Origin of the sequence: Mycolicibacterium parafortuitum (genome assembly GCF_010725485.1) — a bacterium.
Lineage (GTDB): Bacteria > Actinomycetota > Actinomycetes > Mycobacteriales > Mycobacteriaceae > Mycobacterium.
Map to the genome: position 1 here is coordinate 1,778,841 of NZ_AP022598.1, position 56,544 is coordinate 1,835,384.

Below are 56,544 nucleotides of genomic sequence, written 5' to 3' on the forward strand. Positions count from 1 at the left end.
CGCGCTGGGCGCCGCGCCGCTGGGCACCCCTGGAGCCATCATCAACGACCGCACCTGGGACGACTACTCGGTCAACCGCGACACCGTGCAGGCTCATCTGGCCGCCCTCGACCTCGTGTACACGGGCGTCATCGAGGACACCCGGAAGTCCATCGAACGCATCGGTGAGCTCGACCCCGTGTCGGAGGACATGCTCATCGGGCACGCTGCGGAGCTGGAGAAGTTCCAGTGGTTCGTGCGCGCGCACCTGGAGAACTCAGGCGGCCAGCTCGCCAACGCCGGCGCCGACACCGAGAAGGGGGCGGCCGCCAAGGCCAAGAAGGGCTGAGCCGCCAAGGCCAAGAAGAGCTGAGCCGCTGAGGCGGCCGAGACTGCCGTCGGGGAGTGAACCGGCCCTAACCGGGTGGCCGGGGAGCTCCCCGGCGGTATCTCTGTGCGGGGTCAGCGGTACGCGGTCAGGCGCGCGATCAGCGCCACCCGGCCGTCGCGGCCCACCGCCTCCGCCTCGGCCACACCGCTGCTGCGGCCGAGGTGCGAATGCCTGGCCCGGTAGTGCGCCTCCCCGCCGCCGTGGAACGGCCGCAGGAAGTTCACCCGCAGCGATGCCGTGCGGTACCCCGGCTCCGACTGGTCCCGGTTCACCGCCGCCGAGCCCACCAGTTCAAACCCCATCGACGACACCCCGCCGTGCACCGCGCCGACGCTGTTGTTCAGCACGGGGTCGTCGCCCTGCACCAACACCGTTGCCGCACCGCCGGTTTCGCCGACGCTGACCGCCATCAGATCACACAGCCGCGGCCCCGGCAGCGAACCGCCGGGCTCAGTCGGCCAGGACGCCAGTGTCGCCGGCACGGTGATGTAGAACGACCGGACCGTCGCCGTCGCGACGATGCGGCCACCGATGGCCAGTTCACAGGCGCCGAGCGCACAGATGCCCTGACCGCCCAGCGGGTGCGCCACCCCGACCACCGTCGCATCGTCGGCGGCGGCGATGGCCTCGGCCGTGTCCGGGGCGACCTCCAGCGACAGCTCGCTGGAGACGGTCCACTGGTCGGGCCCGCGCCGGGCGTGGTTGATCAAGCCGCCGATGTGGTCGACCAGCATCGCCATCGGTGCGATGGTCGGCGCGCCGGTGACGGGATTGCGGAACCCTGCGACGGGGATCGATGCGACACAGCGGTCCGCGCTTTCCTCGAACGTCTCGATCCCGAAGCGGCCCAGCGGCGTGTTCAGCGGGTACGGCATCCCTGCAGCCTGCCGCCAGCCCGGTGCCGCAATACCCCGGCGGGGTATCGGAAGTGGCAAACCCGTCGCAGCGCAACGGCTTTGGCGATGCGGAGCGTTTGCCAGACCTGCCCGGGCGCGGGAAAGGAGCCCTTCAGGGTTCTCTAAGAATCCGGCAAGTCTTTGCGCAAATTGCCCGGCTCCGGTCGCTGCAGCGCAGGACCTACGTTAGGCAGCGTCAGCAAACTTTGCCCCGGCGGCGCCGTGGGCCCCGGCATTCTGCCCGTGCCGCCGGTTCCGATTTCTTGAAAGCGAAAATGGCGGTGCGGCAACGTTATTCACTTGTGATGTGGACGCCGGCGGATTTTCGCCGCCGCCGGCCCGGCGAACTTAGTTAGGTCGGGCTAAGTTGGCATGTCAGGGGCCTTTTGTCATATCGTTTTCAACACTCGTGGCGCGTGGGAAAAGGGCCGTCGTTCAGTGCTGCACGAAGGTGCCTCCTCCGCCAGACCGGCTAACACTCTCGGCCTCGGTTGCCCTCCGTGACTTTGCCGCCGAGAAGTGTGCACTCAGAGGTAGGTGGGAATGGCGCCCAGTCGTCAAGGCCTTTATGACCCCGCGTTCGAGCACGATTCCTGTGGTGTGGCGATGGTCGCCGACATGCACGGGCGTCGCAGCCGCGACATCGTGGAGAAGGCGATCACGGCGCTGCTGAACCTCGAGCACCGCGGTGCCCAGGGCGCCGAACCCAACACCGGCGACGGTGCGGGCATCCTGCTGCAGGTGCCCGACGCGTTCTTCCGGGAGGTCTGCGACTTCGAGCTGCCCGAGGCGGGTAGCTACGCCACCGGCATCGCGTTCCTGCCGCAGTCCTCCAAGGACGCGGCGACCGCGTGCGAATCCGTCGAGAAGATCGCCGAGGCCGAGGGCCTGCAGGTGCTGGGCTGGCGCGATGTGCCGACCGACGACTCGTCGCTGGGTGCGCTGGCCCGCGACGCGATGCCGACGTTCCGGCAGATCTTCCTCGGCGGCGCCTCCGGCATGGACCTGGAGCGGCGCGCCTACGTGGTCCGCAAGCGCGCCGAGCACGAACTCGGCACCAAGGGTCCGGGCCAGGACGGCCCCGGCCGCGAGACCGTGTACTTCCCGAGCCTGTCCGGGCAGACGTTCGTCTACAAGGGCATGCTGACCACCCCGCAGCTCAAGGCGTTCTACCTCGACCTGCAGGACGAGCGGATGACCAGCGCGCTGGGCATCGTGCACTCGCGGTTCTCGACCAACACCTTCCCGTCGTGGCCGCTGGCACATCCGTTCCGGCGGGTCGCGCACAACGGCGAGATCAACACCGTCACCGGCAACGAGAACTGGATGCGGGCGCGCGAAGCGCTGATCAAGACCGACCTGTTCGGCAGCCAGGACCTGGAGAAGGTCACCCCGATCTGCACCCCGGGGGCATCGGACACCGCCCGCTTCGACGAGGTGCTCGAGCTGCTGCACCTCGGCGGCCGCAGCCTGCCGCACGCGATGCTGATGATGATCCCGGAGGCGTGGGAGCGCCACGAAAGCATGGACCCCGCCCGGCGGGCGTTCTATGAGTTCCACGACTCCCTGATGGAGCCGTGGGACGGCCCGGCTGCGGTGTGCTTCACCGACGGCACCGTCATCGGCGCCGTGCTCGACCGCAACGGGCTGCGCCCGTCCCGGATCTGGGTGACCGAAGACGGCCTTGTCGTGATGGCGTCGGAGGCCGGTGTGCTCGACCTCGACCCGGCGACCGTGGTCAAGAAGATGCGGCTGCAGCCCGGCCGCATGTTCCTGGTCGACACCGCCCAGGGCCGCATCGTCGACGACGAGGAGATCAAGGCCGAGCTCGCCGCCGAGCAGCCGTACCGGGAATGGCTCGACGCGGGTCTGTTCGGCCTCGACGAGTTGCCCCAGGGTGACTACGTGCGGATGCCGCACCACCGCGTGGTGCTGCGCCAGCAGATCTTCGGCTACACCTACGAAGAGCTGAACATCCTGCTCGCGCCGATGGCACGCACCGGCGCCGAGGGCCTCGGCTCGATGGGCACCGACACCCCGATCGCCGTGCTCTCGGCGCGGCCCCGGATGCTCTACGACTACTTCCAGCAGCTGTTCGCGCAGGTCACCAATCCTCCGCTGGACGCGATCCGCGAAGAGGTGGTCACCAGCCTGCAAGGCGCGGTCGGCCCGGAGGGTGACCTGCTCAACCCCGGTCCGGAGTCGTGTCGCCAGATCGTGCTGCAGCAGCCGATCCTGCGCAACGCCGAGCTGTCGAAGCTGATCTGCGTGGACCCCGACCACGAGATCCGCGGCCACAAGCACGGCATGCGGGCCGCGGTCATCCGCTGCCTGTACCCGGTGAACCGGGGCGGCCAGGGTCTGAAGGAGGCGCTGGACAACGTTCGTGCCAAGGTCTCGGCGGCCATCCGCGACGGCGCCCGCATCATCGTGCTGTCCGACCGCGAGTCCAACGAACAGCTGGCGCCGATTCCGTCGCTGCTGTCGGTTTCCGCGGTGCACCACCACCTGGTGCGTGAGCGCACCCGCACCCAGATCGGGCTCGTCGTCGAAGCCGGCGACGCCCGCGAGGTGCACCACATGGCGGCGCTGCTCGGCTTCGGTGCCGCCGCGGTCAATCCGTACATGGCGTTCGAGTCGATCGAGGACATGGTGGACCGGGGTGTGATCTCCGGGATCTCCAGCGATCAGGCCAAGGCCAACTACGTCAAGGCCGCCGGCAAGGGCGTGCTGAAGGTGATGTCGAAGATGGGCATCTCGACGTTGGCCTCCTACACCGGCGCGCAGCTGTTCCAGGCCATCGGCATCAGCCAGAAGGTGCTCGACGAGTACTTCACCGGTCTGTCCTGTCCGGTCGGCGGCATCGACCTCGACGACATCGCCGACGACGTCGCCGCGCGCCACGCGCTGGCGTTCCTGGACCGGCCCGACGAGCGCGCGCACCGCGAGCTGGAGGTCGGCGGTGAGTACCAGTGGCGTCGTGAGGGCGAGTACCACCTGTTCAACCCGGACACGGTGTTCAAGCTGCAGCATTCGACCCGCACCGGGCAGTACTCGATCTTCAAGGAGTACACCCAGCTCGTCGACGACCAGAGCGAGCGGATGGCCTCGCTGCGCGGCCTGTTGAAGTTCCGTGACGGAGTGCGCCAGCCGGTGCCGATCGAGGAGGTCGAACCGGCCGGCGAGATCGTCAAGCGGTTCTCGACCGGCGCGATGAGCTACGGCTCGATCTCCGCCGAGGCCCACGAGACGCTGGCGATCGCGATGAACCGCCTCGGTGGGCGGTCGAACTCGGGCGAGGGCGGCGAAGCCGTCCACCGCTTCACCCCCGACGAGAACGGCGATTGGCGCCGCAGTGCGATCAAGCAGGTGGCCTCCGGGCGCTTCGGTGTCACCAGCCACTACCTGAGCAACTGCACCGACATCCAGATCAAGATGGCCCAGGGCGCGAAACCCGGTGAGGGCGGCCAGCTTCCGGGGCACAAGGTGTACCCGTGGGTGGCCGAGGTGCGGCACTCGACGCCAGGCGTCGGTCTGATCTCGCCGCCGCCGCACCACGACATCTACTCGATCGAGGATCTCGCACAGCTGATCCACGACCTGAAGAACGCGAACCCGCAGGCGCGCGTGCACGTGAAGCTGGTATCCGAAAACGGCGTGGGGACAGTGGCAGCCGGTGTGTCCAAGGCGCACGCCGACGTGGTGCTGATCTCCGGTCACGACGGCGGCACCGGCGCCTCGCCGCTGACCTCGCTCAAGCACGCCGGTGCGCCGTGGGAGCTCGGTCTGGCCGAGACGCAGCAGACGCTGCTGCTCAACGGTCTGCGCGACCGCATCGTCGTGCAGGTCGACGGTCAGCTCAAGACCGGCCGCGACGTGGTGATCGCCGCGCTGCTCGGCGCCGAGGAGTTCGGCTTCGCGACCGCGCCGCTGGTGGTGTCGGGCTGCATCATGATGCGGGTGTGCCACCTCGACACCTGCCCGGTGGGGGTGGCCACCCAGAACCCGGTGCTGCGCAAGCGTTTCGCGGGCAAGCCCGAGTTCGTCGAGAACTTCTTCATGTTCATCGCCGAAGAGGTCCGGGAACTGATGGCGCAGTTGGGCTTCCGCACCGTCAACGAGATGATCGGGCAGGTCGGGGCGCTGGACACGACGCAGGCCGCCGAGCACTGGAAGGCGCACAAGCTGGACCTGTCGCCGGTGCTGCACGAGCCCGAGTCGGCGTTCATGAACCAGGACCTGTACTGCAGCTCGCGCCAGGACCACGGTCTGGACAAGGCGCTGGACCAGCAGCTGATCACCCAGTGCCGCGAGGCGCTCGATCACGGCACGCCGGTCAGGTTCTCGACGACGATCGCCAACGTCAACCGCACCGTCGGCACCATGCTGGGCCACGAGGTGACGAAAGCCTATGGGGGTCAGGGACTTCCCGACGGCACCATCGACATCACGTTCGACGGTTCGGCGGGTAACAGCTTCGGCGCGTTCCTGCCCAAGGGCATCACGCTGCGGGTCTACGGCGACGCGAACGACTACGTCGGCAAGGGTCTGTCGGGTGGCCGCGTGGTGGTGCGCCCGTCGGACAACGCGCCGGCGGACTACGCCGCCGAGGACAACATCATCGCCGGCAACGTGGTGCTGTTCGGCGCCACCAGTGGCGAGATGTTCCTGCGTGGCCAGGTGGGCGAGCGATTCGCGGTGCGCAACTCCGGCGCCCACGCGGTCGTCGAAGGCGTCGGCGACCACGGCTGCGAATACATGACCGGCGGCCGGGTGGTGATCCTGGGTCCGACCGGCCGCAACTTCGCCGCCGGTATGTCCGGTGGGATCGCGTACGTGTACGACCCGGACGGCAAGCTGTCTGCCAATCTCAACGCCGAGATGGTGGATCTCGAAGATCTCGGCGGAAGCGGATCCGAGGACGCCGTGTTCGTCCACGGCCTGATCCAGGCGCACGTCGATGCCACCGATTCGGCGGTGGGACAACGTATCCTGGCTGATTGGAACGGTGAACTGGTGCACTTCAAGAAGGTGATGCCGCGCGACTACAAGCGCGTGCTGGAGGCGATCGCCGAAGCCGAACAGTCCGGTGCCGACGAGAACGGTGTCGCCGAGGCGATCATGGCGGCCGCCAATGCCTGATCCCCGCGGCTTCATGAAGGTCACCCACCGCGAGACGCCCAAGCGGCGCCCCGTCGATCTGCGGCTCAAGGACTGGCACGAGGTGTACGAGGAATTCTCCCTCGACACGCTCAAGTCCCAGGCCAGCCGCTGTATGGACTGCGGTATCCCGTTCTGCCACAACGGTTGCCCGCTGGGCAACCTGATCCCGGAGTGGAACGACCTGGTCCGCACCGACCGCTGGCGCGACGCGATCGAGCGGCTGCACGCGACCAACAACTTCCCGGAGTTCACCGGCCGGCTGTGCCCGGCGCCGTGCGAGGGCTCCTGCGTGCTCGGCATCAACCAGGATCCGGTGACCATCAAGCAGGTCGAGGTCGAGATCATCGACAAGGCCTTCGACGAGGGCTGGGTCGTCCCGCTGCCGCCGACCAAGTTGACCGGCAAGACCGTCGCGGTCGTCGGGTCGGGACCCGCGGGATTGGCTGCCGCGCAACAACTCACCCGGGCCGGGCACAAGGTCACGGTGTTCGAGCGTGACGACCGCATCGGCGGTCTGCTGCGTTACGGCATCCCCGAGTTCAAGATGGAGAAGCGCCACATCGACCGTCGCCTCGACCAGATGCGGGCCGAGGGAACGGAATTCCGCACCGGCGTGAACGTCGGCGCTGATATAACAGCGGCGCAGCTGCGCGCGGAGTTCGATGCGGTGGTGCTGGCGGGCGGTGCGACGGCGCGCCGGGATCTGCCGATCCCCGGCCGTGAGCTCGAAGGCATCTACCAGGCGATGGAGTACCTGCCGTGGGCCAACCGCGTGCAACTCGGAGATCCCGTGATCGACGAGGACGGGCAGCCGCCGATCACGGCCAAGGGTAAGAAGGTCATCATCATCGGCGGCGGCGACACCGGCGCCGACTGCCTGGGCACCGCGCACCGTCAGGGTGCGGCCAGTGTGCACCAGTTCGAGATCATGCCGCGTCCGCCCGAGACGCGTGCGGACTCGACGCCGTGGCCGACCTACCCGCTGATGTTCCGGGTCACGTCGGCCCACGAAGAGGGCGGCGAGCGCGTGTACTCGGTCAACACCGAGCAGTTCCTCGGCGAGGACGGCAAGGTCACCAAGCTGCGCGGCCACGAGGTCGAGATGAAGGCGGGCAAGTTCGAGAAGATCGACGGCACCGACTTCGAGATGGACGCCGACCTGGTGCTGCTGGCGATGGGCTTCACGGGCCCGGAGCGCGAGGGGCTGCTCACCGATCTCGGGGTGGAATTCACCGATCGGGGCAACGTCGCGCGGGATTCCGCGTTCGCGACGACGGTGCCCGGCGTCTATGTCGCCGGGGACATGGGTCGCGGGCAGTCGCTGATCGTGTGGGCGATCGCCGAGGGCCGAGCGGCGGCGGCGGCGGTGGACAAGTACCTGGTGGGAAGCACGGCGCTGCCGGCGCCGATCAAGCCGACGGCGGCGCCCCAGCGATGAGCGCTTGCGCGAAGAGCAGATAGTCCAGCGGTAGTCGCGGTAGGGCGTATCGCGCCCCATCAGTCTCACCAGTCACTCCAAAAACATCCGATCATTGTTCGGCGTGCCTGCCGGAGTTTGCCGGAGACCGGGCGTCTAATGACTTGGTGAGGGGGCTGGGGTAATGTGACTCCCCGGTTCAGCTATTACGCACCGCAGGAGTAATCGCCATGAGTCGCAGCCCGATTACCCGGACGAGGGTGGGTCGAATTGCCTGGACATTGCTACGTCACCCGGTCAAGAGCCGTGAGTACCCCGCCAAAGCCGAGCGTCTGATCACCGCGGACGAACTGCTTCGTTACGGCGTCTAGCGAACACGTTCCGGCTGTATTCGACGCCGGCGGGGCGGCCCAACGGGCGGTTTGCCGAACCGTTATCGTTTCGTGATCAGCTGCGGGCTTCGCTGTCCAGCAGCCCCGACGACCTGATCTTGTCGGCCAGCGGCTCCAGGACCGAGGGGTCGTACGGCGGCGGCAGATAGATGATCGCGAGGTCCAGACCCTCGTCACCGAGTGCGGCTGATTCGGCGATCACTTTGTCGATGTCGTGGTCCTGATCGAGGCGGACATGGGCCGACAGCATGATCTCTTTCGGGTCCCGGCCGATATCGGCGCAGTGCGCGGCGAGCACGTCGCGCTTGCGGGCGAACTCCTCGGGGGTGCCGCCGACGAAATTCCAGTGGTCGGCGTACCGGGCGGTGATCCGCAGTGTGCGCTTCTCGCCGCTGCCGCCGATACAGATCGGCGGATGGGGCTGCTGCGGCCCTTTCGGTTCGTTGCGGGCGTCCTTGAGTTGGTAGAACGTGCCGTCGAACGTCGTCGTCTCCTGGGAAAGCAGCCCGCGCAGCACCTGGCAGGCCTCCTCGAAGCGGTCGAAGCGCTCCTTGATGCTGCCCAGTTCGATGCCGTAGGCGCCTGATTCCTCCTCGTTCCAGCCGGCGCCGATGCCGAGCTCGAGCCGGCCGTTGGACACGATGTCCAGCGCCGACGCCATGTTGGCCAGCACCGCCGGATGCCGGTAGTGGATGCCGGTGACGAGCACTCCGACGCGCAGCCGGGTGGTCGCCTGGGCCAGCGCGGTCAGCGTGGTCCACCCCTCCAGGCACGGCCCGGTGGAGTCGGAGAAGATCGGGTAGAAGTGGTCGAAGGTCCAGCCCGATTCGAAGACGTCGATGTCGTCGGCGGTCTTCCAGATCTCGAGCATGTCGGGCCAGGTGGTGTTCTGCGGCGATGTCTTGAACGCGAATTTCACCCTGTCAAGGGTAGGCCGATGAGTTGTGAGCTTCCTGGTGGTCGGTATGGGCATGATCGATATGACCGCAGCCTGTGTGACGACCTCCCGGTTGTTGGGCCAGGTGAACGATGACCAACTCGGTGCGGCCACCCCGTGCACGGACATGAACCTGGGCGCGCTCATCGCCCACATCGGCGGGCTGGCACTGGCTTTCGAAGCGGCGGCGCGCAAGGACTTCGGTCCGCTGACCGACTCCCCGCCCGAGATCATCGACGCTCCGGAGCCCGACTGGCGCCAGACCTATCCCGAGCGTCTTGCCGAGCTCGCCGCGGCGTGGCGGGAGCCCGGAGCATGGCAGGGCATGTCGCGCGCCGGGGGCGTGGATTTCCCGGCCGACGTCGGCGGCATGATCGCGCTGACCGAGGTCGTGGTGCACGGCTGGGACCTCGCGGTGTCGGCCGGTCTGGATTACCACGCGCCGGGGGAGGAGACCTTGGCGGCCGTGCACGACCACGTCGCCACCTTCGCCGCGGAACCGATCGAAGGGTTGTTCGGTCCGGCCGTGCCGGTTCCTCCGGACGCACCGCTGCTCGACCGGGTCGTCGGGCTTACCGGGCGTAATCCCGGCCGACGCGCGGGATCGTCATAGCCGGCACTGCCGACCGACCTGCTTGCCGGTGAGGTAGTCGGTGTTCTGGTAGTTCGCCGCGGCGGTGGTGAGTTTGGCCGAGAGCTCTGTCGATTTCTGGAACAGTCTGGCACCCAGGTCGTTTCGGGCGTCATCGGCAGACGACATCGCCGCACTCGTCGCGGCGCACACCAGTCCGTGGGTGTGCAGGACCGACGCCGCGGCGGGGGCGGCCTCGCGGTTCGCGCCGATGAGCTGGTCCGCGGCCTGCCCATGCTTACGGGCGAGATCGTCGAGATGGCGGGTCACTACGTTGAGGTTGCGCTGGGGGTTTGTCATCGGGGCCTTTCCTGCGTGGTGTGGTCGCGGCGTCGCGCAGTGGTGCCCGCCCGGCCCCGGTGCCGGGTGGGATGCCGGGTGGGCGTGGCCGGGTTGCGCGCGAACTCGTCTGCGGTGCAGGGGCTTTCGTGTACGGCGTGGCGGGAGGCCCCCACGGGAAGTCGATGTCGGGAATCGTGTACGTGTCCGGGTCCGCGATGCGACTCGGCCGATCAGCCAGATCGTCTTTCTGCGGGATCAGCGTGCCGCACAGACCGCTCGTGTCGTCGTCGCGCTCCGTCGTGCCCGCGGTGTCGCGGATGGTCGTGAGGGCCTCGTGGTAGGCCTCCTTGGCCCGCAGGATCTGCCGAGCGCTGTGCAGCGAGGTCCCGGCCAGATCCTGCATAGACAGCGTCGTCACCCCGAGCGCCGCAGCGGCTGCGGCCATGTCGAGTGCCGCCTTCGCCGGGGCCAGCGGCGGGACGAAGTTCATCCACGCGGTGGTCAGGCCGAAGTCGTACAGATACTGGGACGTCTCGTCGAGCGTGCGCCGCGTGCGGATGACCTGGTCGGCTTCGCGGCCCAGGATGGCGGCGATCGCCGTGTCCGCTGTCTGCGTCGCGGACACGGATCGACGGTGCGCGTCGTTGGCGGCCCTGTAGGCCTCGGCGGCGCTGCCGTCCCATTGATCCTGCTGCGGCGCCGCGCGGACGACCGTCTTCAGTACATGCTCAAGGCGGTCTGCGGACCTGCCCAACCCGCCGCCGGCATCGGGATCACCGGACCCGGTCAGCGCCTTCTCGCTCTCGATGACCAACTGGGCGGCGGCGAGGATCGCCGAATCGGCGAGCTTGGCCATCGCGCCGAGGTACCGCGCCGGCACCTGGCCGAGGTGAACACCGAGGTGGTGCAGCCCCTGCGCGACCCCGGTCACGTCGCCGAGGAGGTTCCTGCCGTCGGTCACTGCACCGTGCACGTCGCCCGTCGCGATGTTGCCGACCAGGCTGGGTGCATCTGTGACGGCGCTGCGGACACCGTCGCCGATGTCCATCAAGTCTTTGGCTGTGCCCACGCAACTCCTCCCTGGGTTCGACCGTAACGCGGTCGCCGAGGGGGTCGCGACGGAAGATTTCCCGCACGATCCGGGCACACTGGTGGACATGGACCCGGTCATCGCGCTGCGCCAGATCGCGTACTACAAGGACCGCGCCCGAGACGATCCGCGCCGGGTGATGGCCTACCGCAACGCCGCAGATGTGATCGAGGCGCTGACCGAGCAGCAGCGCGAGAAGCACGGTGCGGCCAACAGTTGGCAGTCGCTGCCGAGGATCGGACCGAAGACGGCCAGAGTGATCGCGCAGGCCTGGGCCGGTCAGGAACCCGACGTCCTGGTCGAACTGCGCGAGAGCGCCGAGGACCTGGGCGGCGGGGACATCCGGGCCGCCCTGCGCGGCGATCTGCACGTGCACTCGAACTGGTCGGACGGCTCGGCGCCGATCGAGGAGATGATGATCGCGGCCCGCGACCTCGGCCACGAGTACTGCGCGCTGACCGACCACTCGCCGCGGTTGCGGGTCGCCAACGGCCTGTCCCCGGAACGGCTGCGCGAGCAACTCGACGTGATCGACGAGATCCGCGAACTCGTCGCCCCGATGCGGATCCTGACCGGTATCGAGGTCGACATCCTCGAGGACGGCTCCCTGGACCAGGAGGACGAGCTGCTCGAACGCCTCGACATCGTGGTGGCCAGCGTGCATTCGAAGCTCGCGATGGACGAGGCCGCGATGACCCGGCGGATGCTCAAAGCGGTCGCCAACCCGCACACCGATGTGCTCGGGCACTGCACCGGGCGGCTCGTCACGGGCGGGCGCGGTGTGCGCCCCGAATCGAAGTTCGACGCCGAGAAGGTCTTCGGACTGTGCCGTGACGCGGGCACCGCCGTCGAGATCAACTCCCGGCCGGAGCGCCGGGATCCACCCACCCGCCTGCTCACCCTCGCGATGGAGATCGGCTGTCTCTTCTCGATCGACACCGATTCGCACGCGCCTGGACAACTGGAGTTTCTCGGCTACGGAGCCCAGCGTGCGCTGGACGCCGGCCTGGAACCCGAACGGATCGTCAACACCTGGGCGGTCGAGGATCTGCTGGCCTGGGCGCGCGCCTGACCGGCCGCGCATCAGTCCGCAAGCATCGGCATCTCCAATCCCGGGTCACGTCCCAGCAGCACGCCGCGGGTGAGCGCCGAGGTGCCGTAGCGCCCACGCACGCGGTCGATGGCGAGATCGACCGGCAACGAATCCCGGCGGCCCGCATCGGCGAACGGCAGCTCCAACTGCTGGGCACCGTCGCGGTCGATGTTGGACACCGCGAAGCCGACCAGCGTCAGCCCGCGCTCGGCGATCAGCGGACCGGCATCGGCGACCAGCCGGCGCGCCGCGGCCAGGATCGCCTCCGTCGACGCCGTCGCCCGTGCCATCGTGTGCGACCGCGTCACCCGGGTGAAGTCGCCGAAGCGTAAGCGCAGCACCACCGTTCGGCCCGTACGGTCGGCGGCGCGCATACGGCGGGTGATGCGGTCGACCAGATTGACCACGACCGCGTCGATCTCGGCGGCCGACATGGAGCTGCCGGAGCGTCCGAGCGCGCGCTGCGCCCCCACCGAACGCCGCCGCCGGCCGGTGACCACCCGCCGCCGATCCACGTTGTGCGACAACGCGAACAGTTGCCTGCCCATCGCACCGCCGACCAATGAGCCCAGCGTGGTCTCGCTCAGTTCGGCGACGTCGGCGACGGTCTCGATACCGTGGGCGCGCAGCTTGTCGGCGGTCTTGGCGCCGACACCCCACAGTCGCCGCACCGGCAGCGGATGCAGGAACGCCAGCTCCCGATCGGGCGGGACCAGCAGCAGACCGTCGGGTTTGGCTTCCTGGCTGGCGACCTTCGCGAGGAACTTGGTGCGCGCGATCCCGACGGTGATCGGCAGCCCGACCTCGTCGCGCACCCGCTCGCGCAGTCGTGCGCCGATCTGGACCGGCGTCCCCGACACCCGCCCCAGCCCCGACACGTCCAGGAAGGCCTCGTCGACCGACACCGGTTCGACGAGTGGGGTGGTGTCCCGGAACACCTCGAACACGGCGTCACTGGCGGCCGAGTACGCCGACATGCGGGGTGGCACGACGATCGCGTGCGGGCACAGCGCGCGTGCCTGGCGCCCGCCCATCGCGGTGCGGACCCCGAAGGCCTTGGCTTCGTAGCTGGCGGCCAGCACCACCCCGCCGCCGACGATCACCGGGCGCCCGCGCAGCGACGGATCGTCGCGCTGCTCGACCGAGGCGTAGAACGAATCGAGATCAGCGTGCAGGATGGCTGCCGGTGTGCCGGACACGAACATATGTTCGCATCGGGGACCGACAGCTCAGGGAGTCTCGCCGTAGATGCTGGTGACCCACACGTGCACGAGGTTGTCGAGCACGCGGTCGTCGGGGAGTGCGGGGGAGTGCCCGACGAACGCCGACACCATCACCGCCTCGTTCATCAGGTTCAGCGCGGTGGCCAGCTCACGGGCCGGCAGCGTGACCGGTGCGGCACCGCGCGCCCGCTCGGTCTCGATCACGCCGGCGATATGGTCGATCCAGCGCTGCATCGACGTCGCCCACAGTTCGCGCGACGCGGTGTCGGTGGTTTTCGCCGCGCTCGCGGCCGCGCACACTGCGCGATGGGCGCCGAACGTCTCGACGAAGACGTTGATGCCGTTGCGCCAGATCAGCCGGCGGTCCTCGGGCGGGTTCGCGATCAGATGCGCCAGCGCGGCATCCGCGTCGGCGATCACGCGCTCCAGCAGGCTGTGCAGCACCGCGTCCTTGGACGGGAAGTAGAAGTAGAACGTCGGTCGGGAGATACCGGCACCCTTGGCCAGGTCGTCGACCGAGATCTCGGCGAGCGGACGCTGCTCGAGCAGGCGTTCGGCCGTCTCCAGGATCGCCAGCTCGCGGTCGTCGCCGGAGGGGCGCGCAGCGCGCCTGCCGCGCGACGGGCGGGCCTGTCCTACCGTGGTCACATCGCAGACTTTACACGCTGTCGATTCCTTCGACAGGGTGTTGACGTATTCGACACAGCGTTGATAGCTTGACGCCATGACCGAATTTGTCGACGTAGTCATCGTCGGAGCCGGGATCTCCGGCATCAGTGCGGCCTGGCATCTGCAGCGCAACGCCCCGGGTAAGAAGTTCGCGATCCTGGAGCGCCGCGACAAGCTCGGCGGCACCTGGGACCTGTTCAAGTACCCCGGCATCCGCTCGGACTCCGACATGTACACGCTCGGATTCCACTTCAAGCCGTGGGCGACCGATCAGATGATCGCCGACGGACCGTCGATCTGGAACTACCTGAACGAAGCCGCGACCGAGAACGGCATCGCCGACCACATCCGCTACGGCCACAAGGTGGTCACCGCGAACTGGTCCGACGAGAACCGTCGGTGGGAGCTGACGATCGAACGGGACGGTGAGCGGTTCGAATTGCACGCCGGCTTCCTGTGGGCCTGCAGCGGCTACTACAACTACGACGAGGGATTCTCTCCGGAGTTCCCGGGCGCCGACGAGTTCGCCGGCACGCTGGTGCACCCCCAGCACTGGCCGGAAGACCTTGACTACCAAGGCAAGAAGGTCGTCGTGATCGGCAGCGGCGCGACCGCGATCACGCTGATCCCGGCGCTTGTCGACACCGGGGCCGGGCACGTGACCATGCTGCAGCGCACCCCGACCTACATCGGCTCGCTGCCGGACAAGGACCCCTTCGCCGCACGCGCCTACCGGCTGCTGCCGGAGAAGACGGCCTACCGGATCGTGCGGTGGAAGGCGATCCTGCAGGCCACCGCGCAGTACCAGGTGGCCCGCGCTCTGCCGAACACATTCCGAAAAGCGTTGCGCACCATGGCTGAACGCCGGCTGCCGGACGGTTTCGACTACGACAAGCACTTCTCACCCGCCTACAAGCCGTGGGACCAGCGAGTCTGCCTGGCCCCGAACGGGGACCTGTTCAAGGCCATCCGCAAGGGCAAGGCCGACGTCGTCACCGACACCATCGAACGGTTCACCGCCGCCGGAATCCAGTTGACCTCTGGCGCGCACCTCGACGCCGACATCATCGTCACCGCAACAGGTTTGAACGTGCAGTTCTTCGGTGGCGCCGAGGTGCTGCGCAACGGAACTCCCCAGGATCTCGCAGACTCGGTGGCGTACAAGGGGATGATGCTGTCGAACGTGCCGAACATGGCGTTCACCTTCGGCTACACCAACGCCTCGTGGACGCTCAAGGCGGACCTGACCTCGGAGTACGTCAGCCGGCTGCTGGAGTACATGGACGAGAACGGGTACGACACCGTCGTTCCGCGTGAGCCGGGCAGTGACGTCGAGCGGCTCCCGTTCGTGGACCTGACCTCGGGCTACATCAAACGGGCCCTCGACCAGCTGCCGAAGTCAGGGTCGAAGGCGCCGTGGCGGCTCAAGCAGAACTACCTCGTGGACCTTCGGGTGATCCGCAACGGCAAGATCGACGACGACGCGTTGGAGTTCACCAGCGCGCGGTCGCCGGTCACAGTCTGACGACCAGCTCGCGGAGACGACTAGCTCGCAGCGACTAGCTCGCACAAACGATGACGATCCCGTCGTCGTCGCTGTAGGCGATGTCACCCGGGGTGAACACCACGCCGCCGAACTCGACGACCGCGTCGCGCTCGCCGTCTCCGGTCTTGGTGCTCTTGCGCGGGTTGGTGCCGAGCGCCTTGATACCGATGTCGAGTGTGCGCAGCGTGGACGCGTCGCGCACCGCGCCGTTGACGATCAGGCCGGACCAGCCGTTGGACCGGCCCAGCTCGGCGATCACGTCGCCGACGAGCGCGGTGTGCACCGACCCGTCGCCGTCGATGACGAGCACACCGCCGTCGCCGGGTTCGGACAGCACGGACTTCAGCAACGCGTTGTCCTCGAAGCATCGCACCGTGGTGATGGGCCCGGCGAATTCGGACCTGCCGCCGAACTGCCGGAACTGCAGATCACAGCTGCGGACGTCCGGGCCGATCTCGTCGACGAGGTCTGCGGTGGGGCGGGGCGTGACGGTCACGTCGGGTGTTCCTGTCAGTCGGTGCTGTTGCGGCGGGCGGCCAGCAGCACGATCACCAGCGCGAGCACACCGGCGACGACCGCGGCGGCGATCGGCAGACGTGAGGAGTCCGGCGCGGCGGGCGGTGCGGGCACCGGGCTCGTGACGGCTGTGCTGGCGGTGGCGACAGTCGATTTCGCCTGCGCCGCAGCTTCCTTCGCGGCGGACGTCAGGTCCGCGACCGGCTGATCGGCCGGCTTCTCGGCGGGCGCTGCTTTCTCGGCCGGCGCTGCTTTCTTGGCCGGGGCCGCCTTCTTGACGGGTGCGGCCTTCTTGGCCGGGGCCGCCTTTTTCGCGGGAGTCTTCTTCGCCGCGGCGGCCTTCTTCGCTGGCGCCGCTTTCTTGGCCGGGGCGGCCTTCTTCGCGGGGGCCTTCTCCGCCGGCGGGGTCGCCGGCGGAACCGGTGGGGTTGCGGTATCGGGACTTTCGTCGTGCCCGTCCGGCTGGTCTGGCATGGCGACCATCATGCCAGGTCGCCTACGCGCGCCTTCTCCCAGCGTCAGCCGGTCACCGACAGCGTCGCGGCGGCCGCCAGCGCGACCGCCATCAGCGCCAGTTCCAGACCGGCCCTCGAACGCGAGAACCCGGCCGTGCTGCGGTGCGTGCGCGCCGCGGGAAGCCAGAACTCGCGATTGCGCCAGCCGAGCACCACCAGCGCGCCGGTCAACAGCACTTTCGCCGTCAGTACCCGTCCGTACCCGGTCGTGTACAGCTCGGCCGGTGCGTCGAGTATCAGCACGCCGCCGATCAGCCCGCCGACCAGCAGCGCCGCCACGCACGCCAGCGAGAGCCGGGAGAACCCTGGCAGCACCCGGGCCCACTGACCCCGATGGTCGACCGTCAGCACCAGCCCGGCGAGTACGCCGCACCACAGCGCGGCCGCCAGCGCGTGCACCGCGACCGCGACCCCGCCGACGGGACTGTCGGCCAGATGGCCGGTCAACGGGTGCCCGACCACGCCGACCGCGGCGGCGCCGACCGCGACCGGCACCGCCCACTCGGTATGCGGGCGCGTCGCGGTCACGGCGCACACCACCGCGGCGGCGAGCACCGTCAGCAGGCCGGCGCGCCCGGCCGCGGTGTCCGTCGCAAAGCTCACCGCGGTCTGCGCACCGAGATCGGTGACGGAGCGTCCCGCCGCCTCGGCGGCTGCCAGCGTCAGCCGGACCAGCTCGGCGATCACCCAGGTCGCCGACGCCGCCACCAGCGCGGGAACAGCGCGCCGGCGCAGCTCGTGGCGGTGCCGCGGGCCCTCCAGCAGCGGCACGGCCGCCACACCCAGGGTGACGACGGCGGCGGCGTCGGTCACCGTGCGTGCGAGCGATGCGCCCAGGTCGCTCGCCGGATAGGCCAGCGCCCACGACAACACGCAGCCCGCCACGACGACCAGCGCCCCGCCGGCCGCTGCGCGGTACCGGGTCAGGATCGGCGTCGGACCGCCCACAGCGCCCCGGCCGCCACGATCACGGTGACGCCTGCGACGAACGGCCACACCGGCATCTCGTCGGACTCGGGCGCGGCAGCCGGAACGGCAGGCGCGCCGCCGGTCTCGGGGGTGGCCGCCGTGGCGGCGCCGGTCTCGGGGGCGGTCAGCACGCGGTAGCCCCAGGACCCCTTGACTACGTGTCCGTCGGCCGAGGTGGCGCGGTAGTTCACCGTGTAGGTGCCCGCCGGGCCGCCGGAGCGCACCGCGACACTGATCACCGCGCCGTCGACGGTGGGTTCCCCGTCGGACCACAGGGCGCCGTCGGGGCCGATCACGGTCATGGCCGCGAACTGCGGCTGCATCGGCTCGTTGAACGTCGCACTGATCCGCGCGGGCTGCTGCGCGAGCTCGGCGCCGTCGGCCGGATCACTGCCGATCAGCGCTGCGTGCGCGCCCGCGGTGGCGGCGAGCCCGAACCCACCCGCGATCAGGCCGAGGACCAGCATCATCAACGCCAAGGCGTGCCGGGCACGCGGAATCGCCGTCATCAGGCGACGCCGAGCCGCGCCATCAGATCGGCGTCGATCCCGTCGAGCTGCTCGGCGATCGCGGCGTGTGCCGAGCGCCTGCGCGCCGACGGCATGTTCTCGGCGGCGGTGACGGCCGCGGCGAGATCGCTGAGCCGCTCGGTGATCGCGCTGACGAACTGTTTGGTCTCGGCGTCTTTCGGGCGCTTCTCGGTCAGCACCCGCAGCGACTGCTCGGCGCCGGCGATGCGCGCCGACAGCTGCGCACCGTGACCGGAGAACTGGCCGAGCTGGCTCAGCGGGACACCCAGCTGATCGGCGCGGCGCTCGTCGATCAGGCCGCGCGCCGCGATCGACGCGCGGTACACCAGCGGGATCACCACAGGCGCCAGCAAACGGGACACGGTCAGCGCCCGGCGAACCTTGGTGGGGGAGAACAGCTTGCCCTCGCGTGCAGCCCTGAGCTCGGTCTCAGCAACCTTCAACGCGGTACGGTCGCTGTCGCGCTGAGCCCGCAGCTGCGCCTTGAGCGCGCGGTTCTGGGCCTTCTGCTCGGCTTTGAAGCGGCGGACCTCGTTCTTCGCCGACAGCTTCGCTTCGAGCTTGGCCTTGGCTTTGATCGCGCGGGCTTCGGCCTTGCGGGTCGCGCGGGATTTGCGTCGCTTGAACAAAGCCATCCCTGCGGCCTCCCATTCGTCTCGTCGGCAGCACCGCCGGGGTGCGGCGGCGACGGTGACCAACACTATCGTCCAGCACGGGCGGTGGTGGTCGCGCTCCCCGGTGCTGGACTTTCTGTGTCGGGCAGCAAACGACGGCGCGGCTCTGTGCGAGAATCGACCGACATCAGGGGCTGGCGGCGTCGGGTCCGCCGAAGGGTGGTGACGACGTGGGTTCGCGTGCGCGGATCGCCGCAGCGGCCTGCATGGTTGCCTCCGGGCTGCTGGTCGGCGGCGCCGCCGGCGCCGGTGCCGATCCGGGGACGGGCGCCGAGACGGGGGCGGGCGCCGAGCACGACAGCCCCGGCGCAGACACCGAACCCGTCGCCGAGCCGAACCGCCAATCCCGCCGGCCCAAAGCTCCCGAACGACACAGGGCCGAGGGCAGCGATCCGGATGACATCCCCACCCGACCCGACCCCGATGGGACCGACCCCGACGGGACCGAGCCGGAGCTGCCGTGCCCGCCGCGTAACGCGCCGGCCGGCCACGACGACGACAGAGACCGGCCTGTCGGCATGCCGGGCCCGATGGCCGCGCCGGCGCTGGGCCCGCAGCAGCAGCGGCCGAACGTGCTGGACACCGTTCCCGGCATCGGCGTCGGCGGTGCCTCCGACGCGTCCGAGGTTCCGATCAACGTGCCGATCGTGATCTCGGCGCCGGCCGGCTTCAACCCTGTCCCCGCACCCGTCCCCGCGCCCGCGGCCGGTCCCGGGTTCACATCAGGTGGCGCGAGCGCGGCGACGCCTGCCGGTGCGCCGGCCCCGCGCGCGTCGACCTCGGCCGAATCCCTGGCGCGCGACCCGTTGCCCGCAGCGGCCGGTAACCGCGTGACCCTCCCGGCGCCCGCGGGGCGGGTCGGTTACGGCGAGTACCTGCGCGGTGCCGGACTGTCCCAGATCGCGGCGCTGGCGATACCCGGGGTGGCCGGGATCCTGCTGCTCACCGGCGCGGGCGGACTACTCGGATATCGGCAGGCCAAGGCGGCCCAAGGGGTGCGGACCGGGGGAATCGCACGATTCATGAACTAGCTCGAACCGTTCACCCCGACAGGGTGAGCGGCGCATAGTGGAATCCATCGAGAGGGGGAACCATGCCAGCCAGCCGCAGTGTCACGCGCGCGGTGAACGAGGTGCTCGACCTCGCGCCGCGGCAGGGTGAGGTCTCACTGCCCCGCCTGGTCGAAGCCGTCAGCGAAAGCCGGGGCAGACCCATCGAACTCACCACCGCCGAACTGCCGCCGGGGGTGTGCGGGCAGTGGCGGCAGTACGCCGACAAGGACGTCTTCCTGATCCAGCAGGGACTCCCGGCGTGGGACCGCACGCTCGCCCACGAGCTGGGTCACCTCGTGCTGGGCCACGAGGGCATCCCCGTCGTGCAGGCCGCGATGGACAGCACCGAGCTGGCCAGTTCCGATCTGATCGGCTACATGCTCAATCAGCGCACCGGCTGCATGGGGCCGGCCGGTGAGGACGCCGAGCAGGAGGCCGAGGACTTCGCCGCGCTGCTGATCTACCGGCTGGGCCGGCTGCCCTCCGACCGGTCGTCGATCGTGCAGGTCCGCCTCGGAGAGGCATTTGGTTGATCGTCTGGGTGATCGCCGGTCTTCTCGGATTGGCCACCGGCTTGAGGATCGGCTGGGCGCTGGTCAACAAGCAGTCGTTGGTGAGCACCGCGATGATCCTGGCGCTGGGCAGCCTCGGTGCGGTCGCCGCGCTGAACTGGCAGCCGCTGACCCTGCTGGTCGACACGGTGCTGCGGTGGCCCAACATCGCGATGGGGCTGAGCCAGGTGGCGTTGATCGCGTGCGCGGCAGGCAGTTGCGTGATGATCACGACGGTCTCGTCGAGCCGTGCCCCGGCCGCCGCCAGGAAGATCGCGCGGGCTCAGTACGCCGTCGCCGCGGTCATCGCCGCGGCGAGCCTCGCGGCGTTCCTGATGGCGGGTAAGCAGCCGGAGATGGCGCCCGAGGAGTATCTGCGTCGCAACCTGGGTAGCGGCGGTAACTCCCTGCCCTGGCTGCTGCCGCTGCTGTACGTACTGCTGGCGCTGAGCCTGGTGGCGTGGGCCGGCCTGCGGCACTCCAACCGGTCGCGGCGCGGCCGGGCGTTGTTCGTGTTCACCGTCGGCATCGTGCTGATCGTGCTGGCGCTCGCGTTCTTCCTGCTGCGTGCCGTCGGGACCACCGGCCTCGTCGGCGTCGGGGCGGCCGCGACGCTGCTCGGCTGCGCGATGCTGATCGTCGCCGCCGGGTCACTGCTGCCGAGCCTGGAGGACTGGTTCGGGGCGCGCCGGGAGCTCCGCACGATCGGGCCGCTGCTCGACGAACTGGGCCGCCGCCACCCCGACGTGGGTATCGGCGTGCGACCGCGGGGCCCGCTCGTGTTCCGCGTCGCCGAGCGGATGTCGCTGATCTCCGACGCGCTGTTCCTGGAGGCCACCGCCGCGGACGGGGCGCTGCGACCGGTCGACAGCTCAGGCGCCGATATGACCGATCTCGACGAACTCGACGAGGGCACCGAACTCGAAGCACCCGATGTGCCGCCCGTCGAGCAGGCCCGCGCGGTCGCCGAATGGATCTATGAGGGCCACGACGGCGCCGCGGGTGACGGCCGCGAGAAGTTCCCCGGTCTGGCGTGGTTGCGCCAGCCCAACACGTACTCGGACCGGGAGTGGATCTTGGAGATCGCTCGCCAATACCGTCAGCTCAGTAGGGATTTCGCGGGCGGCGAAGGTACCCGGGACTGAGCCGCGGTTGCCGGCTGATTCGCCGGAGCTGTTTGCAGGCTAATCGTCGAGGTTCTCGCGGCGACGCAGTTCGTCGACCTTCTCCACGATGTCCTGCTTGGCCTCCGCCGACAAGCCCACGGTGCGCGCCGCAATCCGGCGAACACCTTCGTCACGCATCCCGGCGAGCAGCGTCAGCTCCTTGTCGAGCTTCTCGTAGTACTCGTCGTCGGTGAAGTAGGCGGGCTTGATCCGGAAGAAGTTGGCAAGCGCGGCCATGGTTGCCTGAGACGGGTTGGTTCGGTTGCCGGAGCGCAGCTGAGACAGGTACGGGGCGGACATGGTCACGCCTTCGGCCTTGAGTGCTGCGATCACCTCCGCGGAGGTATGCGGCCCACGTCCGGGCGGGTAGACGGTGTCGAACAATCGATTGAGGCGAGCGGCAAACGTGTTGCTCATTGTGTTGACCTCCACAAACTGGCGAGCGGGTTCACAGGGCGGCGTATTTGCTGATCATCGTAGCCACAGTTCTGGCCACAACCAAGTGCAAACGACGGAAAAGTCAAGTCGGTTGACTGGTCAGAGCGCCGCTGCTGGTGTGAACGGCCTTAGGGGCAAGCACCTCGCGCCGCCATTCTACGGTGCGACGAAGCAAATACTAACGGGACTGTAGTAACGGTGTGCGCACCACTTTTGCAGCGCCAGTCACAGCGGTCTCTCCGGTTACTGTGGGCAACTTCCAAGTGTTTGACTGTGCAAGCCTCAAAGCGTTTGCTGAGGCGCCGAAACCGGTCAGATCCGTTCCCCGGCAAGCGGTGTGCGCCGCGGGCTCCGTCGCTCGTCGGGGTGCAAACTGCAGCAAGCACGAGGCAGCAGACAGCTATTAAACTGTCAGTAGCCAGTGGCAGGACCTGAGAACAGGGCGGTCAGGCCGCCGCCAGGAGCATCGCCAGGATCGCGGTGTCCGGGTGACTGATCGGGTCGACCCCGACCCGGCTCACCATCGACGTCACGGTGCCGTCGGATTCGGCCTCCACCCACGCGGCGCGGTGTTCCAGGCCCAGATGAGGTAGTCCGGGCAGCAGGACACACCCGGACGCCGCTCCGGTGCATTCCGGAAGTGACGGCATGGTCTCCGAGGGCGGGTGCAGCATCATCAGTGCCGGTGGCTGGCGGTCGGCGAAATGCCCGGGCGGCACGGCCTCGTCGCCGACGACGGTGCCCTCGGCCAGAACCAGACCCACCGTGCCCGGCTCCGGTGCGTCGGGGAGTTCCTCGCGGACACCGAAGATGGTCGTCGTCGACAGCAGGCCGGGCAGTGACGCAACCCGGACCGCGACCATCAGCAGTTGGGCCCACTCCTTGGTGGAGTCCGGCCAGCGACCGGAGACCACGAAGCCCTTCAATGAACCCTTCGAATGGAACGGGGCGACCTCGATCGCCCGCCCGGACCCAAAATTCATCCCGCCTCCCGGCATCTCGACCAATGCCCGACACGCCTCTGGGTCGATGCGCAACAGAATGCGGGAGAAACCGCTTGGCAGACAAGAGGTCCCGACTGCTAAGCAGGGCAAACAAAACCCGGCACGGTCGGGTGACCGTGCCGGGTGACGTTGGGGGACAGGCGATCAGGCGGGCGGGTAAACGCCCATCTGCTTGCCCTTGTCGGTCTGCCAGAAGATGTCGGCGATCTCGTCGATCGTCTTGAGCAGCTTCTCGGCCACGGCGGGGTCCAGCGACTTCTTCACGTCGCCAGCGCCCTTGACACCCTCCCAGAACAGCTGGTGCAGGTTCGGGAACTGGTCGAAGTGGTCCTTGGTGAAGAAGTCGGCCCACAGCACCATCAGGTGGTGCTTGACCTCTTCGGCCTGCCGCTCCTTGATGATGATGGCGCGCGTCTTGAAGTGATCGTCATCAGAATCGTGGTACTTCTGGATCGTCTTCAGGCAGGACAGCGCCTCGATCTTGGCCTGCGCGGGGTCGTAGACGCCGCAGAACAGGTCGCAGTGGGCATGGGCAGGTGTCGCTTCGGAAAATACGGAGTCGAAGAGTCGATGCAGCATGACCCCTAACTTACCCTTAGCCGATGCAGCGAAGCCATGGGCCGTCCAGGTGCCGGCTTCGCGGGCTGGTGCGCCGATTCGTGGTGGTCGAGGATTCGATGCACCCGACGTTGCGGCCGGGTGACGGGCTGCTGGCGGTGCGCGCCGGAACGCCGAAAACCGGTCAGCTAAGGGTGTTTCCCGATCCGCGGCAGTCCAGGAGGTTCCTCGTCAAACGCGTCGGCGGAGTGCGCAGCACCGAGACGGGGCTGAGCTTCGAAGCGCTCTCGGACAACCCCGACGCTCCAGGGGTCACGGATTCACGCAAGTTCGGCTGGGTGCCGGCAGCCGGTTCGTACCGGGTGCTCGTGCGGGTGCGCGGACGAGCACCTAGTACAGAACGATGAGCGCGAGCACGCCCAGCAGGACGAGCGCGATCAGGCCTGCGCGCAGGAAGGCCATCAATTGACTGCGGGTGTACGCCCGCGTCGAGGATTGCCAGTCGGACGGCGGGAACGCCGACCCTGGACCCATCGGAGACGCCGCCATCAGATGCTCCTCGCCTGCACGCCCTGATACCTCCCCGATGCGACCGACATCAGAGTTCCGGTAACCGGTCAAGTGGCTGATTCCGGTGGCCGGACCCAGTGACGCCAGTCACAGGGAATCTCTGTGACGGCGATCATAACGCTCTGGACCGCCGGGAAGAAATCGGCTCGGGGAAACCGGCCGCCGACGTCCACGGTAGTTAGCCCTGCGAGGTATTTCGCTCAGCGGCCGCCCGAGCTTGTTGATCGGGCTTCGCTTAGCGGTCGGGGTTATCCACAGTCCGACCGGGGGGGCATGCGGGCTGACCGGGTGATAGCCGTCGCGGGCGTCCACAGACCTGTGGATGAACCTGTGGAAACTGTGGATAGTGTCCACCCCGCGCCGGTATTGCTGCTGGTGCGCAGTCGCTGGAGCGTGTCAGCATGTGGGCATGGATGACACCGATGTGCCGCAGGCGGCGATCACCGAAGTGCCCGCGACGTTCGGTGACGGCGTGGTGCTGCTCGACGTCCGCGAGGACGACGAGTGGCAGCGCGGGCACGCGCCCGACGCGCAGCACATCCCGATGGGCGACATCCCCTCGCGCCTGGCCGAGATCGACAACCAGGCCGAGCTGTACGTGGTCTGCCACGCCGGTGGACGGTCGCAACGCGTCGCGCAGTACCTCGCCCGAAACGGCTACGACCCGATCAACGTGACCGGCGGCATGCTCGCCTGGGCCGGTGCGGGACGTCCGGTGGTCACCGACGACGGAAGCGCCGGCACGGTCTGACCCCGGCGTCACTGATTAGGCTGTTCTGATGATCCAAGTGTGTTCCCAGTGTGGGACGCGATGGAACGTGCGCGACCGGCAGCGGGTGTGGTGCCCGCGTTGCCGCGGAACCCTGCTCGCGCCGACCGGCCAAGCCCCGGCGCCGGGCTGGAATCGGCCATCGGGTGCACCGCCGCAGGGTCCGGAGGGACCCGGCCCGCGCCCACCGTCGGGATACCGCTGGGTCGCCGTGCGCCCGGGCGCCCCGCCGCACCCGCGGCGCCGCCGCCGCGACCTCGGCCCGACCCCGCGATATCAGAGCATTCCGCGGTGGGGGCTGGTCGAACACTTCGACGCACCCGATCAGGAATCCGCGGTGCGCACCGGACCGTCGCCGCACGCTGTGCGGGTCATGCTGCTGCTGACGCTGGCCGGACTCGGCGCGGCGGCTTTCGTCCACGTGGTGCGCTACATCCTGCTGATCGTCAACCGCACCGTGCTGCTCAATCCGTGGGTCGCCGCGGCGGCCACCTGGGGCGGGGTCGCGGTGAGTGTGATCGCGGCGTTCCTGGTGGTGGCCACCGCCCTGGTGCTGACCAACTGGCTGATCGCGCGGCGGGCCGCGGCCTATGCGCACACCGGGCGGCAGGACCCCCGCACGCGCGTCGAACTGTGGGTGGGCGCTCTGACGCCGCTGGTGAACCTGGTGTGGGCGCCGGTATACGTGATCGAGCTCGCCGAGGCCGAAGGCCGGTGGCGGTGGCTGCAGCGGTCCATCATCACGTGGTGGGTCGTCTGGGTCCTCAACACCGCGGTGTCGGTGTTCTCGATCGCGACCAGCTTCACCACCGATCCGCAGGGCATCGCCGACAACACCGTCACCACGATCGTGGCCTACTTGTTCGCGGCCGCGTCGCTGCTGCTCGTCGGCCGGGTGTTCGCGGGATTCGAGGAGCAGTCGGTGGAGCGTCCGACGCACCGGTGGGTGGTGGTGCCGACCGAGGAGAAACCGGCTGAACCCGCGACTTCAGTTGAGCCCGACGGCGAGAACCCGGCAGCATAGCCCTATGAGCTCGGGTGAGACGTTCGGCGGCCACCCCTTCGTGGTCGCCCACCGCGGCGCCTCGGCCGCGCGTCCGGAGCACACCCGGGCCGCATATCAACTGGCCCTCGAGGAGGGCGCGGACGCGGTCGAATGCGACGTCCGGCTGACCAAGGACGGGCATCTCGTCTGCGTTCACGACCGCCGGGTGGACCGCACGTCGAACGGGACCGGCCTTGTCAGCGACATGACGCTGGCGCAGCTGCGCGAGTTCGACTACGGCTCATGGCATCCGAGCCGGCGGGCGGACTGCGGTAATGGCGACACGGGTCTGCTCACCCTCGACGACCTGGTGTCGCTGGTGATGGACTGCAACCGTCCGGTGAAGATGTTCATCGAGACCAAACATCCGGTGCGTTTCGGCGCGCTGGTGGAGAGCAAGGTGCTGGCGCTGCTGCACCGCTACGGCATCGCGTCGCCGGCCTCGGCGGACATGGCGCGTGCGGTGGTGATGTCGTTCTCGGCGGCCGCGGTGTGGCGGATCCGGCGCGCGGCGCCGATGCTGCCGACCGTCCTGCTCGGCGAGACATCGCGGTACCTCGGCGGCAGCGCCGCGACGACGGTCGGTGCGACCGCCGTCGGGCCGTCCATCGCGACGCTGCGCGAGCACCCGGAGCTGGTGGACCGGGCCGCGGCCCAGGGACGGGCGCTGTACTGCTGGACCGTCGACCACTACGAGGACGTGCAGTACTGCCGCGAACTCGGGGTCGGTTGGATCGCGACGAACCACCCCGGCCGGACCAAGGCCTGGCTGCAGAACGGGCTGACCGGGGCAGGCCGCGACTGACTAGAGGGCGCCGCCGGCGACGGCGGGGGCCGAGGCGTCGTCCCCGGAGGAGGCGGGCACCTCGCGCGCGACGAAGTCCTCCAGGCGGAACAGATCGGAGCCGGCCCGCTCGGCGATGCGCACCAGGGTGGTCATCAGCGCGACCTCTTCGACCTGTTCCTTGAGGAACCACTGCATGAACTGCTCGCCGAGGTAGTCGCCCTCGTCCCGGGCGGTCGCGGCGAGCCGGCTGATCTGGTCGGTGACCGAACGCTCGAGGTCGAGCGCCAGCGCGATGGCGTCGCGGGCGGAACCGAAGTCGTTGCGCACCGGGTCCACGGCCGGGATCTCGGTCGTGACGCCGCGGTCGAGCAGGTAGCGCACCAGCATCATCGCGTGATTGCGTTCCTCGACGGACTGCCGGTAGAAGACCTTGGCCAGCTGGGGCAGATCCGCACCGTCGAAGTACACCGCGATCGCCAAGTACTGCTGCGACGCGCCGAGTTCGCTGCGGATCTGGTCGTTCAGCAGGCTGTGGAACTTGGTGTCGAGTGCATCCGAGGGCGCAGAGGCGGCTGATGTGGTCATGTCACGAAGATATAGCAGGTCAGTGGGCATTGTCATCGAAGGTGCGCCTTACCGAGCTGAGCCTGACCTTAGTAAGGGTGGCCAGTGTGACGCCCGCTACAAAGTTTGCTGCTCAGGGATTTCCGGCGTCCAGCACATCCTGGGGGATCGGTGCGTCCGAGGCGAGCGCCGAGAACAGCCGTTCGGCGGCCTCGCTGTCCCAGACCACGATCGACCCCGCGCCGTTGCTGGTGAACTCACCGATCGGCACGGTGATGTTGGTGAGCTCGCCCCGCATCGCCCAGCCCAGCCGGGCCAGGTCCCAGATGTGGGCGCCGTCGTCGACGGTCAGGGTGTCGGCCGCGGCGGTGGCCATCGGGTACCAGCGCAGCGGGTTGAGCAGCACCGCCGGGCTGGTGGCGCGGTCGACCAGCGCCGACATGAACTGCCGTTGATGCACCATCCGGTCCAGGTCGGCGCGCGGGGTGGCCCGCGACCGGACATAGCCCAGCGCCGAGCGGCCGTCGAGCTCCTGGCAGCCGGCGGGCAGGTTGATACCGGCCAGCGGATCGTCGATCGGGGCGTCGGGGCATACGGTGACTCCGCCGACCGCGTCGACCACTCCGGCGAACCCGCCGAAGCCGACCTCGGCGTAGTGGTCGATGCGCAGGCCGGTGGCCAGCTCGACGGTGCGGGCCAGCAGTTCGGCACCGCCCACCGAGAACGCGGCGTTGATCTTGTCGTTGCCGTAGTCGGGGATCGACACGTAGGAGTCGCGCGGGATCGACACCATCGTTGCCGTCGTGCTCGACAGCAGTCCCGGCAGATGCACCAGCATGATCGTGTCGGTGCGGCTGCCGCCCAGATCGCCACCGGTGGCCAGCTCGGCCTGCTGCTCCGGGGTCAGCCCTTCCCGGCCGTCGGAGCCGACCAGCAGCCAGGTGGTTCCCGCGCCCTGCGGCGGACGGTCCGCGTAGGCGGTCAGCGCCGGGATCCGGGTGAGTGACGAGTCGACCCAGACGCCGAGCGCGATGCCGCCCGCGCCGAGAAGCAGCAGGCACACCAGCGCGATCCGGAACCACCGGCGCACCCGCCGCGGCTTGCGGGGGTGGCCCACGATCGGCGGCGGAGCCTGCCGGGGTGGCGGGGCCTGCCGGGGTGGGGGTGCCTGCCGGGGTGGGGGAGTCGGCCGCGGCCGGGGCGGAGCCTGCCGAGGCGGCGGGACCTGCCGAGGCGGCGGCGGTACCGGTCCGCGCGGCGGACGATAGTTCGGGTCGCGCCGGATGACCTCCGAGTGCTCGCGGCGCCACGGGGTTCCGCGCGGAGGGGGCGGCGGCACCGGCCCCGGATAGGGTGGCCGCTTGTCGGTCACCCTAAGAATGTACGTGTTAGAGCAGCCAACTCAGCCGTCCCGCGAGTAGCGAGTATCCGACGAACGCGACGACGTCGATCAGTGTGTGCGCGACGATCAGCGGCCACAACCGGCCGGTGCGCTGCCACACGTAGCCGAACACCAGTCCCATCGCGACGTTGCCCAGGCCCGCGCCGAACCCCTGGTACAGGTGATAGACGCCACGAAGCAGAGCCGAGGCCGCCAGTGCCACCCACGGATTCACGCGCAGCTGGCGCAGCCGGGTCATCAGGAACCCGACCACGATCACCTCTTCGGCCCAGCCGTTGCCGAACGCCAGCAGCAGCAGAACCGGGATGCGCCACCAGGTGTCGTTGAGCTCGGCCGGCTCGACCGATGCATTGGCGCCGAGGAGGCGGGCGATCTGGTAGAACGCCAGACCGGGTACGCCGATCAGCAGCGCGAGCCCGACGCCGCCGAGAATGTCCTGGCGCCAACGGATCCGGGCCAATCCGATGCGGGCCGGGCCGTCACCGCCGCGCCAGAGCAGGTACACCGCGAGGACACCCCAGGCGAGCAGCTGGAACAGGCCGGCGAGGTTCAGGCCCAGATCGATCAGGTCGAACGGAGACCTCTTCGGATTCAGCGCGACGGTCTGCCCGGCCAGGCCGAGCAGCACGCCCTCGATGAGCCTCAGCAGCGCGGTGTAGGCGCTGAGCCCGAACGTGACCGCCAGCACCACCGCGATCTCGAGTCGCAGCGCCCGGCGTTGCGGCTCGGTCAGCTCGTCGTCGGTCGCGCTCACCGCAGTCACGGTAGCGGCTGTCAGATCCCCCGCGCGCGCAGCCCGTTGAGGAACGGGCAGCCCATCAGCACCCGGATCGCCCGGCTGAGCCCGGTGACGTCGTCGACCGGTTTCCCGAACGGCAGCCGTACGTCGTGGTCACCGTTCTCGCTCTCGACCCGCAGGGAGACGCCGTAGCGGTCCAGGCCGAGGGGGCGGACCCGGCCGCGCTGCAGGGAGCTGGGCAGCCGGGTGGCGAGGCGGTCGACCATGTCGCGATGCGCGGACTCCATGTGTTGCAGCCAGTGCGATTCCATGGCGCAGAACGGGTCCGGGCGTGCGCCGAGCAGTTCGCCGACCGCGACGGACTCCGCGCCGGTGGAATCGGCGACCACGACGGACTCGATCTCCAGGCGCAGCAGCCCGTAGCGGGTGTCGCCGTCCTGGTTGTCACCGGAATTGACCTGCAGCAGAGCTGGATTGGGCTCAGATGCGGCGATCAGGTCGAGCAGCCCGGCGACCTCGGAACTCGCGACGTCGCGCAGCACGCCCTGGATCCAGACCAGCGAGCGCACCGGCTCGCGCAGCGGCAGCGGCGAGTAGTCGGTCATCTCCAGTACGGCCTGGATGCCTGCGTTGCCCGAGGACACCACCGCGGCGGCCAGCGCGCCGTGGCTCGGGACGGTGATCGCGAACGACCCGTCGTCGAGGAGGTGGTGCACCGGAGTGGTGACCGGTTCGAGACCCTCAACGGCGAGCATCGCGCCGCCGGCCCGGGCGCATGCGCTACGGATCCGCTCCGCCGTCGTGGGAGCTGCGGTCAGTGCCGGAGAAGCCATCACGCCTGCCTTTCGCTTGGTAAGGTGAGCCTAAGTTAACTTGGGCACCCAGGAGGGCGCAAGGCCTTCCCGCAGCGGAACGGGATTACCGCGCCGACCGATAAGGTGGGGCCGTGCCCGGCATCGCATACCTCGGTCCCGAGGGGACCTTCACCGAGGCGGCGCTGCGCGCACTCGCCGCCGCCGGCATGATCCCGCCGGCGGATTCGGGCACCGAAGCGCTGACCCCGGTCGCGACCGACAGCACGCCCGCCGCGCTGGAGGCGGTCCGCGCCGGCGCCGTCCAGTTCGCCTGCGTGCCGATCGAGAACTCCATCGACGGCCCGGTCCTGCCGACACTGGACAGCCTGGCCGAAGGTGAGCCGCTGCAGATCTACGCCGAACTGACCCTGGACGTGTCGTTCACGATCGCGGTGCGTCCCGGCATCGCCGCGGCCGACGTGCGCACCGTCGCGGCGTTCCCGGTGGCCGCCGCCCAGGTGAAGAAGTGGTTGAGCGCCAACCTGCCGAACGCCGAACTGGTTCCGTCGAATTCGAACGCCGCCGCCGCACAGGACGTCGCGGCCGGCCGGGCGGACGCGGCGGTCAGCACCGCGCTGGCCACCGAGCGCTACGGCCTCGACACGCTGGCGTCGGGCATCGTCGACGAACCGAACGCCCGCACCCGGTTCGTGCTCGTCGGCTGCCCTGGTCCGCCGCCGCCGCGCACCGGCGCCGACCGGACGTCGGTGGTGCTGCGACTCGACAACAAACCGGGCGCGCTGGTCGGTGCGATGAACGAGCTCGCGATCCGCGACATCGACCTGACCGGTATCGAATCCCGGCCCACCCGAACGGAATTGGGTACCTACAAGTTCTATCTCGACTTCATCGGGCACATCGACGACGATTCGGTGGCCGAGGCGATGCGGGCGCTGTACCGCCGCTGCGCCGACGTCCGCTATCTCGGGTCCTGGCCGACGGGGGACGTCGTCGGCGCCCTGCCGCCGTCGTTCGACGACGCGGCCGCGTGGCTGCAGCGGCTGCGGGAGGGCAAACCGTGAGCGGACGGCTTGTCCTGGTCCGGCACGGTCAGTCGCATGCCAATGTGGAACGGCGCCTCGACACCCGCCCGCCCGGTGCCGAGCTGACCGGCCTCGGCCGCGATCAGGCGCGTGAGTTCGCGCGAGGCCTGACCCGGCCGCCGGCGATGATCACCCATTCGATCGCGACCCGCGCCGTGCAGACCGCGGCCCAGATCGCCGAGGAGATCGGCCGGACCTTCGCCGGCGCGGGGCCGGTGCCGTTCGAGGGCATCCACGAGGTCCAGGCCGGTGAGCTGGAGGACCGCTCCGACGAGGACGCCCACGACACGTTCAACGACGTCTACCGGCGCTGGCACGGCGGCGAGCTGGATCTCGCCGTGCCCGGCGGCGAGACCGCGCGGCAGGTGCTCGAGCGCTACGTGCCCGTGCTCGACCAACTGCGTATGCACTACCTCGACGACGCGGCCTGGCACGGCGACATCGTCGTGGTCAGCCACGGCGCCGCGATCCGGCTCGTGTCGGCGGTCCTGGCCGGCGTCGACAGCACGTTCGCGATCGACCACCACCTGGCCAACACCGAGTCGGTGGTACTGGCGCCGGTCACCGACGGGGGCTGGAGTTGTGTGCAGTGGGGCACGCTGACACCGCCCTTCGAACCGGAGGCGCCGGTGACGACGGCCGACGCGCGCTCAGCCGACCCGATGGGCTGATTCGGCGGCGAACTCGTCGCACAGGCATCCGACCGCGCTGCAGTCGAGGTGCATGTCGTGGTCTGAGGCGGCGACGAAGCACTCGTCCTCGGTGCATTCGGGGCGCCGGAGGGTGTGGTGGATCAACGCACCATGGCAGTGCTCCAACCCCGTACGGCAGGCGCGGCACTGTTCGGTCATGTGCCGTTCATAGCACTGGGAGCCGACGAATCACAGCGGGCGCGCGGTCATTTCGCTTTCCGGTCAGCCCCAGCCCAGTTCGTGCAGGCGTTCGTCGTCGATGCCGAAGTGGTGCGCGATCTCGTGGATGACGGTGATCGCGACCTCGTCGACGACCTCCTGTTCGTCACCGCACACGTCGAGCAGGGCCTCGCGGTAGATGGTGATGGTGTCCGGCAACGATCCGGCGTACCAGGAATCCCGCTCGGTCAGCGCGACACCCTCGTAGAGGCCCAGCAGATCGGGCTCGTCCTCGTTGCGGTCGGCGACCAGGATCACGACGTTGTCGATCGCGGACGCCAACTGCGGAGGAAGGAGATCCAGGGCGTCGCCGACCAACTCTTCGAACCGTTGCGGGCTCATCCGCACGGCCACCCGGCTACACCCCGGGCGGGAGCGGCGGCGCGGGCGGCAACTGTTCCGCGGGCGGCGCCGGCGGGGGGAACAACGGCGGCGGTACGGCTTCCTGCGGTGGCGGAGGAAGCTGATCGGCGGGCGGAGCCGTACCGGGCGGAGGCGGGGGGCCGTTCAGGAACGTGTTGCCGCCCTGTTCGGGCAGTGCCTCGGCCGGTGGCTGCGGTGCCTCGGAGACGGGTGCGGGCGGGCCGTGCACGGTCTGCTGCTCGCTGCTGTCCGACGTCGAAGTCGACGAGCCCGAACCCGACGAACTCGACGACGAACCCGACGACGAGCTCGGTGAATCGGGGATCGGGATCGGCGGCAGGTTCAGCCGCTCTTCCGGGATGTCCGGCGGCGGCACCGGCGGCTGGCCGTTGATCATCAGCGGACCCTTGGCGCTGTTGAGCAGGGTCGACCAACCGCCGTTGCCCAGCGTCGCGCCGATGCTGCACGACACCTGGCGGCTGCCCGCCGACCAGCTCGGCAGCGACACGGTGCTGTAGACCAGGGTCAGCGTCGTCTCGCGCAGTTTGATCGGCGCCAGGTAGGCGTCGGTCATCTTCGTGCACTCGTCCTTGATGAACGTGTCCTGCTCGTTCTCGGCGGGCAGGGCGTCCGGGAACCTGGCGGCGAGATCGACCGCGCCGGTGACCTCCATCGCGTGCGGCGCGGCGCAGTCGACCGGGATGTCGGTGGGCTGATTGGTGGCCGGGTCGATGCCAAGGCATGTGCCCGCGGGCCAGACCTTCGACTGGTCGATCTCGGCGACCTTGCCCGTGAACGCGAGCTGCTGATTGTTCGGGCCGGGCAGTTGCAGGCCGCACAGCATCCGGCGCTCACCGGACTGCCGCCAGGCCTTGTCGCCGGACCACAGCATGCTGACACTGAAGCGGCTGTTCGGGTCGAAGCGCGGGCCCAGGTAGCGCTGGACCGCCGCCGAGCACTGCTCTTGGCTGATCTGCTGGATGCGCGCCGGGGACGGCGGCGCCGCGTCGGGGCCGTACTCGCTGCCCGGGAAGGTCCGCATGTCGACCGACTCGGCGACCTCGAACCGGTGCTCACCGGCGCAGTCGACGATCTCGGCCGCGTCCGGGGTCCGCTCCGGCCAGTTCAGGCAGTCACCGGATTTGGCGTGGTCGAAGGTGTCGTTGCCGCGGGGACCCAGCGAGATCGAGTTCGCGGTGAGCCCACCGCTCGGCGAGGTCTCGGGAAGCACCGTGATCACCCCGGCGATCAGGAGCCCGCCGAGCGCCGTCAGCAGGAGGGCGCGCCGCGTCGAGGCGGGTTGCAGGCTCCTCCACCAGGGACCGGAAGACTCAGACATCCGCTCCATTGTGACAGGCGTGTCAGGTGCTGTGACAATTGATGCAGTTGTAATGTGACGCGATTGGAGCCTTGCGCTGCCGGCGACATCCGACGGTTGTGTCGGACGGAGGTCGGACACCGTAGGGTTGCCCCGTGATCGACCTCAAAGTGCTGCGAGAAAACCCGGATGTCGTGCGTGCCTCGCAACGGGCCCGGGGCGAGGATCCCGGTCTCGTCGACGCGCTGGCCGACGCGGACACCGCTCGGCGCGCGGCGATCTCGGCGGCCGACAACCTGCGTGCCGAGCAGAAGGCGGCCAGCAAGCTGATCGGCAAGGCCTCCCCGGAGGAGCGGCCCGTGCTGCTGGCCAACGCGAAGGAACTCGCCGAGAAGGTCAAGGCCGCCGAGGCCGAGCAGGCCGCCGCCGAGGCCGCCTATGCCGCGGCGCACATGGCGATCTCCAACGTGATCATCGACGGAGTCCCTGCCGGTGGCGAAGACGACTTCGTGGTGCTCGACACCGTCGGTGAACCTCCGGTCATCCCCGACGCCAAGGACCACCTCGAGCTCGGCGAGGCACTGGGACTGATCGACATGGAGCGCGGCGCCAAGGTGTCCGGCTCGCGGTTCTACTTCCTGACCGGCTACGGCGCGCTGCTGCAGCTGGGCCTGTTCCAGCTCGCGGTGCGCACCGCGACCGAGAACGGCTTCACGCTGGTGGTGCCGCCGGTGCTGGTGCGCCCGGAGATCATGCGCGGAACCGGGTTCCTGGGTGCGCACGCCGACGAGGTCTACCACCTGGAAGAAGACGACCTCTACCTGGTCGGGACGTCCGAGGTGCCGCTGGCAGGGTTCCGCTCCAACGAGATCCTCGATCTCTCCGACGGTCCGCTGCGCTACGCCGGGTGGTCGTCGTGCTTCCGCCGCGAGGCGGGCAGCTACGGCAAGGACACCCGCGGCATCATCCGGGTGCACCAGTTCGACAAGGTCGAGGGCTTCGTCTACTGCAGGCCCGAGGACGCCGAGGCCGAGCACGAGCGACTGCTCGGCTGGCAGCGGCAGATGCTGGCCGCGATCGAGGTGCCCTACCGCGTCATCGACATCGCGGCGGGTGACCTCGGCTCCTCGGCGGCGCGGAAGTACGACTGCGAGGCCTGGGTGCCGACCCAGCAGACCTACCGCGAGCTGACCTCGACGTCGAACTGCACCACGTTCCAGGCCCGCAGGCTCTCGGTGCGCTACCGCGACGAGAACGGCAGGCCTCAGACGGCTGCGACGCTGAACGGGACGCTGGCCACCACCCGCTGGCTGGTCGCGATCCTGGAGAATCACCAGCAGCCCGACGGCAGCGTGCGGGTTCCCGACGCGCTGGTCCCCTACGTCGGCACCGACGTGCTGCGCCCGAAAAGCTGAGAAGCTAACGGGCGGCCAGTAGCCGGTCGAGCACCCGGACGAACTCGTCCGGGTCAGCCGGGGTGCACGCCGGTTTGAACCGCACTCCCTCGACGTCGAGGGTCACCAGCGTGGAACGAAACGGCCTGCTGGTGTCCAACGGCAGCCAGCGGCGGAAGTCGGAGCTGCCCCACACCCGGAACCGGTGGGTGAACGTGCCGAGCGGATCGGCGGAGTAGCTCCGGATCTTGCGCAGCGGAATGACTTTCGACGTGCCCGACGGAAAGTGGTAGCGCCGCAGCGTCAGTGCCTCGTGATCGAGCTGGATGCGCCCGTCGTCGTAGTAGAGGGTCTGCGCGCCGGCGTCCGTCATAGCTTCTCCGACCTCAGTTCGTGGCCTTTGGTGGTCAGGCATCTGCCGTTCGGCAGGTTCCACTGCCAGCCGTGCAGATTGCAGGTCAGGGTGTCGCCCTCGACGACGCCGAACTTGGACAGATCGGCCTTCAGATGCGGGCAGCGCCGCTGGATCTCCCAGCCGTCGAGCGTGATCGACGCGCTGTCGTCATGGGCCTCGGCGAACCAGCCGTCGGCGTAGGCGATCCGCTCGTCGGTGAGGCACTTGAAGAACGTGTAAAGGTACTCGTTGTATCCGCCGACCCGCCACGCGGTGAACCGGGTCGACAGGAAGATGGTGTTCACCCAGTCGGGTTCGTTGTCACGCAGTACGGTGCGCACCAACTCGGGCGCGATCCCGAACCCGTAGCGGAACTTCTCGTCCGGGATCGGTTCGCGCACAGCGCGTTTCGGGAAGTCCAGCACCACTGTTTCGGTGCCCATCCGGAGCTCGACCGGGTAGCCGATGCCGTCGCAGATCTGGTCGGACTGCGCCATGATCGGCTCGAACAGCTCGCGCAACGGCTCCAGCAGCGGCTCACCGGTGGCCGGCGCCCAGCCGGCCTTCTCGGCGGCGAGCACGGGCGCGATCCGCTCGGCGAAGTCTTCGATGTAGGCGGCCTTGCCGGTCGTGAAGATCGCCTCGACGTCGGCCTCCGGGATGGGATGCGTCAGCGAATTCAGTTGCGATCCGGTCAGATCCGCGGTCGAGCCGGGGATCATCAGCAGTCCGCCATGGTGGCCGTGGCTGCGCATCTGGTCCAGGAACACCATCTGGTCGGGGAAGATGTTCGCCGGGTCGCCGTGGTCGTCGTTGAGGTCGCGCAGCTCCGGGTCCAGGAAACACGGGGGACCGGCGGACGGGATCACCCATGTCGCGCCGACCTGGGCGATGTACTGGCGGCAGCGGTCCATCTGTCGTTGCCGCTTCTGCACGCCGAACGCCTCCTTGGCGCGGGCCGGCATGTCGTAGACCATCGGGTACCAGATCGCCCCGGAGTACTGCAGCATGTGCACGTCGACCTGGCCGAAGTCGGCGTGCACCATGTCGAGGTCCACCGGGCGCGCGTCGTTCATGTTGAACGCGACCGTCTCGCCGTCGTCGACGATCAGGCCGGAGTCACCGATCGGGCCGTCGGCGGGCGCGCGCAGCGCGACGACCATCACATCGAGGTCGCCCTTGGGGCCGCTGATGCGGTGCTTGACCGAATCGGTGGTCTCGAAGAACGTGTGGAACCCGAGTTTCTCCAGTTCGCGGCGCAGATCCGGCACCGGGAAGTCCGGCAGCAGGACCACCGCGTCCTTGTTGACGTTCTCGCTGAGGTTCTTGGGGTCGAAGTGGTCCTTGTGCAGGTGCGAGACGTAGAGGTAGTCGACGTCGCCGAGCGCGGCCCAGTCCAGTCCGGTGTTGTCGGGGAACGGAAACCAGGACGCGAAGTAGGCGGGGTTGACCCACGGGTCGCACAGAATGCTGCCCGCTGTGGTGTCGATGCGGAAGCCCGCATGCCCGACGCTGGTGACCTGCACAGATATCCCTTCCGGGCCGGATACCCAAACTCCTTGCCCGTCTGGCAGTTTAGCCGGGCGCGCGGGGCTACTCGTGCCGGCGAACGCCTCCCCTTGCCCCGGGTGTGCCCCAGCGCACTACGCTGGCGGCTGTGGAACCGGTATATGGCACCGCCATCCAGATCGCTCGCCTGGTCTGGCGGATCCAGGGGCTGAAGTTCACGATCACCGGCGTCGAGAATCTGCCCAAGACCGGTGGCGCGGTGATCGCGATCAACCACACCAGCTACTTCGACTTCACGTTCGCCGGGCTGCCCGCCTACCAGCAGCACCTGGGCCGCAAGGTGCGGTTCATGGCGAAGAAGGAAGTCTTCGACAACAAGATCAGCGGCCCGTTGATGCGGGGTATGCGCCACATCCCGGTCGACCGGGACAACGGTGCGGCGTCCTTCGAGGAGGCCTGCCGCCGGCTGGCCGCCGGGGAGTTCGTCGGGGTCTATCCCGAGGCGACGATCAGCCGCAGTTTCGAGATCAAGGAGTTCAAGTCCGGCGCGGCGCGGATGGCGATCGCGGCGAACGTGCCGATCGTGCCGCACATCGTGTGGGGCGCCCAGCGGATCTGGACCAAGGGTCATCCGAAGAACATGAAGCGGCCGAAGGTGCCGATCCACATCGCCGTCGGCACCCCGATCGAGCCGACCCTGCCGGCTTCCGAACTGACCGCGCTGCTGCACTCGCGGATGCAGCATCTGCTGGAACAGGTGCAGGACGCCTACGGCCCGCACCCGCCCGGTGAATTCTGGGTGCCCCACCGGATGGGCGGCGGTGCCCCGACGCTCGCCGAGGCCAACCGGATGGACGCCGAGGAAGCAGCGCAGAAGGCCGCACGGCGCGGCGGGACGCCCGGACTGGACACCGGAACCTCTGAGGCGCCGGGGTAGTCCAGATGGAACCGGTCTTCCGCGCGCTCGAGGTCACGGCCAAGTTCGCGGTGTGGGCCACCGGCACGAAGATCACCTTCCGCGGCCTCGACAACCTGCCCGCCACCGGTGGCGCGGTGGTCGCCATCAACCACACCGGCTACGTCGACTTCCTGCCCGCCGCGCTCGCCGCGCACCAGCGCGGGCGCCGCATGCGGTTCATGATCAAGGCGGAGATGAACGAGGTGCGGGCCATCCGCTTTCTGATCAAGCACACCAGGACGATCCCGGTCGACCGGCAGGCCGGAGCGGGTGCCTATGCCGCCGCGGTGGCCTCGCTGCGCGGCGGAGAGATCGTCGGGGTCTATCCGGAGGCGACGATCAGCCGCAGCTTCGAGCTCAAGGAGTTCAAGTCCGGTGCGGTCCGGATGGCCCGGGAGGCTCAGGTGCCGATCGTGCCGCTGATCGTCTGGGGCGCCCAGCGGGTGTGGACCAAAGGGCATCCGAAAGCATTGGGACGCAACAGGTTCCCGGTGACCGTTCTCGTCGGTGCGCCGATCGATTCGTCTGGTGATGCGGTCGCGCTCGACGCGACGCTGCGTGCCGAGATGGACCGGCTGCTGCACCGGGCACAGGTTGACTACGAACAGCCGCCGGGAGCTTTCTGGCTGCCGCGGCGCCTCGGCGGTGGGGCACCGACCCCGGCGGAGGCGCGACTGATAGAGGAGGCCGAGATGGCAGAGCGCGCGCGCAGACGGGGCGAGCGCCGGTGACGCCGCTGCTGATCGCCACAGACGTCGACGGCACCCTGATCGACGACGACGAGAACGTCACCGCGCGGACGCGGTCGGTGGTGCGGGCCGCCGTGGACGCGGGCACGCGGTTCGTGCTCGCGACGGGCAGGCCGCCTCGGTGGGTGCAGCCCATCGTGGACCAGCTGGGATTCGCGCCGATCGCGGTGTGCGCCAACGGCGCGGTGATCTACGACCCGGCCACCGACCGCATCGTGTCGGCACGCACGCTCTCGACGGACCAGCTCGCCGAGCTCGCCGAGATCGCGACGCGGGTGATTCCCGGAGCCGGTCTGGCCGTGGAACGCGTCGGCCAGAGCGCGCACGACGCCGCCACCCCGCAGTTCGTCAGCTCACCGGGTTACGAGCACGCGTGGCTGAACCCGGACAACACCGAGGTCTCGATCGAGGACCTGCTGAGCGCACCGGCGGTGAAGCTGCTGATCCGTAAGGCCGGCGCGCGTAGCGCGGACATGGCCGAGGTGCTGGCCCGGCACGTCGGCCTTGAGGGGGACCTGACGTATTCGACCAACAACGGGCTGATCGAGGTGGTGCCGCTCGGGGTCAGCAAGGCCACCGGTATCGACGAGGTGGCCCGCCCGCTGGGGATCGAGGCGGCCGACATCGTGACGTTCGGGGACATGCCCAACGACATTCCGATGCTCGGTTGGGCCGGCCTCGGCGTCGCGATGGGCAATGCGCACCCGGAAGCGATCGCCGCGGCCGACGAGGTGACCGTGACCAATGCCGAAGACGGTGTGGCGCGCGTCCTCGAACGCTGGTGGCGTTAGCGCCGCCGGGTGGTGTCAGACCGGGTTGCTCGGCGGGGTGAACCGCTCCAGCTGAACGGGATTGAGATCGGCGGGCGGCAGTTCGACGGGCACTCCGTCGGTCACCCGTGTCACCGTGCCGTTCTCCCGGTCGAAGTTCAGCGTCCCGTGCTGGAAGTTCTGCACGATCCACAGCGGTTCGGGGATCTCACTGCTCGTCGGCAGCCCCAGTGCGCCGCGCTCGAACCCGAGCGCGCCCCAGGCGCGGTACAACTCGCCGGTGATCGGCTGCGCACCGGTCTCCGGGGACCAGTACACGGCCCCGTGCTCGAAGGTCACATAGCGCGTCGCGCCAAGCCCGGAGGCCTCCGGTGAGGTGGGGCGGCCCAGGTAGCTGTTCATCCCGCCCAGCGCCTCCCACTTGGCGTGGATCGCGCCACCGCGCAGGGTTTCGGCGAGTTGCTCCGGTCCGGGCGGATCGTTGAACCGCGCGGCGATGTTGCGGATCTCGGGCATCAGGGCGTACGCCGCGGCGCCCGGGCATTCGGTGTTCCCGACGTCGCGGTGGGTGAAGATCGTCGGCAGCGTCGGGGTGGCGCCGAACGGGAACTTGGTGAACGAGCCACCCTCGGACGGCAGCACCACCGAACCCAGCGGGTCGACACTGGACTGGCCCAGCACCCAGCCGAGAAGCCGTGCGGTGTTGCGCAATTGCACCGGGGTCGGCGGCACGGTCTCGAAATTGCCGAGCATCGCCACACCCCAGGTGTTGTGGTTGAAGCCGCCGGTGTGCGCGCCCTCGACGGGCCGCGTCATACCGCCCGCGCGACCCTCGAACACCTGGCCGTACTTGTCCACCATCGCGTTGTAGGCGATGTCGCACCAGCCCAGCGTCCGGGTGTGGTACTCGTAGATCGACCTGATGATGCCCGCGGAATCCTCCGGCGCGTATTCATTGCTGCCGGCCGTGTGGTGGACGACACCGGCGCGAACCTTGGTGTCGTAGCGCGGTTCTCCGCACCGCATGCCCTCGTCGGCACCCCACTGCGCGCGGTTGATGATGTGCGGTGGCTGGCCGGCGGGGGTCAACGCGTTGGGCAGTGGGCCGAGATCCGGCGGCGCCTCGGGCGGGCTGATCAGCACCGCGGTGACGTTCTGGGCGAACGGCTGCTCGACGTTGGCGGGCACGTACCCGAGCTGCGGGCCGTCGGGCTTCGGGGCCGCCGGCGCGGTGACCGGGGCGTCGTGCGGGCGCGTCACCGCGATCTGCACGGTCGTGGTGCGGCCGATGAACACCGGTTCGGTGCCACGAGGTCCGGGCAGGTCGGCGCCGACGCCTTCGAGGGGTTCGGCCTCGTACCACGGCCCCCAGGTGCCGTCGTCCTTCTTGGCCCGCACCCGCGCCGAGGTACCGGTGAGGTCGTCGGAGGTCAGCGCGACCATCGAGAACGGGGTGTCCTGGTGAAGCTCCCGGATGGTCTCGCCGCCGCCGAGATCGGGCAGCGGTTGCTGGGCGAGTTGGGGCGCGGACGCGACGGGACGGTCTTCCTCACCGGGGAGTCCGGTGATCGCCCACGGCAGCAGCAGCACTGTCGCCGCTAGCGCGGTGAACAGCACCGATGGTGCGCGGCGCGGATACAGCACGGACTGATGTTACGTATGTGACAACTGATACCCGTGTGGCGACACGCCGAAACGGGGTTATCTACACGCAGTGCATTTACACGCAGTGTCATCTACACGCAACGGCACCGCAGAGCGTGCTGGCGCTTCTGCGGTGCCGTTCCGTGACAGGACTGAGAAGGAGTCCGGCTCAGGCTCCCGGCTCGAAGCTGGCCTCGGCGGCGCCCAGGCCGGCCTCGACCGGGGCCGCCTCGCCGACCTCGCCGGCGGCGGTGGCCAGCGGCGCGGCCGGGACCGGCGGCACGGGCGGCTTGACCGCCGACATGATCGCGGGCATCAGCACACCCTTGAGCAGGTCGATCGCCTCGCCGGCGCCCAGCGAATCGGCCGCGCTGGCCAGATCGCCGAGCAGCCCGCCGCTGCTGGTGGCCACCGGCTGGGTCGCGGCCAGCGTCGGATCACCGAGTACCGGGTAGGAGCCCAGCGCCGGGTCGAGGCCGATCGGCGCCGAGATCGGGATCTCCCCGGGGGCCGTCAGGCCGGTCGAGATCGGCGAGACGCCGAGTGCCGGGTCGGTCAGGCTCGGCGTGGTCAGGCCGGGCGTGCTCAGTCCGGGAGTGGACAGGGCCGGGTCGGTCAGCGACGGCGTGGTCAGACCGGGGGAGGCCAGCGCCGGGTCCGTCAGGCTCGGCGTGGTCAGACCGGGCGTGGTCAGGCCGGGTGAGGCCAGCGCAGGATCGGTGAGGCTCGGCGTGGTCAGACCGGGTGTGGTCAACCCGGGCATGGCGCCGGTCGGGCTGGTCAGGGCCGGATTGGTCAGGGCCGGGTTGGCCAGGCTCGGATCGGTCAGCGAAGGCGCCGCCGACAACCCGGGCATCAACCCGGGGGAGGTGAGCCCGGCGGTGCCCAGTCCGGGCGTCAGCGTCGTCGGCGACGAGCTGGTTCCGGTCAACAGGCCGGTCGGAAGCGGAGGCAGGTTGATACCGAACTGGGAAAGGCCCTGCGACAGCGCCGTCATCAGCTCGCCGGGCAGGTCGGCGATGCTGGCGGCCTGGACGAACTCGCGATGCTGCGGCTCGTTGTCGAGCGCTCCTGTGGCGGACAATTCGGAAACGGCTATGACTGCAACTGGACTTGCGACGGCCAGAGCGGCGACTGTGCTCAGGGCTGTCGAGAGCCGGCGGCGACGTCGGTTCGGCACGGAAGTCTCCCTAATACATGGATTACGCGGATACGGTTCTGGCGTACGTGACTGATGCTACTGATGTGACAGGTGTGACTAGAGTGACGATATGGAATCGTGAGCGAATCGCGACCTGGACGGCTCGGCCAACTCGGGTGATCAGTGCGCGGTCGGATACCCTTGCTGCCGATGAACTCTGGATTCGATCTCTTCGTCGTGGGCTCCGGGTTCTTCGGTCTCACAATCGCCGAGCGGGCGGCCACGCAGCTCGGTAAGCGTGTTCTGGTCGTCGAACGGCGCCCGCACATCGGCGGTAACGCCTATTCCGAACCGGAGCCCGAGACCGGCATCGAGATCCACAAGTACGGCGCGCACCTGTTCCACACCAGCAATCAGCGGGTCTGGGATTACGTGCGCCAATTCACCGAATTCACCGGCTATCAGCACCGCGTCTTCGCGCTGCACAACGGTCAGGCCTACCAGTTCCCGATGGGGTTGGGCCTGGTCAGCCAATTCTTCGGCCGGTACTTCACCCCGGACGAGGCACGCGCGCTGATCAAGGAGCAATCCGCCGAGATCGAGACCGCCGACGCGCAGAACCTGGAGGAGAAGGCGATCTCGCTGATCGGGCGCCCGCTGTACGAGGCGTTCGTCAAGCACTACACCGCCAAGCAGTGGCAGACCGACCCCAAGCAGCTGCCGGCGAGCAACATCACCCGGCTGCCGGTGCGCTACACCTTCGACAACCGGTACTTCAACGACACCTACGAGGGTCTGCCCGTCGACGGCTACACCGCGTGGCTGGAGAACATGGCCGCCGACGAGCGCATCGAGGTTCGGCTGGACACCGACTGGTTCGACGTCCGTGAAGAACTCCGGGCCGCGAACCCGGACGCGCCGGTCGTGTACACCGGCCCTCTGGACCGGTACTTCGACTACGCCGAGGGCCGGCTGGGCTGGCGGACGCTGGACTTCGAGCTCGAAGTGGTGCCGACCGGGGACTTTCAGGGCACCCCGGTGATGAACTACAACGACGCCGACGTGCCCTTCACCCGGATCCACGAGTTCCGGCACTTCCACCCGGAGCGGGACTATCCCGACGACAAGACGGTGATCATGCGGGAGTACTCGCGGTTCGCCGAGAACGACGACGAGCCCTACTATCCGATCAACACCGACGCCGACCGTGCGGTGCTCGGCGCCTACCGGGCGCGGGCCAAGGCGGAGACGGCGTCGTCGAAGGTCCTGTTCGGCGGCCGGCTCGGCACCTATCAGTACCTGGACATGCACATGGCGATCGCCAGCGCGCTGAATATGTATGACAACGTCCTCGCGCCGCATCTGCGCGACGGCGCGCCGCTGGCCGACCCCGACACAGAAAGCAGTTGAGCATGAGTGACATTCCGTCCGGTGCGCTCGATACCGGGCAGTCACGCGCGGTCAGCCCGTTGGCCCGCATCATCCTGCCGCGGCCGGGCGAGCCGTTGGACGTCCGCAAGCTCTATATAGAGGAATCGGACACCAACGCCCGGCGCGCACATGCGCCGACCCGCACGTCGCTGGAGATCGGCCCGGAGTCCGAGGTGTCGTTCGCCACCTACTTCAACGCGTTCCCGGCCAGCTACTGGCGGCGCTGGTCGATCCTGGAGTCGGTGGTGCTGCGGGTCGAGCTGTCCGGCAGCGCCCGTGTGGACGTGTACCGGTCCAAGGCCACCGGCGCCCGGATCACCGTCGGCGGCGCCTCGGTCGTCAGCACGGTCGAGGGCGAACCAGCCGTCGCCGAGTTCGAGATCGAACTGGCCCCGTTCGAAGACGGTGGCTGGATCTGGTTCGACATCACCACCGACGCGAAGTCCACGCTGCACCACGCGGCCTGGTACGCACCGATGGCCGCCCCCGGACGGGCGAGCGTGGCCGTCGGCATCCCGACGTTCAACCGGCCGGCCGACTGCGTCAGCGCGCTGGCCGCGCTCACCTCCGACCCGCTGGTCGACGAGGTCATCACCGCGGTGATCGTGTCCGACCAGGGCACCAGCAAGGCCAAGGACCATCCCGGTTTCGATGAGGCCGCGGCGGCGCTCGGCGACCGGTTGTCCATTCACAACCAGCCGAACCTCGGCGGATCCGGCGGCTACAGCCGCGTGATGTACGAGGCGCTGAAGAACACCGACTGTGAACAGATCCTGTTCATGGACGACGACATCCGCATCGAACCCGATTCGATCCTGCGGGCGCTGGCGCTCAACCGGTTCGCGAAGGTGCCCACGCTCGTCGGCGGGCAGATGCTCAACCTGCAGGAGCCCTCACATCTGCACGTGATGGGCGAGATGGTCGACGCGGCGAACTTCATGTGGACCGGCGCGGTGAACACCGAGTACGACCACAACTTCGCCAAGTACCCGCTCAACGACGAAGAGGAATACCGCAGCAGGCTGCTGCACCGCCGCATCGACGTCGACTACAACGGCTGGTGGATGTGCATGATCCCGCGGCAGGTCGCCGAGGAACTCGGTCAACCGCTGCCGCTGTTCATCAAGTGGGACGACGCCGACTACGGTCTACGCGCCGGCGAGCACGGCTATCCGACGGTGACGCTGCCGGGTGCGGCGATCTGGCATATGGCCTGGAGCGACAAGGACGACGCGATCGACTGGCAGGCGTACTTCCACCTGCGCAACCGGTTGGTGGTCGCGGCGCTGCACTGGGACGGCGACATCAAGGGACTGCTTGCCAGCCATCTCAAGGCGACGCTCAAACACCTTCTGTGCCTTGAGTATTCGACGGTCGCCATCCAGAACAAGGCGATGGACGACTTCCTGGCCGGGCCTGAGAACCTGTTCTCGATCCTGGAGTCGGCGTTGCCTGAGGTGCGCAGGATGCGTCAGGACTATCCCGACGCCGTCGTACTGCCCAGCGCGACCGCGCTCCCGGCGCCGTCGGACAAGCGGTGGCGCAAGAAGGTCACCATCCCGACCAACCCGCTGGCGATCTCGACCCGGCTGGCGCGCGGAGTCGTGCACCAGTTGCGTCCGCACGACCCGATCCATCACGAGCGTCCGCAGATCAACGTCGCGACGCAGGACGCGCGCTGGTTCTCGCTGTGCAAGGTGGACGGTGTCACGGTGACCACGGCCGACGGACGCGGCGTCGTGTTCCGCCAGCGTGACCGCGACAAGATGTTCGATCTGCTGCGTGAGTCGCTGAAGCGGCAGGCGCGGCTGGCCCGCAAGTTCAACCACATGCGCAAGGTGTACCGCGCCGCGCTGCCGACGCTGACGAGCCAGCAGAGGTGGGAGAGCGTGCTGAACTCGGTGCCGGAGTCCGTCAATGGCTGAGAGCCCGCGCGGTGAGGACGCCGTGCTGGTCGCGGTGCAATCCGCGGTGGCCGAGCGGCCCGGCATTCTGCCTGCGGCGCGGGCACTTTCACACTTCGGCGAACACAGCCTGGGCTGGCTCGCGGTCGCGGGCCTTGGCGCGCTGCTGTCCACGAGCAAGCGCGACGACTACGTGGCCGCCGGGGTGGGCGCGTTCCTGGCACACGCGGCCGCCGTGGTGATCAAGCGGGTGGTGCGCCGCAAGCGGCCGCATCACCCGGCGATCGCGGTGAACGTCGGAACACCGAGCCGGCTGAGCTTCCCGTCCGCGCACGCGACGTCGACCACGGCGGCGGCGGTGTTGCTGGCACGCCCGACCGGGCTGCCGTTGCCCGCGCTGCTGGTGCCGCCGATGGCGTTGTCGCGCCTGGTGCTCGGGGTGCATTACCCGACGGATGTGCTGACCGGTGTCGCCGTGGGGGCGGCGGTGGCAAAGGCGGTCGAAAAAGTGAGGCGGTCATGAGTACGTCCGAGGTCACCACCGGCGCCAGCTCCACCGCGGGCCCGCCGAAGAATCTCTTCACCGGTGTCATCAAGGCGATGCGGCCACGGCAGTGGGTGAAGAACCTGCTCGTGCTCGCCGCACCGATCGCCGCGCTCGGCGGCGACGTCCGGTATGACTTCGACGAACTGGCGATCAACATCCTGATCGCGTTCGTCGCGTTCTCGCTCGCGGCGTCCTGTATCTACCTGGTGAACGACTCGCGCGACGTCGAGGCCGACCGCCAGCACCCGACCAAGAGATTCCGGCCGATCGCCGCCGGCGTGGTCCCGGAATGGCTGGCCTACACGCTCGCGGTGGTGCTGGCCGTCGTGTCACTGGGCATCTCGCTGCTGGCCTCGGTGAACCTCGCGATCGTCATCGCGGTGTACATCGCCATGCAGCTCGCCTACTGTTTCGGCCTCAAACACCAAGCGGTGCTGGACATCTGCATCGTGTCGTCGGCCTACCTGATCCGCGCCATCGCGGGCGGTGCGGCGGCGGGCATCCCGCTGTCGCAGTGGTTCCTGCTGGTGATGACCTTCGGTTCGCTGTTCATGGTGGCCGGGAAGCGTTACGCCGAACTGCAACTCGCCGAGCGCACCGGGGCCAAGATTCGCAAGTCGCTGGAGAGCTACACGGCGTCCTACCTGCGCTTCGTGTGGACGGTGGCCGCCACCGCGATGGTGGTCTGCTACAGCCTGTGGGCGTTCGAGCGCGACGGCTCCGCCGCATCGTGGTATGCGGTCACGATCATTCCGATCACCATCGCGATCCTGCGCTACGCCGTCGATGTCGACGGCGGACTCGCCGGGGAGCCCGAGGAGATCGCGCTGAAGGACCGGGTACTGCAACTGCTGCTGCTGGCATGGATCGGGACCATCGGTGCGGCCGTCATCCTCGCCTGAGACTCGCTTGTCCGCGTCGGTGCGGATCAGCCTGTGGGTGAGCACCGCGGTGGTCGCGGTGCTCTTCGGCTGGGGCGCGTGGCAGCGGCGCTGGATCGCCGACGACGGGCTGATCGTGCTGCGCACGACGCGGAACATGTTGGCGGGCAACGGCCCGGTGTTCAACGCCGGCGAACGGGTGGAGGCCAACACCTCGACGGCGTGGTCGTATCTGATGTATTTCGGCGGGCTGGTGGCGGGTCCGGCCCGGCTGGAGTACGTCGCGCTGACGTTCGCCCTGATCCTCAGCGTGCTGGGGGTCGTTTTCGTGATGCTGGGCACCGCGCGGCTGTACGGCCCGGTCCTGGGCGGACGGTCCGCGGTGATGCTGCCCGCCGGCGTGCTCGTCTACATCGCGATCCCCCCGGCCCGGGACTTCGCCACCTCCGGTCTCGAAAACGGTTTGGTGCTGGCCTATCTGGGCCTGCTGTGGTGGATGATGGTGATCTGGGCGCAGCGCCGCGGCCAACCGGTCTCGACGGCGTTCGACATGACGCTGGCGTTCGTCGCCGGCTTCAGCGTGCTGGTGCGTCCGGAACTCGCGCTGGTCGGCGGACTGGCGCTGGTGATGATGCTGATCGTCGCCTCCGGTTGGCGCAGACGCGTCCTGATCGTCGTCGCCGGAGGCCTGCTTCCGGTCGCCTACCAGATCTTCCGGATGGGCTACTACGGACTTCTGGTGCCCGGTACCGCGGTGGCCAAGGACGCCACCGGCGCGAAATGGGAACAGGGTTTCAGCTATCTGGCGAATTTCAACCAGCCGTATCTGCTGTGGGCGCCCGCGGTCCTGCTGATCGGGCTCGCGCTGATGGTGATGCTGCTGTGCGGGCGTTCCCCACGGGTGCACCGGCCGGCCACCATGGAGTCGGGCCGGTTCACCCGGATGGTGCAAAGCCCCTCTGCGGTGGTGGCATTCATTCTCCTCAGCGGGTTCCTGCAGGCGGTGTACTGGATCCGCCAGGGCGGCGACTTCATGCACGGCCGCGTGCTGCTGACGCCGTTGTTCCTTCTGCTGGCCCCGGTTTCGGTGATCCCGCTGATGCTGCCCGATGTGCGCAGGATGGCGCGGGGTGCCGGCTACCTGTACGCCGGGGCGACGGCGCTGCTGTGGCTGGCGGTCGCCGGCTGGTCGGTGTGGACCGCGAACTCGCCGGGTATGGGCGCCGATGCGACGCGGGTGACCTACACCGGCATCGTCGACGAACGACGGTTCTACGCGCAGGCCACCGGCCACGCCCACCCGCTGACCGCGGCCGACTACCTGGACTACCCGCGCATGCGCGCGGTGCTCACCGCGATCGAGAACACCCCGGACGGCGCGCTGCTGCTGCCGTCGGGCAACTACGACGTGTGGGACGTCGTGCCGGCCTATCCGCCGCCACCGGACGCACCGCCGGACTACCGCGGGCCGTTCACCGTCTTCTTCACCAACTTGGGCATGCTCGGCATGAACGTCGGCCTCGACGTCCGCGTCATCGACCAGATCGGTTTGGCGAATCCGCTTGCCGCGCATACTGAACGGATCGAGAACGGCCGAATCGGACACGACAAGAACCTGTTCCCGGACTGGGCGGTCGCCGAGGGTCCGTTCCTCAAGGAACAGCCCTACATCCCGAAGTACCTCGACGAGGACTGGATCCGGCAGGCCGAGGCGGCGCTGCAATGCCCCGAGACCCAGGAGATGCTCGACGCGATCCGCGCCCCGATGGGGCCGCGTCGTTTCCTGTCAAACCTGGTACACGCCGCCCAGTACACCAGCTACCGCTTCGACCGGGTGCCGCGGTACGAGCTCGCGCGCTGTGGTCTGCCGTTGCCCGAACCGGTCAACCCGCCGTACACCGGGATGCCCCCGACCGGGCCATGAGGTTCGAAGTGCGATCACGCGATTTGCTGGCAGAGCGGTCTTTCTGATTTCGTAACGCTGTAGCCATGTCGGTCGGATAAGGCATGTGACGCAATGTCTGCGGCTTCGCAGCGGTGTTACGGAAATGAGAGATCACCACAAAGGTGTGGTTGACTACAAGGCAACTGGGCCGGACTCGGGGATCGCTCTGAGGAGCTCGTTCCTTCACAGGAGCGACGAGCCTGCTGCCGTTGAACGACAGATGGGAAAAACTCAAGCATGAAGTTCGTTGGGAGGCTGCGTGCCGCAGCCCGCCGATTGACGGTGGTCGCTGCTGCGGCTGTCGTGCTGCCCGGCCTGATCAGCGCGGTGGGCGGCTCGGCGACTGCCGGCGCGTTCTCGCGTCCGGGCCTGCCGGTCGAGTACCTGATGGTGCCTTCGGCCGGGATGGGCCGTGACATCAAGGTCCAGTTCCAGAGCGGCGGGCCGAACGCCCCCGGTGTCTACCTGCTCGACGGTCTGCGCGCCCAGGACGACTTCAACGGCTGGGACATCAACACCCAGGCGTTCGAGTGGTACCTCGACTCCGGTCTCGCGGTGATCATGCCCGTCGGCGGCCAGTCCAGCTTCTACACCGACTGGTACAGCCCGGCCTGCGGCAAGGCCGGCTGCCAGACCTACAAGTGGGAGACGTTCCTGACCCAGGAACTGCCGGCCTACCTCGCCGCCAACCACGGTGTGGACCCGAACCGCAACGCGGCCGTCGGTCTGTCCATGGCCGGTTCGGCGGCGCTGACGCTGGCGATCTACCACCCGCAGCAGTTCCAGTACGCGGCGTCGCTGTCGGGCTACCTGAACCCGTCCGAGGGCTGGTGGCCGTTCCTGATCAACATCTCGATGGGTGACGCGGGCGGCTACAAGGCCAACGACATGTGGGGTCGCACCGAGGACGAGAGCAGCGCCTGGAAGCGCAACGACCCGATGGTCAACATCGGCAAGCTGGTCGCCAACAACACCCGCATCTGGGTGTTCTGCGGCAACGGCAAGCCCGCCGAGGTCAACGGCAGCGTGGCGGGTGACAACCTGCCCGCGAAATTCCTGGAGAGCCTCACGCTGCGGACCAACAAGACCTTCCAGGAGGAGTACATGGCCGCGGGCGGTAAGAACGGCGTGTTCAACTTCCCGGCCGGCGGTACGCACGACTGGCCGTACTGGGGTCAGCAGCTGCAGCAGATGAAGCCCGACATCCAGCGGGTGCTCGGCGCTGTGCCGCAGCCGTCGGCTCCGGTCGGCGCCGCGGTTCCGGCCGAGACCGCCGCAACGGGCGGCTGACGCTCCGACAGACGGTACTGACGGCGGTGATCCCCAGGGGTCACCGCCGTCAGTCGTTTTGGCCTCCGGCGCCTCCCGGTGATGTGATTCACTACGCCAGGTAGGAACCGGACGGCGAGAGAGGTCGCAGATGCGCGGGATGTTTCGAGCGGTAGCCGCCGCGGCGATGGCCGCGCTGCTGTGGTCAGGTGCGGTGGCACCGTTCACGCCGTCCACTCCGGTGGCCCGGGCCCAGGGCGTCGAGATGCTGATGGTGCCGTCGGCGGCGATGGGCCGCGCGATCCCGGTCGCGTTCCAGGGCGGCGGCCCGCACGCGGTCGTCCTGCTCGACGCGTTCAACGCCGCACCCGACGTCAGTAACTGGGTGACCGCCGGCAACGCGATGAACACGCTGTCCGGTCTGGGTATCTCGGTCGTCGCGCCCGCGGGCGGCGCCTGGTCCATGTACACCAACTGGGAGCAGGACGGCAGCAAGCAGTGGGAGACGTTCCTGGCCGACGAGCTGCCGAACTGGCTGGCCGCCAACAAGGGCCTGGCGCCCGGCGGGCACGGGATCGTCGGTGCGGCCCAGGGCGGCACCGGCGCGATGACGATGGCCGCGTTCCACCCCGACCGGTACCGCTTCGCCGGCTCGCTGTCGGGCTTCCTGACCCCGTCGGCGACGGCGATGAACGGTGCGATCACCGCGGGTCTGGCCCGGTTCGGCGGTGTCGACACCCGCACCATGTGGGGATTGCCACAGCTGGGCCGGTGGAAGTGGCACGACCCGGACGTGCACGTCCAGCTGCTGGCCAACAACAACACCCGGCTGTGGGTGTTCAGCCCGGCGACCACCACCTGCACCGATGTACCCGCGATGATCGGGTACTGCGACCAGGCACAAGGCAGCAACCGCACCTTCTACCAGCACTACCGTGGGGTCGGTGGCGGTAACGGTCATTTCGACTTCCCGACCTCGGGAAATCACGACTGGGGGAGCTGGAGCGGACAGCTCGCGGCCATGTCCGGCGAACTCGTCGCGACCATCGCCTGACCCGGGGGCAGCCGGCGCAGGCCGGTACGTTGGAGTCGTGCAACACGGCTCACGCTCGGCGATCGCGGGATTGGCAGGACTGTCCGCGCTCGTCGCTCTCCCCGCTGCGTGGCTGACCGGTTGTTCGAGCGACATGATGGCCGGCATGGGCTCGGAGGTCGAGACAGCGCCCCCGCACGCGCAGTCCAGCATCCAGGCGCCGGGCCCCGGTAACCCCGGCGCGAAGTCCAACGCTCTGGTCGTCACCCCGAATCAGCAGGAGTATCTCGACGCGCTGTCCGCGGCGGGTGTGACGCCGTCGAGCGAGCTGTCGGCGCTGAGCATCGGCTCCTACGTGTGCCAGGCCCGCGCGGCCGGCCAACCCGACCAGGCGGTGTGGGATTTCGTCGCACCGCTGGTCCGCAACGACCTCCGCGGCGCCGAGGAGTCCGACGGCGCGCGCGCCGACTCCCCGTCGGCGGATGACACCGACGCCGCGACGGCCGACTACATTCGGATCGCGACCGAACGACTCTGTCAGTAGGAGCCCCACACCCTCATGGCGAAGACCAACCGGCGGAAACGCCATCGCATCCTCGCGCTCGCTGCCGCCGGGGCGGTGGCCCTTGTCGTGGTGCTGATCGTCGCGATCGTGATCGTGGTGCTGCGCCGCCCCGACGCGCCGCCGACCGCGGTGCCGCCGTCCGCGGTGCCGCCCGCCGGGGTGCCTCCGACGTCGAAGCCGCGCCCGGACTTCCAGGATGCGAGCTGCCCCGACGTCCAGTTGGTGTCGATCCCGGGCACGTGGGAGTCGTCGGTGACGCTGGATCCGTTCAACCCGGTGCAGTTCCCGGCGGCGCTGCTGCTCAACGTCACCAACCCGATCCGCGGTGCGTTCGACAACCAGCGCCTTGAGGTCTACACCGTCCCGTACACCGCGCAGTTCCGTAACCCGTTGTCGGCGGACCGCCAGATGTCCTACAACGACAGTCGCGCCGAGGGCACCCGCAACGCGATCCAGGCGATCACCGACATGAACAACCGGTGCCCGCTGACCAGCTACGTGCTCGTCGGGTTCTCCCAGGGCGCGGTGATCGCCGGCGACATCGCCTCCGACATCGGCAACGGCCGCGGTCCGGTCGACCAGGACCTGGTGCTCGGGGTGGCGCTGATCGCCGACGGCCGCCGCCAGGCCGGGGTCGGCCAGGAGATCGGGCCGAACCCGCCGGGGCAGGGCGCGGAGATCACGCTGCACGAGGTGCCGACCCTGTCGGCGCTGGGGCTGACGATGAGCGGCCCGCGGCCCGGGGGCTTCGGGATGCTCAACGACCGCACCTTCGAGATCTGCGCCCGGGGCGACCTGATCTGCGCGGCTCCGGAATCGGCGTTCAACATCACCCAGCTGCCGCAGACCCTGCAGGTGCTCTCCGGCGGCGCGGGCCAGCCGGTGCACGCGATGTACGCGACGCCGGATTTCTGGAACCTGGACGGTTTACCCGCCACAGGATGGGCATTGAATTGGGCACAGGGTTTGGTGGACAACGCGCCTCGGCCGAAGCACGGCTGACGTGAGCCTCGTAACGTTTCGAGCAAAATTCGTCAGGTCGACGGCAGGTTGATTTGGCCTCGGTTGCGCAGGTCGCCTAGCATATCGTCAGATTAAGGAAAATCTAAGAGCGGTCGCCGGTGGTTGATGGGTTGGGGGCCTCCTCCCCGGTACGATTTTTCGGGGCTTCCGGGATCCCGCTCGATTGGAGTTTAAGAAAATGGCCTTCCACAATCCGTTCCTCAAGGACGGTTTGATCAAGTTCCCGGACAACGGAAACCTGGTCAAACACATCGAGCGATGGGCAAAGGTGCGCGGCGACAAGGTCGCGTACCGATTCATCGACTTCTCGACCGAGCGTGACGGTGTGGAACGCGATCTGCACTGGGCCGATTTCGGCGCCCGCAACAAGGCCATCGGCGCGCGACTGCAGCAGGTCACCCAGCCCGGTGACCGCGTCGCGATCCTGTGCCCGCAGAACCTGGAGTACCTGGTGGCCTTCTTCGGCACGCTGTACTCCGGACGCATCGCGGTGCCGCTGTTCGATCCCAACGAGCCCGGACACGTCGGGCGGCTGCACGCGGTCCTCGACGACTGCTCGCCGTCGGCGATCCTGACCACCACCGCCGCGGCCGAGGGCGTGCGCAAGTTCTTCCGGACCAGGCCCGCCAAGGACCGTCCCCGCGTCATCGCTGTCGACGCGGTCCCCAACGAGGTCGGCGCCACCTGGGAGCCGGTCGAGGTGCAGCACGACACCATCGCGTACCTGCAGTACACGTCCGGCTCGACCCGGATCCCGACGGGTGTGCAGATCACCCACCTCAACCTCGCCACCAACGTGGTGCAGGTGATCGAGGCGCTGGACGCCGAAGAGGGCGACCGCGGTGTGTCCTGGCTGCCGTTCTTCCACGACATGGGGCTGATCACGGTGCTGCTGTCGCCGATGCTCGGCCACTACATCACCTTCATGACGCCCGCGGCGTTCGTCCGCAGGCCGGGCCGCTGGATCAGGGCGATGGCGCGCAAGCCCGACGACACCGGCGGTGTCATCTCGGTGGCCCCGAACTTCGCGTTCGACCATGCCGCGGCCCGCGCGGTGCCCAAGGACGACGAGCCGCCGCTGGACCTGTCGAACATCAAGTGCATCCTCAACGGCAGCGAGCCGATCTCGGCGGCCACCGTGCGCCGGTTCAACGAGGCGTTCAGCCCGTTCGGCTTCAAGCCCGAGGCGATCAAGCCGTCCTACGGCCTGGCCGAGGCGACGCTGTTCGTGTCCACCACCCCGATCCACGAGCATCCGAAGATCGTCCTGGTGGACCGTGACGAGCTGAACAACCACCGGTTCGTGCCGGTGCCCGACGGCTCGCCCAAGGGTGTCGCGCAGGCGGGTGCGGGCAAGGTCGGCGTCGCGGAGTGGGCGGTGATCGTCGACCACGAGACCGCCACCGAGCTGCCGGACGGTCAGATCGGCGAGATCTGGATCAGCGGCCAGAACATGGGCACCGGCTACTGGGGTAAGCACGAAGAGACCGTCGCGACGTTTCAGAACATCCTCAAGTCGCGCACCACGCCGTCGCACGCCGAGGGCGCCACCGACGACGCCACCTGGGTGCGCACCGGTGACCTCGGCGCGTACTACGACGGTGAGCTCTTCATCACCGGCCGCGTGAAGGATCTGGTGATCATCGACGGCCGCAACCACTACCCGCAGGACCTGGAGTATTCCGCCCAGGAGGCCACCAAGGCGCTGCGGACCGGGTTCGTTGCGGCGTTCTCGGTACCCGCGAACCAGTTGCCCGACGAGGTGTTCGACGATTCGCACGCCGGTCTCAAGCGCGACCCCGACGACACCTCCGAGCAGTTGGTCATCGTCGGTGAGCGGGCGCCGGGCGCGCACAAGCTCGACGTCGGGCCGATCATCGACGACATCCGCGCCGCGATCGCGGTCCGTCACGGCGTCACGGTGCGTGACGTGCTGTTGACCGCCGCGGGCGCGATTCCGCGCACGTCCAGCGGCAAGATCGGCAGGCGGGCCTGCCGATCGGCATACCTGGACGGCAGCCTGCGCAGCGGCCGGGTGGCCAACGCCTTCCCCGATGAATTGGACTGACGCTCAACACATCTGCGGCCGTGCCGGTCGCTTCGCGATCGTGAGGTAAACGAACATGGCTGAAGCACAAGACGATTCGGCGAAGACTGGTCCGGATATGACCGTCGCCGAGATGCGTGAGTGGCTGCGCAACTGGGTGGGCAACGCGACGGGGCAGTCCCCAGATGCGATCAACGAGAGCGCACCGCTGGTCGAGCTCGGATTGTCCTCGCGTGACGCGGTCGCGATGGCCAGCGACATCGAGGATCTCACCGGGGTCACGCTGACCGCGACCGTGGCGTTCCGGCATCCGACCATCGAGTCGCTCGCGACGGTGATCATCGAGGGCGAGCCCGAGGAAGACACGGCGGCGCTAGACGCCGAGGACTGGTCGCGCACCGTCGACGAGGGTGTCGCCAACATCGCGATCGTCGGTGTGGGAACGCGTTTCCCGGGCGATATGAACACCCCCGACGAGATGTGGCAGGCGCTGCTGGAGGGCCGCGACGCGATCACCGATCTGCCCGAGGGACGCTGGTCGGAATTCCTGTCCGAGCCGCGCATCGCCGAACGGGTCGCCAAGGCTCGCACCCGTGGCGGCTATCTGTCGGATATCAAAGGGTTCGACGCCGAATTCTTCGCGCTGTCGAAGATGGAAGCCGACAACATCGATCCGCAGCAGCGGATGGCGCTGGAGCTGACGTGGGAAGCGTTGGAGCACGCGCGGATTCCCGCGTCCAGCCTGCGTGGGGAAAACGTCGGCGTCTACATCGGCAGCTCGGTCAACGACTACATGTTCATGTCGGTCGCCGACCCCGCCGTCGCACACCCGTACGCGATCACCGGCAACTCCAGCGCGGTGATCGCCAACCGGGTGTCGTATTTCTACGACTTCCGCGGCCCGTCCATGTCGATCGACACAGCGTGCTCGTCGTCGCTGGTCGCCGTGCACGAGGGCATCAAGGCGCTGCGCGGCGGGGACGCCGACGTGGTGGTGGCCGGAGGCGTCAACGCGCTGATCACCCCGCTGGTCACCCTCGGCTTTGATGAGGTCGGCGGCGTGCTGGCCCCCGACGGCCGGATCAAGTCGTTCTCCCAGGACGCCGACGGATACGCCCGCTCCGAGGGCGGCGGGGTGGTGGTGCTCAAGCGCCTGGCCGACGCGCGCCGGGACGGCGACCAGATCCTCGCGGTGATCGCCGGCGGCGCGGTCAACCACGACGGCCGTTCCAACGGAATGCTCGCACCGAATCCCGATGCGCAGGAAGCGGTGCTGCGCAAGGCCTACAAGGA

Annotated in this window: 56 protein-coding genes (2 of these 56 running past the window's edge); 30 read left to right on the forward strand and 26 right to left on the reverse strand. The window is 68.7% G+C overall.

The window, feature by feature from the left end:
• Positions 1 to 328, forward strand: the 3' portion of a protein-coding gene (locus NTM_RS08395; protein ID WP_104865171.1) for a Dps family protein. 218 nt of this gene lie to the left of the window's left edge; 328 of the gene's 546 nt are visible here — the last part of the coding sequence; the start codon falls outside the window, past its left edge; it ends in the stop codon at positions 326 to 328.
• A gap of 113 nt (positions 329 to 441) precedes the next feature.
• Here NTM_RS08395 and NTM_RS08400 read toward each other — a convergent pair whose 3' ends face one another.
• Positions 442 to 1,245: a PaaI family thioesterase gene (locus NTM_RS08400; protein ID WP_163766029.1), complete on the reverse strand. Its 804-nt coding sequence runs from the start codon at positions 1,243 to 1,245 to the stop codon at positions 442 to 444.
• 564 nt (positions 1,246 to 1,809) lie between these two features.
• On the opposite strand from NTM_RS08400, the gene gltB reads away from it, so the two are divergent.
• The gene (gltB, locus tag NTM_RS08405; protein ID WP_104865173.1) at positions 1,810 to 6,408 is read left to right on the forward strand and encodes a glutamate synthase large subunit; all 4,599 of its coding nucleotides are present in this window, start codon (positions 1,810 to 1,812) and stop codon (positions 6,406 to 6,408) included.
• A complete protein-coding gene (locus NTM_RS08410) occupies positions 6,401 to 7,867 on the forward strand; it encodes a glutamate synthase subunit beta (RefSeq protein ID WP_104865174.1) in 1,467 nt (488 codons plus the stop codon). The genes gltB and NTM_RS08410 overlap by 8 nt, the downstream gene beginning before the upstream one ends.
• Before the next feature lie 426 nt (positions 7,868 to 8,293).
• Here NTM_RS08410 and NTM_RS08415 read toward each other — a convergent pair whose 3' ends face one another.
• On the reverse strand, positions 8,294 to 9,157 hold the full coding sequence (locus NTM_RS08415; RefSeq protein ID WP_104865175.1) for an LLM class F420-dependent oxidoreductase: 864 nt from the start codon (positions 9,155 to 9,157) through the stop codon (positions 8,294 to 8,296).
• Positions 9,158 to 9,209: 52 nt separating this feature from the next.
• Here NTM_RS08415 and NTM_RS08420 point away from each other — a divergent pair, with 52 nt between their 5' ends.
• Entirely contained in the window at positions 9,210 to 9,788 is a 579-nt protein-coding gene (locus NTM_RS08420) for a TIGR03086 family metal-binding protein (RefSeq protein ID WP_104865234.1), read from the forward strand.
• Here NTM_RS08420 and NTM_RS08425 read toward each other — a convergent pair.
• Together NTM_RS08425 and NTM_RS08430 are read right to left on the reverse strand one after the other, a co-directional pair.
• Positions 9,783 to 10,076, reverse strand: a complete 294-nt coding sequence (locus NTM_RS08425; RefSeq protein WP_161499484.1) for a type VII secretion target — start codon at positions 10,074 to 10,076, stop codon at positions 9,783 to 9,785. The genes NTM_RS08420 and NTM_RS08425 overlap by 6 nt on opposite strands.
• Positions 10,045 to 11,157, reverse strand: coding sequence for an EspA/EspE family type VII secretion system effector (locus NTM_RS08430; protein ID WP_142407185.1), 1,113 nt, complete (start codon positions 11,155 to 11,157; stop codon positions 10,045 to 10,047). The genes NTM_RS08425 and NTM_RS08430 overlap by 32 nt, the downstream gene beginning before the upstream one ends.
• An 88-nt stretch (positions 11,158 to 11,245) precedes the next feature.
• Between NTM_RS08430 and NTM_RS08435 the strand changes: the two genes are divergently transcribed.
• Positions 11,246 to 12,250, forward strand: coding sequence for a PHP domain-containing protein (locus NTM_RS08435; protein WP_104865235.1), 1,005 nt, complete (start codon positions 11,246 to 11,248; stop codon positions 12,248 to 12,250).
• A gap of 11 nt (positions 12,251 to 12,261) precedes the next feature.
• On the opposite strand, the gene dinB is transcribed toward NTM_RS08435, so the two are convergent.
• Positions 12,262 to 13,476 (reverse strand): DNA polymerase IV, encoded by a 1,215-nt coding sequence (gene dinB / locus NTM_RS08440; protein WP_104865178.1) that lies wholly within the window; start codon positions 13,474 to 13,476, stop codon positions 12,262 to 12,264.
• 24 nt (positions 13,477 to 13,500) lie between these two features.
• Complete coding sequence (locus NTM_RS08445; RefSeq protein ID WP_232079661.1) at positions 13,501 to 14,142, reverse strand: TetR/AcrR family transcriptional regulator; 642 nt, start codon at positions 14,140 to 14,142, stop codon at positions 13,501 to 13,503.
• 76 nt (positions 14,143 to 14,218) lie between these two features.
• Here NTM_RS08445 and NTM_RS08450 point away from each other — a divergent pair, with 76 nt between their 5' ends.
• Positions 14,219 to 15,688 carry a flavin-containing monooxygenase gene (locus NTM_RS08450; protein WP_163766030.1) on the forward strand — a complete coding sequence of 490 codons (1,470 nt, stop codon included), beginning with the start codon at positions 14,219 to 14,221 and terminating at the stop codon, positions 15,686 to 15,688.
• A 34-nt stretch (positions 15,689 to 15,722) separates the two neighbouring features.
• Here the strand turns inward: NTM_RS08450 and rraA are convergent, their stop codons facing one another.
• Genes rraA through NTM_RS08475 form a run of 5 tightly spaced genes read right to left on the reverse strand, consistent with a single transcriptional unit; the run spans position 15,723 to position 18,874 of the window.
• Positions 15,723 to 16,205 (reverse strand): ribonuclease E activity regulator RraA, encoded by a 483-nt coding sequence (gene rraA, locus NTM_RS08455; RefSeq protein ID WP_104865181.1) that lies wholly within the window; start codon positions 16,203 to 16,205, stop codon positions 15,723 to 15,725.
• Between the two features lie 14 nt (positions 16,206 to 16,219).
• Positions 16,220 to 16,699, reverse strand: coding sequence for a hypothetical protein (locus NTM_RS08460; RefSeq protein WP_163766031.1), 480 nt, complete (start codon positions 16,697 to 16,699; stop codon positions 16,220 to 16,222).
• 44 nt (positions 16,700 to 16,743) lie between these two features.
• Positions 16,744 to 17,688, reverse strand: coding sequence for a CopD family protein (locus NTM_RS08465; protein WP_232079662.1), 945 nt, complete (start codon positions 17,686 to 17,688; stop codon positions 16,744 to 16,746).
• A complete protein-coding gene (locus NTM_RS08470) occupies positions 17,664 to 18,218 on the reverse strand; it encodes a copper resistance CopC family protein (protein WP_104865182.1) in 555 nt (184 codons plus the stop codon). The genes NTM_RS08465 and NTM_RS08470 overlap by 25 nt, the downstream gene beginning before the upstream one ends.
• Positions 18,218 to 18,874, reverse strand: coding sequence for a DUF6474 family protein (locus NTM_RS08475; RefSeq protein WP_104865183.1), 657 nt, complete (start codon positions 18,872 to 18,874; stop codon positions 18,218 to 18,220). Before NTM_RS08475 ends, NTM_RS08470 begins: the two co-directional genes overlap by 1 nt.
• Before the next feature lie 209 nt (positions 18,875 to 19,083).
• Here NTM_RS08475 and NTM_RS08480 point away from each other — a divergent pair, with 209 nt between their 5' ends.
• From NTM_RS08480 to NTM_RS08490, 3 genes are all read left to right on the forward strand, one after another.
• A complete protein-coding gene (locus NTM_RS08480) occupies positions 19,084 to 19,944 on the forward strand; it encodes a hypothetical protein (protein ID WP_163766032.1) in 861 nt (286 codons plus the stop codon).
• Positions 19,945 to 20,006: 62 nt separating this feature from the next.
• Complete coding sequence (locus NTM_RS08485; RefSeq protein WP_104865185.1) at positions 20,007 to 20,498, forward strand: ImmA/IrrE family metallo-endopeptidase; 492 nt, start codon at positions 20,007 to 20,009, stop codon at positions 20,496 to 20,498.
• A complete protein-coding gene (locus NTM_RS08490; protein ID WP_104865186.1) occupies positions 20,495 to 21,661 on the forward strand; it encodes a hypothetical protein in 1,167 nt (388 codons plus the stop codon). Before NTM_RS08485 ends, NTM_RS08490 begins: the two co-directional genes overlap by 4 nt.
• Positions 21,662 to 21,700: 39 nt before the next feature.
• Here the strand turns inward: NTM_RS08490 and NTM_RS08495 are convergent, their stop codons facing one another.
• The 3 genes from NTM_RS08495 to sodN form a co-directional block, all read right to left on the reverse strand.
• Positions 21,701 to 22,099 (reverse strand): helix-turn-helix transcriptional regulator, encoded by a 399-nt coding sequence (locus tag NTM_RS08495; RefSeq protein WP_083146257.1) that lies wholly within the window; start codon positions 22,097 to 22,099, stop codon positions 21,701 to 21,703.
• Positions 22,100 to 22,566: 467 nt separating this feature from the next.
• Positions 22,567 to 23,103 carry a peptidase gene (locus tag NTM_RS08500; RefSeq protein ID WP_104865238.1) on the reverse strand — a complete coding sequence of 179 codons (537 nt, stop codon included), beginning with the start codon at positions 23,101 to 23,103 and terminating at the stop codon, positions 22,567 to 22,569.
• Positions 23,104 to 23,268: 165 nt separating this feature from the next.
• Positions 23,269 to 23,703, reverse strand: a complete 435-nt coding sequence (sodN, locus tag NTM_RS08505) for a superoxide dismutase, Ni (protein ID WP_104865187.1) — start codon at positions 23,701 to 23,703, stop codon at positions 23,269 to 23,271.
• Positions 23,704 to 23,726: 23 nt separating this feature from the next.
• On the opposite strand from sodN, the gene NTM_RS08510 reads away from it, so the two are divergent.
• Positions 23,727 to 24,089: a S26 family signal peptidase gene (locus NTM_RS08510; protein WP_272955226.1), complete on the forward strand. Its 363-nt coding sequence runs from the start codon at positions 23,727 to 23,729 to the stop codon at positions 24,087 to 24,089.
• Here NTM_RS08510 and NTM_RS28520 read toward each other — a convergent pair.
• Positions 24,073 to 24,231, reverse strand: a complete 159-nt coding sequence (locus tag NTM_RS28520; RefSeq protein WP_165761656.1) for a hypothetical protein — start codon at positions 24,229 to 24,231, stop codon at positions 24,073 to 24,075. The genes NTM_RS08510 and NTM_RS28520 overlap by 17 nt on opposite strands.
• Positions 24,232 to 24,661: 430 nt before the next feature.
• Here NTM_RS28520 and NTM_RS08515 point away from each other — a divergent pair, with 430 nt between their 5' ends.
• The 3 genes from NTM_RS08515 to NTM_RS08525 are packed head-to-tail and all read left to right on the forward strand — an operon-like array spanning position 24,662 to position 26,871.
• A complete protein-coding gene (locus NTM_RS08515; RefSeq protein ID WP_104865189.1) occupies positions 24,662 to 25,003 on the forward strand; it encodes a rhodanese-like domain-containing protein in 342 nt (113 codons plus the stop codon).
• Between the two features lie 28 nt (positions 25,004 to 25,031).
• On the forward strand, positions 25,032 to 26,045 hold the full coding sequence (locus NTM_RS08520) for a DUF4328 domain-containing protein (RefSeq protein WP_104865190.1): 1,014 nt from the start codon (positions 25,032 to 25,034) through the stop codon (positions 26,043 to 26,045).
• Between the two features lie 4 nt (positions 26,046 to 26,049).
• The gene (locus NTM_RS08525) at positions 26,050 to 26,871 is read left to right on the forward strand and encodes a glycerophosphodiester phosphodiesterase (RefSeq protein ID WP_163766033.1); all 822 of its coding nucleotides are present in this window, start codon (positions 26,050 to 26,052) and stop codon (positions 26,869 to 26,871) included.
• On the opposite strand, the gene NTM_RS08530 is transcribed toward NTM_RS08525, so the two are convergent.
• The 4 genes from NTM_RS08530 to NTM_RS08545 all read right to left on the reverse strand — a co-directional run bounded on the left by NTM_RS08530 (position 26,872) and on the right by NTM_RS08545 (position 30,391).
• Positions 26,872 to 27,438 carry a ferritin gene (locus tag NTM_RS08530; RefSeq protein WP_104865192.1) on the reverse strand — a complete coding sequence of 189 codons (567 nt, stop codon included), beginning with the start codon at positions 27,436 to 27,438 and terminating at the stop codon, positions 26,872 to 26,874.
• Between the two features lie 112 nt (positions 27,439 to 27,550).
• Positions 27,551 to 28,789 (reverse strand): LCP family protein, encoded by a 1,239-nt coding sequence (locus tag NTM_RS08535; protein WP_435405081.1) that lies wholly within the window; start codon positions 28,787 to 28,789, stop codon positions 27,551 to 27,553.
• 16 nt (positions 28,790 to 28,805) lie between these two features.
• The gene (locus tag NTM_RS08540; protein ID WP_163766034.1) at positions 28,806 to 29,573 is read right to left on the reverse strand and encodes a CPBP family intramembrane glutamic endopeptidase; all 768 of its coding nucleotides are present in this window, start codon (positions 29,571 to 29,573) and stop codon (positions 28,806 to 28,808) included.
• A gap of 20 nt (positions 29,574 to 29,593) precedes the next feature.
• The gene (locus tag NTM_RS08545; protein WP_163766035.1) at positions 29,594 to 30,391 is read right to left on the reverse strand and encodes a DUF2470 domain-containing protein; all 798 of its coding nucleotides are present in this window, start codon (positions 30,389 to 30,391) and stop codon (positions 29,594 to 29,596) included.
• 113 nt (positions 30,392 to 30,504) lie between these two features.
• Between NTM_RS08545 and pheA the strand changes: the two genes are divergently transcribed.
• Complete coding sequence (gene pheA / locus NTM_RS08550) at positions 30,505 to 31,434, forward strand: prephenate dehydratase (protein WP_163766036.1); 930 nt, start codon at positions 30,505 to 30,507, stop codon at positions 31,432 to 31,434.
• Entirely contained in the window at positions 31,431 to 32,126 is a 696-nt protein-coding gene (locus NTM_RS08555) for a histidine phosphatase family protein (protein WP_163766037.1), read from the forward strand. The genes pheA and NTM_RS08555 overlap by 4 nt, the downstream gene beginning before the upstream one ends.
• Here NTM_RS08555 and NTM_RS08560 read toward each other — a convergent pair.
• From NTM_RS08560 to NTM_RS08570, 3 genes are all read right to left on the reverse strand, one after another.
• Complete coding sequence (locus tag NTM_RS08560; protein ID WP_104865197.1) at positions 32,106 to 32,306, reverse strand: hypothetical protein; 201 nt, start codon at positions 32,304 to 32,306, stop codon at positions 32,106 to 32,108. The two genes, NTM_RS08555 and NTM_RS08560, sit on opposite strands and share 21 nt — an antisense overlap.
• Before the next feature lie 63 nt (positions 32,307 to 32,369).
• Entirely contained in the window at positions 32,370 to 32,720 is a 351-nt protein-coding gene (locus tag NTM_RS08565; protein ID WP_083142788.1) for a metallopeptidase family protein, read from the reverse strand.
• Positions 32,721 to 32,724: 4 nt separating this feature from the next.
• Positions 32,725 to 34,077: a septum formation family protein gene (locus tag NTM_RS08570; RefSeq protein ID WP_163766038.1), complete on the reverse strand. Its 1,353-nt coding sequence runs from the start codon at positions 34,075 to 34,077 to the stop codon at positions 32,725 to 32,727.
• A gap of 125 nt (positions 34,078 to 34,202) precedes the next feature.
• Here NTM_RS08570 and serS point away from each other — a divergent pair, with 125 nt between their 5' ends.
• A complete protein-coding gene (gene serS / locus NTM_RS08575) occupies positions 34,203 to 35,462 on the forward strand; it encodes a serine--tRNA ligase (RefSeq protein ID WP_163766039.1) in 1,260 nt (419 codons plus the stop codon).
• Between the two features lie 4 nt (positions 35,463 to 35,466).
• Here serS and NTM_RS08580 read toward each other — a convergent pair whose 3' ends face one another.
• Both NTM_RS08580 and NTM_RS08585 read right to left on the reverse strand, forming a co-directional pair.
• Positions 35,467 to 35,814 carry a hypothetical protein gene (locus NTM_RS08580; RefSeq protein ID WP_083142791.1) on the reverse strand — a complete coding sequence of 116 codons (348 nt, stop codon included), beginning with the start codon at positions 35,812 to 35,814 and terminating at the stop codon, positions 35,467 to 35,469.
• Positions 35,811 to 37,361 (reverse strand): MBL fold metallo-hydrolase, encoded by a 1,551-nt coding sequence (locus NTM_RS08585; protein ID WP_163766040.1) that lies wholly within the window; start codon positions 37,359 to 37,361, stop codon positions 35,811 to 35,813. The genes NTM_RS08580 and NTM_RS08585 overlap by 4 nt, the downstream gene beginning before the upstream one ends.
• Positions 37,362 to 37,492: 131 nt before the next feature.
• Here NTM_RS08585 and NTM_RS08590 point away from each other — a divergent pair, with 131 nt between their 5' ends.
• The 3 genes from NTM_RS08590 to NTM_RS08600 are packed head-to-tail and all read left to right on the forward strand — an operon-like array spanning position 37,493 to position 39,842.
• Positions 37,493 to 38,281 (forward strand): lysophospholipid acyltransferase family protein, encoded by a 789-nt coding sequence (locus tag NTM_RS08590; RefSeq protein WP_104865202.1) that lies wholly within the window; start codon positions 37,493 to 37,495, stop codon positions 38,279 to 38,281.
• A 5-nt stretch (positions 38,282 to 38,286) separates the two neighbouring features.
• The gene (locus tag NTM_RS08595; RefSeq protein WP_104865203.1) at positions 38,287 to 39,033 is read left to right on the forward strand and encodes a lysophospholipid acyltransferase family protein; all 747 of its coding nucleotides are present in this window, start codon (positions 38,287 to 38,289) and stop codon (positions 39,031 to 39,033) included.
• Positions 39,030 to 39,842, forward strand: coding sequence for an HAD family hydrolase (locus NTM_RS08600; RefSeq protein WP_104865204.1), 813 nt, complete (start codon positions 39,030 to 39,032; stop codon positions 39,840 to 39,842). Before NTM_RS08595 ends, NTM_RS08600 begins: the two co-directional genes overlap by 4 nt.
• 15 nt (positions 39,843 to 39,857) lie before the next feature.
• Here the strand turns inward: NTM_RS08600 and NTM_RS08605 are convergent, their stop codons facing one another.
• Together NTM_RS08605 and NTM_RS08610 are read right to left on the reverse strand one after the other, a co-directional pair.
• Positions 39,858 to 41,465 (reverse strand): N-acetylmuramoyl-L-alanine amidase, encoded by a 1,608-nt coding sequence (locus NTM_RS08605; protein WP_163766041.1) that lies wholly within the window; start codon positions 41,463 to 41,465, stop codon positions 39,858 to 39,860.
• Positions 41,466 to 41,634: 169 nt separating this feature from the next.
• Positions 41,635 to 42,645: a hypothetical protein gene (locus NTM_RS08610; RefSeq protein ID WP_163766042.1), complete on the reverse strand. Its 1,011-nt coding sequence runs from the start codon at positions 42,643 to 42,645 to the stop codon at positions 41,635 to 41,637.
• 171 nt (positions 42,646 to 42,816) lie between these two features.
• Between NTM_RS08610 and glf the strand changes: the two genes are divergently transcribed.
• The 11 genes from glf to pks13 form a co-directional block, all read left to right on the forward strand.
• On the forward strand, positions 42,817 to 44,016 hold the full coding sequence (gene glf, locus NTM_RS08615; RefSeq protein ID WP_104865207.1) for a UDP-galactopyranose mutase: 1,200 nt from the start codon (positions 42,817 to 42,819) through the stop codon (positions 44,014 to 44,016).
• A gap of 2 nt (positions 44,017 to 44,018) precedes the next feature.
• Complete coding sequence (locus NTM_RS08620) at positions 44,019 to 45,962, forward strand: glycosyltransferase (RefSeq protein WP_163766043.1); 1,944 nt, start codon at positions 44,019 to 44,021, stop codon at positions 45,960 to 45,962.
• The gene (locus NTM_RS08625; protein WP_163766044.1) at positions 45,955 to 46,464 is read left to right on the forward strand and encodes a phosphatase PAP2 family protein; all 510 of its coding nucleotides are present in this window, start codon (positions 45,955 to 45,957) and stop codon (positions 46,462 to 46,464) included. Before NTM_RS08620 ends, NTM_RS08625 begins: the two co-directional genes overlap by 8 nt.
• Entirely contained in the window at positions 46,461 to 47,390 is a 930-nt protein-coding gene (locus NTM_RS08630; RefSeq protein ID WP_104865210.1) for a decaprenyl-phosphate phosphoribosyltransferase, read from the forward strand. The genes NTM_RS08625 and NTM_RS08630 overlap by 4 nt, the downstream gene beginning before the upstream one ends.
• Positions 47,368 to 49,293, forward strand: a complete 1,926-nt coding sequence (gene aftB, locus NTM_RS08635; protein WP_435405082.1) for a terminal beta-(1->2)-arabinofuranosyltransferase — start codon at positions 47,368 to 47,370, stop codon at positions 49,291 to 49,293. Before NTM_RS08630 ends, aftB begins: the two co-directional genes overlap by 23 nt.
• 258 nt (positions 49,294 to 49,551) lie before the next feature.
• Positions 49,552 to 50,604, forward strand: coding sequence for an esterase family protein (locus NTM_RS08640; protein WP_104865212.1), 1,053 nt, complete (start codon positions 49,552 to 49,554; stop codon positions 50,602 to 50,604).
• Positions 50,605 to 50,734: 130 nt separating this feature from the next.
• Positions 50,735 to 51,637 carry an alpha/beta hydrolase-fold protein gene (locus tag NTM_RS08645; RefSeq protein WP_163766046.1) on the forward strand — a complete coding sequence of 301 codons (903 nt, stop codon included), beginning with the start codon at positions 50,735 to 50,737 and terminating at the stop codon, positions 51,635 to 51,637.
• A 37-nt stretch (positions 51,638 to 51,674) separates the two neighbouring features.
• Complete coding sequence (locus tag NTM_RS08650; RefSeq protein WP_232079663.1) at positions 51,675 to 52,160, forward strand: DUF732 domain-containing protein; 486 nt, start codon at positions 51,675 to 51,677, stop codon at positions 52,158 to 52,160.
• Positions 52,161 to 52,175: 15 nt separating this feature from the next.
• On the forward strand, positions 52,176 to 53,183 hold the full coding sequence (gene culp6, locus NTM_RS08655; RefSeq protein WP_104865214.1) for a carboxylesterase Culp6: 1,008 nt from the start codon (positions 52,176 to 52,178) through the stop codon (positions 53,181 to 53,183).
• 199 nt (positions 53,184 to 53,382) lie between these two features.
• The gene (fadD32, locus tag NTM_RS08660; protein ID WP_163766047.1) at positions 53,383 to 55,272 is read left to right on the forward strand and encodes a long-chain-fatty-acid--AMP ligase FadD32; all 1,890 of its coding nucleotides are present in this window, start codon (positions 53,383 to 53,385) and stop codon (positions 55,270 to 55,272) included.
• Between the two features lie 55 nt (positions 55,273 to 55,327).
• On the forward strand, positions 55,328 to 56,544 hold the 5' end (the start) of the coding sequence (gene pks13, locus NTM_RS08665; protein ID WP_163766048.1) for a polyketide synthase Pks13. It continues 4,165 nt past the right edge of the window; 1,217 of the gene's 5,382 nt are visible here — the first part of the coding sequence; the start codon lies at positions 55,328 to 55,330; its stop codon lies beyond the right edge, outside the window.

Bases quoted from the DNA above. Each gene is read 5' to 3' on its own strand.
- NTM_RS08530 (WP_104865192.1), bottom strand. From the start codon at position 27,438: ATGACCACATCAGCCGCCTCTGCGCCCTCGGATGCACTCGACACCAAG.
- NTM_RS08580 (WP_083142791.1), bottom strand. From the start codon at position 35,814: ATGACGGACGCCGGCGCGCAGACCCTCTACTACGACGACGGGCGCATC.
- NTM_RS08485 (WP_104865185.1), top strand. From the start codon at position 20,007: ATGCCAGCCAGCCGCAGTGTCACGCGCGCGGTGAACGAGGTGCTCGAC.
- NTM_RS08410 (WP_104865174.1), top strand. From the start codon at position 6,401: ATGCCTGATCCCCGCGGCTTCATGAAGGTCACCCACCGCGAGACGCCC.
- fadD32 (WP_163766047.1), top strand. From the start codon at position 53,383: ATGGCCTTCCACAATCCGTTCCTCAAGGACGGTTTGATCAAGTTCCCG.
- NTM_RS08560 (WP_104865197.1), bottom strand. From the start codon at position 32,306: ATGACCGAACAGTGCCGCGCCTGCCGTACGGGGTTGGAGCACTGCCAT.
- NTM_RS08510 (WP_272955226.1), top strand. From the start codon at position 23,727: ATGCAGCGAAGCCATGGGCCGTCCAGGTGCCGGCTTCGCGGGCTGGTG.
- NTM_RS08450 (WP_163766030.1), top strand. From the start codon at position 14,219: ATGACCGAATTTGTCGACGTAGTCATCGTCGGAGCCGGGATCTCCGGC.
- NTM_RS08570 (WP_163766038.1), bottom strand. From the start codon at position 34,077: ATGGAGCGGATGTCTGAGTCTTCCGGTCCCTGGTGGAGGAGCCTGCAA.
- gltB (WP_104865173.1), top strand. From the start codon at position 1,810: ATGGCGCCCAGTCGTCAAGGCCTTTATGACCCCGCGTTCGAGCACGAT.
- glf (WP_104865207.1), top strand. From the start codon at position 42,817: ATGAACTCTGGATTCGATCTCTTCGTCGTGGGCTCCGGGTTCTTCGGT.
- NTM_RS08400 (WP_163766029.1), bottom strand. From the start codon at position 1,245: ATGCCGTACCCGCTGAACACGCCGCTGGGCCGCTTCGGGATCGAGACG.
- NTM_RS08500 (WP_104865238.1), bottom strand. From the start codon at position 23,103: ATGAATTTTGGGTCCGGGCGGGCGATCGAGGTCGCCCCGTTCCATTCG.
- NTM_RS08520 (WP_104865190.1), top strand. From the start codon at position 25,032: ATGATCCAAGTGTGTTCCCAGTGTGGGACGCGATGGAACGTGCGCGAC.
- NTM_RS08640 (WP_104865212.1), top strand. From the start codon at position 49,552: ATGAAGTTCGTTGGGAGGCTGCGTGCCGCAGCCCGCCGATTGACGGTG.
- NTM_RS08545 (WP_163766035.1), bottom strand. From the start codon at position 30,391: ATGGCTTCTCCGGCACTGACCGCAGCTCCCACGACGGCGGAGCGGATC.
- sodN (WP_104865187.1), bottom strand. From the start codon at position 23,703: ATGCTGCATCGACTCTTCGACTCCGTATTTTCCGAAGCGACACCTGCC.
- NTM_RS28520 (WP_165761656.1), bottom strand. From the start codon at position 24,231: ATGGCGGCGTCTCCGATGGGTCCAGGGTCGGCGTTCCCGCCGTCCGAC.
- NTM_RS08495 (WP_083146257.1), bottom strand. From the start codon at position 22,099: ATGAGCAACACGTTTGCCGCTCGCCTCAATCGATTGTTCGACACCGTC.
- culp6 (WP_104865214.1), top strand. From the start codon at position 52,176: ATGGCGAAGACCAACCGGCGGAAACGCCATCGCATCCTCGCGCTCGCT.
- NTM_RS08645 (WP_163766046.1), top strand. From the start codon at position 50,735: ATGCGCGGGATGTTTCGAGCGGTAGCCGCCGCGGCGATGGCCGCGCTG.
- NTM_RS08630 (WP_104865210.1), top strand. From the start codon at position 46,461: ATGAGTACGTCCGAGGTCACCACCGGCGCCAGCTCCACCGCGGGCCCG.
- NTM_RS08460 (WP_163766031.1), bottom strand. From the start codon at position 16,699: ATGCCAGACCAGCCGGACGGGCACGACGAAAGTCCCGATACCGCAACC.
- NTM_RS08620 (WP_163766043.1), top strand. From the start codon at position 44,019: ATGAGTGACATTCCGTCCGGTGCGCTCGATACCGGGCAGTCACGCGCG.
- NTM_RS08420 (WP_104865234.1), top strand. From the start codon at position 9,210: ATGATCGATATGACCGCAGCCTGTGTGACGACCTCCCGGTTGTTGGGC.
- NTM_RS08595 (WP_104865203.1), top strand. From the start codon at position 38,287: ATGGAACCGGTCTTCCGCGCGCTCGAGGTCACGGCCAAGTTCGCGGTG.
- NTM_RS08470 (WP_104865182.1), bottom strand. From the start codon at position 18,218: ATGACGGCGATTCCGCGTGCCCGGCACGCCTTGGCGTTGATGATGCTG.
- NTM_RS08435 (WP_104865235.1), top strand. From the start codon at position 11,246: ATGGACCCGGTCATCGCGCTGCGCCAGATCGCGTACTACAAGGACCGC.
- NTM_RS08525 (WP_163766033.1), top strand. From the start codon at position 26,050: ATGAGCTCGGGTGAGACGTTCGGCGGCCACCCCTTCGTGGTCGCCCAC.
- dinB (WP_104865178.1), bottom strand. From the start codon at position 13,476: ATGTTCGTGTCCGGCACACCGGCAGCCATCCTGCACGCTGATCTCGAT.
- NTM_RS08475 (WP_104865183.1), bottom strand. From the start codon at position 18,874: ATGGCTTTGTTCAAGCGACGCAAATCCCGCGCGACCCGCAAGGCCGAA.
- NTM_RS08515 (WP_104865189.1), top strand. From the start codon at position 24,662: ATGGATGACACCGATGTGCCGCAGGCGGCGATCACCGAAGTGCCCGCG.
- NTM_RS08625 (WP_163766044.1), top strand. From the start codon at position 45,955: ATGGCTGAGAGCCCGCGCGGTGAGGACGCCGTGCTGGTCGCGGTGCAA.